The 57,671-nt window shown below is 44.0% G+C and carries 38 protein-coding genes, 2 tRNA genes and 1 pseudogene (1 of these 41 only partly in view); 3 read left to right on the forward strand and 38 right to left on the reverse strand.

What is annotated here, in order from left to right; genetic code table 11:
• Positions 1-33: 33 nt before the first annotated feature.
• The 13 genes from NFR56_RS02655 to rsgA form a co-directional block, all read right to left on the reverse strand.
• On the reverse strand, positions 34-1,233 hold the full coding sequence (locus NFR56_RS02655; protein WP_049506571.1) for a phosphoglycerate kinase: 1,200 nt from the start codon (positions 1,231-1,233) through the stop codon (positions 34-36).
• Positions 1,234-1,436: 203 nt separating this feature from the next.
• Complete coding sequence (locus NFR56_RS02660; RefSeq protein WP_251457511.1) at positions 1,437-6,227, reverse strand: endo-beta-N-acetylglucosaminidase; 4,791 nt, start codon at positions 6,225-6,227, stop codon at positions 1,437-1,439.
• A gap of 234 nt (positions 6,228-6,461) precedes the next feature.
• Positions 6,462-7,472 (reverse strand): type I glyceraldehyde-3-phosphate dehydrogenase, encoded by a 1,011-nt coding sequence (gene gap, locus NFR56_RS02665; RefSeq protein ID WP_003003093.1) that lies wholly within the window; start codon positions 7,470-7,472, stop codon positions 6,462-6,464.
• Between the two features lie 279 nt (positions 7,473-7,751).
• On the reverse strand, positions 7,752-9,833 hold the full coding sequence (gene fusA, locus NFR56_RS02670) for an elongation factor G (protein WP_003003071.1): 2,082 nt from the start codon (positions 9,831-9,833) through the stop codon (positions 7,752-7,754).
• Between the two features lie 319 nt (positions 9,834-10,152).
• A complete protein-coding gene (gene rpsG, locus NFR56_RS02675; RefSeq protein WP_003003105.1) occupies positions 10,153-10,623 on the reverse strand; it encodes a 30S ribosomal protein S7 in 471 nt (156 codons plus the stop codon).
• A 19-nt stretch (positions 10,624-10,642) separates the two neighbouring features.
• Positions 10,643-11,056: a 30S ribosomal protein S12 gene (gene rpsL, locus NFR56_RS02680; RefSeq protein ID WP_003003125.1), complete on the reverse strand. Its 414-nt coding sequence runs from the start codon at positions 11,054-11,056 to the stop codon at positions 10,643-10,645.
• Positions 11,057-11,261: 205 nt separating this feature from the next.
• Complete coding sequence (locus tag NFR56_RS02685; protein ID WP_049514802.1) at positions 11,262-11,834, reverse strand: hypothetical protein; 573 nt, start codon at positions 11,832-11,834, stop codon at positions 11,262-11,264.
• A gap of 23 nt (positions 11,835-11,857) precedes the next feature.
• Positions 11,858-12,673, reverse strand: a complete 816-nt coding sequence (gene purR / locus NFR56_RS02690; protein WP_045759941.1) for a pur operon repressor — start codon at positions 12,671-12,673, stop codon at positions 11,858-11,860.
• 135 nt (positions 12,674-12,808) lie between these two features.
• Entirely contained in the window at positions 12,809-13,753 is a 945-nt protein-coding gene (locus tag NFR56_RS02695) for a 3'-5' exoribonuclease YhaM family protein (protein WP_049491700.1), read from the reverse strand.
• Complete coding sequence (locus NFR56_RS02700) at positions 13,740-14,990, reverse strand: DNA recombination protein RmuC (protein WP_070665657.1); 1,251 nt, start codon at positions 14,988-14,990, stop codon at positions 13,740-13,742. The genes NFR56_RS02695 and NFR56_RS02700 overlap by 14 nt, the downstream gene beginning before the upstream one ends.
• Before the next feature lies 1 nt (position 14,991).
• A complete protein-coding gene (locus NFR56_RS02705) occupies positions 14,992-15,624 on the reverse strand; it encodes a thiamine diphosphokinase (protein ID WP_070665660.1) in 633 nt (210 codons plus the stop codon).
• Positions 15,617-16,276, reverse strand: coding sequence for a ribulose-phosphate 3-epimerase (rpe, locus tag NFR56_RS02710; RefSeq protein WP_070665663.1), 660 nt, complete (start codon positions 16,274-16,276; stop codon positions 15,617-15,619). Before rpe ends, NFR56_RS02705 begins: the two co-directional genes overlap by 8 nt.
• A 14-nt stretch (positions 16,277-16,290) precedes the next feature.
• Positions 16,291-17,169, reverse strand: coding sequence for a ribosome small subunit-dependent GTPase A (gene rsgA, locus NFR56_RS02715; RefSeq protein ID WP_201087911.1), 879 nt, complete (start codon positions 17,167-17,169; stop codon positions 16,291-16,293).
• A 309-nt stretch (positions 17,170-17,478) separates the two neighbouring features.
• Here rsgA and NFR56_RS02720 point away from each other — a divergent pair, with 309 nt between their 5' ends.
• From NFR56_RS02720 to NFR56_RS02730, 3 genes are all read left to right on the forward strand, one after another.
• Positions 17,479-18,396: a CPBP family intramembrane glutamic endopeptidase gene (locus tag NFR56_RS02720; protein WP_118095588.1), complete on the forward strand. Its 918-nt coding sequence runs from the start codon at positions 17,479-17,481 to the stop codon at positions 18,394-18,396.
• 91 nt (positions 18,397-18,487) lie between these two features.
• A tRNA-Leu gene (locus tag NFR56_RS02725) sits at positions 18,488-18,570 on the forward strand.
• A gap of 4 nt (positions 18,571-18,574) precedes the next feature.
• A tRNA-Ser gene (locus NFR56_RS02730) sits at positions 18,575-18,663 on the forward strand.
• Positions 18,664-18,957: 294 nt separating this feature from the next.
• On the opposite strand, the gene rsmA is transcribed toward NFR56_RS02730, so the two are convergent.
• From rsmA to NFR56_RS02855, 25 genes and pseudogenes are all read right to left on the reverse strand, one after another.
• Entirely contained in the window at positions 18,958-19,833 is an 876-nt protein-coding gene (gene rsmA, locus NFR56_RS02735) for a 16S rRNA (adenine(1518)-N(6)/adenine(1519)-N(6))-dimethyltransferase RsmA (protein ID WP_195189328.1), read from the reverse strand.
• Positions 19,834-19,885: 52 nt separating this feature from the next.
• A complete protein-coding gene (gene rnmV / locus NFR56_RS02740) occupies positions 19,886-20,470 on the reverse strand; it encodes a ribonuclease M5 (protein ID WP_003008897.1) in 585 nt (194 codons plus the stop codon).
• Positions 20,442-21,212: a TatD family hydrolase gene (locus NFR56_RS02745; RefSeq protein ID WP_251457514.1), complete on the reverse strand. Its 771-nt coding sequence runs from the start codon at positions 21,210-21,212 to the stop codon at positions 20,442-20,444. Before NFR56_RS02745 ends, rnmV begins: the two co-directional genes overlap by 29 nt.
• A 125-nt stretch (positions 21,213-21,337) precedes the next feature.
• Entirely contained in the window at positions 21,338-21,472 is a 135-nt protein-coding gene (gene rpmH / locus NFR56_RS02750) for a 50S ribosomal protein L34 (RefSeq protein WP_000831905.1), read from the reverse strand.
• 147 nt (positions 21,473-21,619) lie between these two features.
• Positions 21,620-22,249, reverse strand: a complete 630-nt coding sequence (locus tag NFR56_RS02755) for a ribonuclease P (RefSeq protein ID WP_251457517.1) — start codon at positions 22,247-22,249, stop codon at positions 21,620-21,622.
• 75 nt (positions 22,250-22,324) lie between these two features.
• Complete coding sequence (jag, locus tag NFR56_RS02760; protein WP_118396391.1) at positions 22,325-23,272, reverse strand: RNA-binding cell elongation regulator Jag/EloR; 948 nt, start codon at positions 23,270-23,272, stop codon at positions 22,325-22,327.
• 15 nt (positions 23,273-23,287) lie between these two features.
• Complete coding sequence (locus tag NFR56_RS02765; RefSeq protein ID WP_003015944.1) at positions 23,288-24,103, reverse strand: YidC/Oxa1 family membrane protein insertase; 816 nt, start codon at positions 24,101-24,103, stop codon at positions 23,288-23,290.
• Position 24,104: 1 nt separating this feature from the next.
• Positions 24,105-24,446 carry a ribonuclease P protein component gene (gene rnpA / locus NFR56_RS02770; protein WP_251457520.1) on the reverse strand — a complete coding sequence of 114 codons (342 nt, stop codon included), beginning with the start codon at positions 24,444-24,446 and terminating at the stop codon, positions 24,105-24,107.
• A 78-nt stretch (positions 24,447-24,524) separates the two neighbouring features.
• On the reverse strand, positions 24,525-25,202 hold the full coding sequence (locus tag NFR56_RS02775; protein WP_251457523.1) for a CPBP family intramembrane glutamic endopeptidase: 678 nt from the start codon (positions 25,200-25,202) through the stop codon (positions 24,525-24,527).
• 85 nt (positions 25,203-25,287) lie between these two features.
• Positions 25,288-26,181 carry a TDT family transporter gene (locus NFR56_RS02780; RefSeq protein ID WP_251457525.1) on the reverse strand — a complete coding sequence of 298 codons (894 nt, stop codon included), beginning with the start codon at positions 26,179-26,181 and terminating at the stop codon, positions 25,288-25,290.
• A gap of 416 nt (positions 26,182-26,597) precedes the next feature.
• A complete protein-coding gene (gene asp5, locus NFR56_RS02785) occupies positions 26,598-26,822 on the reverse strand; it encodes an accessory Sec system protein Asp5 (RefSeq protein ID WP_003003038.1) in 225 nt (74 codons plus the stop codon).
• 1 nt (position 26,823) lies between these two features.
• On the reverse strand, positions 26,824-27,015 hold the full coding sequence (gene asp4 / locus NFR56_RS02790) for an accessory Sec system protein Asp4 (protein WP_003003066.1): 192 nt from the start codon (positions 27,013-27,015) through the stop codon (positions 26,824-26,826).
• Positions 27,008-28,363 (reverse strand): accessory Sec system glycosylation chaperone GtfB, encoded by a 1,356-nt coding sequence (gene gtfB / locus NFR56_RS02795; RefSeq protein ID WP_251457528.1) that lies wholly within the window; start codon positions 28,361-28,363, stop codon positions 27,008-27,010. The genes asp4 and gtfB overlap by 8 nt, the downstream gene beginning before the upstream one ends.
• Entirely contained in the window at positions 28,347-29,861 is a 1,515-nt protein-coding gene (gene gtfA / locus NFR56_RS02800; RefSeq protein ID WP_251457531.1) for an accessory Sec system glycosyltransferase GtfA, read from the reverse strand. The genes gtfB and gtfA overlap by 17 nt, the downstream gene beginning before the upstream one ends.
• Positions 29,862-29,872: 11 nt before the next feature.
• A complete protein-coding gene (gene secA2, locus NFR56_RS02805; RefSeq protein ID WP_251457552.1) occupies positions 29,873-32,257 on the reverse strand; it encodes an accessory Sec system translocase SecA2 in 2,385 nt (794 codons plus the stop codon).
• 25 nt (positions 32,258-32,282) lie between these two features.
• Positions 32,283-32,753, reverse strand: coding sequence for an accessory Sec system protein Asp3 (gene asp3, locus NFR56_RS02810; protein WP_129824643.1), 471 nt, complete (start codon positions 32,751-32,753; stop codon positions 32,283-32,285).
• A complete protein-coding gene (gene asp2 / locus NFR56_RS02815) occupies positions 32,750-34,294 on the reverse strand; it encodes an accessory Sec system protein Asp2 (protein ID WP_251457534.1) in 1,545 nt (514 codons plus the stop codon). Before asp2 ends, asp3 begins: the two co-directional genes overlap by 4 nt.
• Positions 34,287-35,876, reverse strand: a complete 1,590-nt coding sequence (asp1, locus tag NFR56_RS02820) for an accessory Sec system protein Asp1 (protein WP_251457537.1) — start codon at positions 35,874-35,876, stop codon at positions 34,287-34,289. Before asp1 ends, asp2 begins: the two co-directional genes overlap by 8 nt.
• Before the next feature lie 8 nt (positions 35,877-35,884).
• Positions 35,885-37,102 carry an accessory Sec system protein translocase subunit SecY2 gene (gene secY2, locus NFR56_RS02825; protein ID WP_045759956.1) on the reverse strand — a complete coding sequence of 406 codons (1,218 nt, stop codon included), beginning with the start codon at positions 37,100-37,102 and terminating at the stop codon, positions 35,885-35,887.
• Positions 37,103-37,326: 224 nt separating this feature from the next.
• Positions 37,327-38,331, reverse strand: coding sequence for a sugar transferase (locus NFR56_RS02830; RefSeq protein ID WP_251457540.1), 1,005 nt, complete (start codon positions 38,329-38,331; stop codon positions 37,327-37,329).
• Positions 38,243-38,446: a hypothetical protein gene (locus NFR56_RS02835; protein ID WP_251457555.1), complete on the reverse strand. Its 204-nt coding sequence runs from the start codon at positions 38,444-38,446 to the stop codon at positions 38,243-38,245. Before NFR56_RS02835 ends, NFR56_RS02830 begins: the two co-directional genes overlap by 89 nt.
• Positions 38,447-38,518: 72 nt before the next feature.
• Positions 38,519-44,338, reverse strand: a complete 5,820-nt coding sequence (locus NFR56_RS02840; RefSeq protein ID WP_251457543.1) for an accessory Sec-dependent serine-rich glycoprotein adhesin — start codon at positions 44,336-44,338, stop codon at positions 38,519-38,521.
• A 197-nt stretch (positions 44,339-44,535) separates the two neighbouring features.
• Positions 44,536-50,211 (reverse strand): annotated as a pseudogene (locus NFR56_RS02845) (LPXTG cell wall anchor domain-containing protein); the annotation flags it as partial.
• A gap of 104 nt (positions 50,212-50,315) precedes the next feature.
• Positions 50,316-52,199, reverse strand: coding sequence for an accessory Sec-dependent serine-rich glycoprotein adhesin (locus tag NFR56_RS09880; protein WP_251457546.1), 1,884 nt, complete (start codon positions 52,197-52,199; stop codon positions 50,316-50,318).
• A gap of 181 nt (positions 52,200-52,380) precedes the next feature.
• A protein-coding gene (locus NFR56_RS02855; RefSeq protein WP_251457549.1) for an accessory Sec-dependent serine-rich glycoprotein adhesin crosses the window boundary here: on the reverse strand, positions 52,381-57,671 show its 3' portion. 496 nt of this gene lie beyond the right edge of the window; the window shows 5,291 of its 5,787 coding nt (coding positions 497-5,787); its start codon lies off the right edge, out of view; it ends in the stop codon at positions 52,381-52,383.

The raw sequence follows: 57,671 nt of genomic DNA on the forward strand, positions 1-57,671 counted from the left end.
GACTTTTGTCCCAGCCTCTTAATTCTCATTAGATTATTTATCTGTAAGAGCAGCCAATCCTGGAAGTTCTTTACCTTCAAGGAGTTCCATAGAAGCACCACCACCAGTAGAGATCCATGAGAATTTGTCTGCACGTCCAAGGTTGATCGCTGCGGCAGCTGAGTCACCACCACCGATGATTGATTTAACGCCTGGTTGTTTCACGATAGCGTCCATCACACCGATTGTACCAGCTTGGAAGTCAGGGTTTTCAAATACACCCATAGGACCATTCCATACAACTGTTTTCGCACCAGTCAATTCTTGGTCGAATTTAGCAATTGATTTAGGACCGATATCCAAACCAAGGAATCCTGGATCTACTGCTTCACCTTCAGTGTCTTTCACTTCAGTGTAGTCAGCAAATGCGTTTGCTTCTTTTGAGTCAACTGGCAAGATCAATTTGCCGTTTGATTTTTCAAGAAGAGCTTTCGCCACATCCAATTTGTCTTCTTCTACAAGTGAGTTACCGATTTCGATACCTTGAGCTTTGTAGAATGTGTAAGTCATCCCACCACCGATAAGGACTTTATCAGCTTTTTCAAGCAAGTTTTCGATAACACCGATCTTGTCAGATACTTTTGATCCACCAAGGATAGCTACGAATGGACGTTCTGGAGCTTCAACTGCTTCTTTGATGTAAGCAATTTCGTTTTCAAGAAGGAATCCAGCAACGGCTTTATCAACGTTTGCAGAGATACCAACGTTAGATGCGTGTGCACGGTGAGCTGTACCGAAGGCATCGTTTACAAAGATACCATCTCCAAGTGATGCCCAGTATTTACCAAGTTCAGGATCATTTTTAGATTCTTTCTTGCCGTCAACATCTTCGAAACGAGTGTTTTCAACCAAGAGAACTTGTCCATCTTCAAGAGCGTTAACAGCTGCTTCCAATTCAGCACCACGTGTAACACCTGGGATAAATTTAACGTCTTGACCCAATTTAGCAGCCAAGTCAGCAGCTACAGGAGCAAGTGATTTACCTTCTTTATCTGCTTCTTCTTTTACACGTCCAAGGTGAGAGAAGAGGATTGCACGTCCACCTTGTTCAAGGATATACTTGATAGTTGGAAGAGCTGCAGTGATACGGTTATCGTTAGTGATCACGCCATCTTTTACAGGAACGTTGAAGTCAACACGAACGAGAACTTTTTTCCCTTTCAAGTCAACGTCTTTAACAGTCAATTTTGCCATAAGATATGACTCCTTCTTTTTTTAATACATGATAATTATATCACAAAAGCTGTAAAAGAGGTAGAAAAATCCAATGCTTTTCCCCTTTAATTAACAGGATCCGAACAACACTTCTAGATACAAGATCAAACCTCTCTGGTTTTCACCAGAGAGGTTTTTTTGAGAGTGACTTTTTAAGTGAACAAAAGAATCTTTTAGAAGACTTACTCTTCCTTCTTCTTACCAGCCAAGAGGAAGCCGCCTAAGGCTGCTAGAAGAACAGCTTCAGCTGCAAAGGAAGCTTCTAGGCTTGCCGTATTTGGTAAGTGTTCCGATTGACTTTCTTTGCTGGCATCTTTTGTTTCTTGCTGAACAGTCGGCTGTGAGTTTACTCCTTGGTGGGCACTTAACAACTGATGGATCTCTTGATCAACCATATCCTTGTGATCTTCCTCTTGATGACCCGCTTGAGTAAAAGTCGTTGGGGGCAACTGATCCACTTGAGAAGGCTCTGTAGGCTTCAATGGATTAGCTGGATCTGGAGTCACTGGGGCAGCTGGTTGGACTGGTTGATTTGGTTGAGCCGGTTGAACAGGCTGATCTGGTTTAGCCGGTTCCTCTGGTTGGATCGGTTGATCTGGTCCTTCCGTTTGTGCTGGCTTATAGACAATCGCATAGTGAGTAAAGTGAGGAGCTGTAAAGATGACTACATCTCCAACTCTCTCAAAGGCCAAGGATTGAGGAGCTTGACCTTCTGGGAAGAAGAGAACTTGCTCCACTTCTTTATCCTTATCCACAGGGATTTTCACAAGGGATGGATGGTGGGTATCGATATCTTGACCGCTTGCATCCACGCCTTCAATATCAAATACGATTCCTTCTCGGCCCTTCAGCTCTTCTTTTTCTACCTGATTGGCTTCAACTTTTGCGACTTTTAGTCCTTTGACAACGGTTGGCTCTAAGTTGGAGAATTGAACTTCGACTCCAGTCGCAGGGTCTACAAAGACCGCTGGCTTATCTTCTTTCAGGAGCGCAATCAAGGTCTCTAGACCTGTCTTAGCTATTTCAAGCGCTTCAGGAGTGAGCTCTGAAGAAGCTAGGAGCTCTTTATTTTTCTCAACCAGTGCCTGCAAAGCTTCACCAGAAGGGTGATTTGGCTTGCTTGCTAATAGAGCAGTCGCTTCTGTTGTTAGGGCAGAGAGAGCTTCTTTCTCTTTGACTAGATTAGCTTGACCATCCAAGGCTTTCAAGAGAGCGGTCAATTGGTTCAACTGCTCATTGACTTGATCTTGTGTGCTGGTATCATGCTCTTTCAAGACTTTTTCAGAAGCAGCCATTCCAGCTAGCAAGGCTTCTTTGACTTCTGGAGTGGCAAATGTAAAGTCTACTTTGGCTTTTGCAGCTTCAGCTTCAGCCAATTTTTGCTTGAGGTATTCATCGTTGAGAGCTGGTTTTGGATTCACGAGGACATCAAAGCTTGTGCTAGCTCCTTTGTAATGGACAGTGATGGTTTGGCGACCTTCCTTAGTCGTATCAAAGCCAGTCACTTCCACACCTTCATCGGTCAAGGCGTGCGTTTCGGTCGTTTCATCTTCAAAGACGACTGTAAAGCGTCCGCCTTCTTTCTCCAATGCTTCTCCGACAATATATTCCACTTTTGGTTTGTCGGTCAATTCTAGACCAGCAACTGCTTTTTCACCTGCTTCCTCTGCACTGACCACAAAAACAGTGAGAGTCTTACCTAATTTCTGACCAAGGTAAGAAACTTCTAGGTGTTGTTCTCCCAGCTTGCTACTGTCAAATCCATGAATCTCTACACCTGAGTTGGTGAGGTTGACCAGTTGATCTGCTTGGCCATCTTTATAATGAACGCGGAGAGTCGCCCCTTTCAAGGAAAGGGCATCGCCTTCCCGGTAGACCTTCTTGGTCAATCCATCTTCAAATTGAAGTCCCGCAATTTCTTTATCATTCTTTGGAACTTCGATCGCCAAAACATTACTGATATCTTTACCAGGTTCTTGCGCACGATAGTAGAGAAGAGATGGGGTTGATTCAAAAGCGAGCGGTTTAAAGATCAGATTTCCAGCTTGATCTTCTGTCATGGTCGCAATTGGATTAGTGGCTTCTTTATCGGCATAAAGAGTCAGAGTAGTATTAGCCGGAACATCTTTGAAACCGACTTGGACAAAATGATTGCCCAGGTTTTGCGCTGCAGCATGTTTCATCGGGATGTTGACCGTTTCAGTATCTAGACTTTCATACATCTTCCAGTTGTAAATCCGGATGGCTTGCCATGGGGTGCCGTTATCGGCTGTAATGACATGGAGACGCCAGTCTTGAGCCTTGATCGGATGATCAAGTGTAATGTCAGACACATGAGCTTTATTGCCACGAACTTCCTTGGCCAATTTCCACTCACCGGCTTCGTCCTTGTAGTAAAGGTCGAAGTCACGGGTATTCATCTTGCCATCATCGACAGATTCCCCACCAGCACCGGCATGGTCCATGACCCAACGAACAATGGTCCGAGGTTGTGTCAAGCGGATATCGACAGTTCCACTTAATTGAGCAGAAGACCATTTATCTGAAAGACTGGTAATGGTCCCATTTAACATACCTTCAATGCCTTCACTACCATCCGCATCTGGGAAGCTCGAACCGATCACTTTGGCTCCGATAACCACGTTTGGCGCTAGGGCTTTTGGTAGACTGGTATCTGACACGGTCATGCCCCAATCAAAGGCTACAGTTCCCGCATCTGAACGTTGACCATTCTTTCCAACTGCCACAACCTTGAGTTCCTGAGTGGTTCCTTCAGCACTTGCTGAACGGCTAACTTTTGGTAGATAGACGGTTGTCGCAGAAGATCCTGTTAAGAGACGCCAGTTATCGCCATCTTTTTCATAGACTTCATAATAATCCGCATCTGCTACCCCTTTAAAATTGAGGACTGCTTCTGCTTCTTGCGCATTTTGTAGGCGTTTTGCCCGAACGGTGACTTCTGCTGGAGCAGCTGGTTTTTCTTGATTCGACGTAATCGACAATTGGCCAAGATTAAATTTGTAGTCTTTGACGTCCGTATCATGGTCAAAGAACATTTTCACAGCATAGATGGTCTTGCCAGCCAAACTTCCTAAATCAAAGGTTTGAGTGGACCAATCTGCACTTGGTGTTAATTCTTTCCATTCGTATTCAGAGTAGTCTTCTTTGGTGGCAACAGCTACCCAAGCAGCTGCTCCGACCCCACCTTTATGACTGACGCTCAATTTTGTCGTTTCTGTCACAGGGATCTTGGTCGAATAGAGCATGACATTTTGATTGCTATTGGCTTTCAGATCGCCTTCAAAGGCTAGAGAATTTCCTCCATTGTAGGCTTGATCAAAATCATAGCGACCTTTTAATGGTGTACTATCTTCACTATGCTCTACCCACCAACGCCAGGTTGGAAGGTAGCCAGAAACAGAACGGTAGTTCCATTCCCCTTCTTTAGAAATCTTGCCATCCACAAACCAGTGTTTTCCGTGTCCAGTATTGAAGGAAGTATTGAAATCTTCACTAGTGATTGGGGTTTTGTCCACAACCAAATTAGACATTCCATACCAAGATTGGTCTGCTGGTTTTCCTTTAGTCGGATCTCCTTGGAAACCTGTCCAGAATAGATCTTCATGGGTATGGTAACCTTCTCCAGTCTTTCCTAGCCCTGTAATGGTATCAGGTGCATAAAGACCAAGAGATAGACGCAACTTGCCATGTTCATCTAAAATGGCATTCCAGTCTACATTAGTCTTATAAGAGCCTCCTTTTTGGAGCTCGAGTCCAGCTAGAACATCATAAGGATTCCGATGAATCCATTTAGCTGTGCTGATGGAATAATCAACTTCTGATTTGCCCCAGTTAAAGTTAGCAAAGAAGGTATCCACTGGGTTTTCCCCATTTTCTGGCTGCATGAAATTGTAGTTGTATTCTCCCAGCGCATTCTCATGGTAACGGCCATATTCATAGGTCATAGCATCATACCAGGAATACTTAATCGGATAGTTCAGACTTTTCGCATATTCCTTGGTATAAAGAAGAAAATCTCTCAATTTTGGACCCAATGGTTCTACAAGATTTCCGGTCGTTTCTTGGTTGATAAAGTAACCATCAAAGCCATAGTACTTGGCAAGTTCGACTAATTTACGGGCGATCGGGAAAGTTTTAGAGCCTTCACTATCTTCTTTCAAGGTTTCTGCAAAATGTTCTTGATCCTTGATGCTGCTAGACCAGTTATAAAAGAGTGTTCCATAAATAGGAACCCCATTTCGGTGGGCTGCATCGATCACATCTGCTGATGGAACCAGTCCTTCCCAAAAGACCATGGAATCCAAATATTGCCAGTAATCAAAAGCATAGGCCTTAAACTCTTCCCCGCCGACAGACGCATGATCCTTGGCTTTGGAGTTCATGTTTGACAGCGCTTGGATCTTCGCTTCAGGGGTGGCTTGTTCATTAATTTGTTTCCCTTGAAAGCGGCTCGCAAGTGGAACGCTTGCTCTGTTCATATCGTCATCCACTCGTTTTCCTGGTTCCCACTTCAAGAGATCGTCCCAGGTATCGAACTTAACTTCTTTGGGTCTTAATTGTTTTTCTTCATTGGTTGGTAAATCGGCCACTTTTTCTGCAGCAGCTTTCGGTTTTTCAGTCTCTGAAACAGCTGGAGTATCTGTAGTTGTCGAGCTAGCTTCTGTACTTGTAGGACTAGCCTCCGGAGCGACCGCTTCTGCGACTGGTTTTTCCGTTTCTGCAGCAGGCAAGGCCGCATCTGCAGTATAGACGCCAGCTTCTCTCACTAGATGATTGACATCTTCTGTCGCTACTGAAGATGTTTCTAAGGGTTGTTCACTAGTAGAAACTGTCTCATCTGCAGAGACAGCTCCTGTTCCTAAAAATGCTAACCCAATCAATGCGGAGCAAACTCCCACACTGAATTTTCGTATACTAAATCGTTCTTTCTTTTCAAATAGATGACCTTTCATCTTGACCTCCTTGTATGGTTTTTTTCTTTTTCTTGAGCGATTTCCATTGGCTCCTTTCTCTACGAACTGTAATCGCTTTCATTTTATTGTATTAGAAATCTCCAATCAAGAATAGGATACCCTAATCTATTTAGCACTGTCAATCTATTTTGCCAATTCCTATAATATGATGAGAAAGCCCTAAAAAAAGTACAAAAAAAGAGGAGGTTTCCCTCCTCTCATCATACGCATGAATTATTTAGCAATTTTTGCGAAGTATTCAAGAGTACGAACAAGTTGTGCAGTGTAAGACATTTCGTTGTCATACCATGAAACAACTTTAACCAATTGTTTACCGTCAACGTCAATAACTTTAGTTTGAGTTGCGTCAAACAATGATCCGTAAGACATACCTACAACGTCTGAAGAAACGATTGGATCTTCAGTGTAACCGTATGATTCGTTTGAAGCTGCTTTCATAGCTGCGTTCACTTCATCAACAGTAACGTTCTTGTCAAGAACAACTACCAATTCAGTAACTGATCCAGTTGGAACAGGAACACGTTGTGCAGCTCCGTCCAATTTACCGTTCAATTCAGGGATAACCAAACCGATTGCTTTAGCAGCACCAGTTGAGTTAGGAACGATGTTAGCAGCACCAGCGCGTGCACGACGAAGGTCACCTTTACGGTGTGGACCGTCAAGGATCATTTGGTCACCAGTGTAAGCGTGGATAGTAGTCATCAATCCTTCAACAACACCGAAGTTATCTTGAAGAGCTTTAGCCATTGGAGCCAAGCAGTTTGTAGTACATGAAGCACCTGAGATAACTGTTTCAGTACCATCAAGAATATCGTGGTTAGTGTTAAATACGACTGTTTTAACATCTGATCCACCAGGAGCAGTGATAACAACTTTCTTAGCACCACCAGCATGCAAGTGTTTTTCAGCAGCTGCTTTAGTAGCAAAGAAACCAGTTGCTTCAAGAACGATTTCTACACCGTCGTTAGCCCAGTCGATTTGTTCTGGATCGCGTTCAGCAGAAACTTTAACGAATTTACCGTTAACTTCGAATCCACCTTCTTTAACTTCCACAGTACCGTCGAAACGACCTTGAGTTGTATCGTATTTCAACAAGTGTGCAAGCATAACTGGATCTGTAAGGTCGTTGATGCGTGTAACTTCAACACCTTCTACGTTTTGGATACGACGGAAAGCAAGACGTCCGATACGACCGAAACCGTTAATACCAACTTTAACTACCATTCGTGATTTCCTCCTTATGAAAATCAAAAAAATTTTTTGTGAAAAGAGTAACTTGACACAGCGCCAAACATCTTTTAACAGTCTCTATTATATACTTTATTGCATTAAAAAGCAACTATTTCCCAACGAAAAGCAAGATTTATCATAGATCACCACCTCTTTTATTAAAGTTTTTCACAAAGTCTTGATCGATAGGAAAAGCGCTATTTTACTTGTACTCACTTTTGGAACAAAGAAAAACTCTTCCCAAAGTGGGAAGAGTTTTTAAGCTTTGGTAAATTAAGCTTCACCTTTAGCTTTTTTAATGATTTCTTCTTGTACTGATTTTGGTACATCTTCGTAGTGGTCAAATACCATCATGAAGGTACCACGTCCTTGAGTTGCAGAACGAAGGACAGTAGCGTAACCGAACATTTCAGCAAGTGGCACATAAGCACGAACGATTTGGCTTGCACCGTGTGCTTCCATACCATCTACACGTCCACGACGAGCAGTTACGTGACCCATAACATCCCCAAGGTTTTCTTCAGGAACTGTGATGGTTACAAGCATCATTGGTTCAAGGATAGCTGGTTGTGCAGTCTTAGCAGCTTCTTTAAGCGCAAGAGATGCAGCGATCTTGAAGGCAGTTTCAGATGAGTCGACATCGTGGTATGAACCATCGTAAAGCTTAGCTTTCACGTCAACCATTGGGTAACCAGCAAGAACACCGTTCGCCATAGATTCTTGAAGTCCTTTTTCTACTGCAGGGATGAATTCACGTGGAACCACACCACCGACGATAGCATTTTCGAACTCGAATCCTTTACCTTCTTCGTTTGGAGTAAATTCGATCCAAACATCACCAAACTGACCTTTACCACCAGATTGACGTTTGAAGAATCCACGTGCTTGTGTAGAAGCGCGGAATGTTTCACGGTAAGATACTTGAGGAGCACCAACGTTAGCTTCAACCTTGAATTCACGTTTCATACGGTCAACAAGGACATCCAAGTGCAACTCACCCATACCAGAGATAACTGTTTCACCAGTTTCAGGGTTTGTTTCAACGCGGAATGTTGGATCTTCTTCAGCCAATTTTTGAAGGGCGATACCCATCTTGTCTTGGTCTGCTTTAGATTTAGGCTCAACCATCAATTGGATAACTGGTTCTGGAACTTCGATTGATTCAAGGATGATTTTTGCTTTTTCATCTGTCAATGAGTCACCAGTTGTAGTATCTTTCAAACCAACGGCAGCAGCGATATCCCCAGAGTAAACTGTTTCGATTTCTTTACGAGTGTTGGCATGCATTTGAAGGATACGTCCGATACGTTCACGTTTACCTTTAGAAGTGTTCAATACATATGAACCTGAGTTCAAGACACCTGAGTAAACACGGAAGAATGTCAAACGACCTACGAATGGGTCAGTCATGATCTTGAAGGCAAGAGCTGCAAATGGCTCTTCATCAGATGCTGGACGTTCTTCTTCTTCGTCTGTATCTGGGTTTACACCCTTGATTGCAGGGATATCAAGTGGGCTTGGAAGGTAGTCAAGGACCGCATCCAACATCAATTGAACCCCTTTGTTCTTGAAGGCAGAACCACAAAGTACTGGGTAGAACTCAACGTTGATTGTAGCTTTACGGATACCAGCTTTCAATTCTTCGTTAGTGATTTCTTCCCCTTCAAGGTATTTCATCATCAAGTCTTCATCAGTTTCAGCAACTGCTTCAACCAATTTTTCACGGTATTCTTGAGCTTGTTCAAGGTATTCAGCTGGAATATCTTCTTCAAGGATATCTGTACCAAGGTCGTTAGTATAGATTTCAGCTTTCATCTTGATCAAGTCAATGATTCCGCGGAAGTCATCTTCAGCACCGATTGGCAATTGAATTGGGTGAGCGTTTGCTTGAAGACGGTCATGAAGTGTGCTTACTGAGTAAAGGAAGTCAGCACCGATTTTATCCATCTTGTTAGCGAATACGATACGTGGAACTCCGTATTCAGTTGCTTGACGCCAAACTGTTTCAGTTTGAGGCTCAACACCTGATTGTGAGTCAAGAACGGTTACAGCACCGTCCAAAACGCGGAGTGAACGTTGAACTTCGATAGTGAAGTCCACGTGTCCTGGTGTGTCGATGATGTTTACACGAGTGTCTTTCCATTGAGCTGTTGTAGCGGCAGATGTGATAGTGATACCACGTTCTTGTTCTTGCTCCATCCAGTCCATTTGTGACGCACCTTCGTGAGTTTCACCGATTTTGTGAATCTTACCAGTGTAGTAAAGGATACGCTCAGTTGTAGTTGTTTTACCAGCATCGACGTGAGCCATGATACCGATATTACGAGTTTTTTCAAGTGAAAATTCGCGTGCCATGAGGTTTGTTTCTCCTATATTTTTTATTTCTATATTCTATTATAACATGATTTAATAAAAACGGATAGGCAGGACCTACCCGTTCTCAGTGTTTTCATGCTAAGTTTTGGTTCCAACTTGTAAGAAGAGTTGAATTGAACCCGGGCTAAAGTTAGTTAGCCGAGTTGAGCTCAATTGAACCTGGGCTAAAAGCTCAAGTTAACTGATTTGAAGCCGAGCGAGGCCCGGTGCAAAAAAGATAAACTGCTTTGTGTTCATCGAACACTGCATCAGTTTCCTATTTTTGCCTTGGGCCTTTGCCGCTCTTAGTATCATTTTATTACCAGCGGAAGTGTGCGAATGCACGGTTAGCTTCAGCCATACGGTGAGTATCTTCACGTTTCTTAACAGCTGCACCAGTGTTGTTCGCTGCATCCAAAATTTCTTTTGCAAGACGATCAACCATTGTGTGTTCACCACGTTGACGAGCGATTGTTACCAACCAACGAAGTCCAAGTGTTGTACGACGTTCTGGACGAACTTCAACTGGGACTTGGTAGTTAGAACCACCGACACGGCGAGCACGTACTTCAAGTACAGGCATGATATTTTCCATAGCTGTTTCGAATACTTCAAGAGCATCGTTTCCAGTAGCTTCTTTAATTTGTTCGAAGGCTCCGTAAACGATTGAAGCAGCTGTACCACGTTTACCATCAAGCATAACGCGGTTGATAAGACGAGTAACTAATTGTGAATTGTAAAGCGGATCTGGCAATACATCGCGTTTAGGCGCACGGTTTTTACGACTCATTTTTCTTTATCCCCTTTCCTTATGCTTTTGGTTTTTTAGTACCGTATTTAGAACGGCCTTGTTTACGATCGTTTACACCTGCAGTATCAAGTGCTCCACGGACGATATGGTAACGTACCCCTGGAAGGTCTTTTACACGTCCACCACGAAGAAGAACCACGCTGTGTTCTTGCAAGTTGTGTCCGATACCTGGGATATAAGCAGTTACTTCGATCAAGTTGCTCAAACGTACACGGGCAAATTTACGAAGGGCAGAGTTAGGTTTTTTAGGTGTCATTGTTCCAACACGAGTTGCAACACCACGTTTTTGTGGTGAAGAAACGTTTGTTTGAACTTTTTTATGACTGTTGTAACCAACGTTCAAAGCTGGTGATTTAGATTTTTCTACTTTTGATTTACGCGGTTTGCGAACCAATTGGTTAATTGTAGGCATCTACATTCTCCTGTGAAATTTTTTATTTTTGGTGATGGTACACTTGGTGACAGCTACCATCTGTGTGTACTTTTGCAACATTTGTCAGCACGTCCCTGTACACTCTTGAGAGACCAAAAGTAAAAAGTACCGTCTATTATTATAACATGACGGCACTTTGATTGCAAGATGTTTTTTTATTTTTTAAAGAAGTCGAAAAAGTTCATTATTGACCAGCTTCAGCAGGTACTTCTGCCCCTGCATCTGCAGCCGGAGCATACTGTTGTTGCTGTTGTGGTTGAACTGTCGCATTGGCTCCAGCTACTCCAGCATTGGCATTGGCATTAGTATTTGCGTTCGCGTTCGTGTTGGCATTAGCGTCTGTTTGAGTCTGCTGTGTTGCCGCTGTGTCGCTCTCATAGGTCAGTCCATAATAGTTAGCGATGTATTGGATACGGGCCTCAAGCGATTGCTTTTGAGTCGCATCTTTGACTTTCTTCACAGCAGCTTGGGCAGCGTTCACAGAATCTTGACTTGGAGTTGTTTCCATTTGAACGACTGCTTTTTCAGCAGCTTCTGTATTTTTCTTTTCTTCCTTCTTTTCTTTTTCTTCCTTTGTTTCCTTTTTCACTGGAAGGGAACCTGTTTTTTTAGCAGGTTGAATTTCTGTCGTTACCTGGGCAGCTGTATTCTTTTTAACGGTATACAAACCAGCTACCAAAATAAAGGATAGAGACAGAACTGTCACCAAGCGAATCCACAAAGGACTATTATCAAATCGATCTAAAATTCTTTTCACTTTTTGATCCTCCTTTGTTGCTCTTAATCAAAGATATTCCCAACTTCGACACTCAATTTATTTTCTTTTACATCGATGTTGGTCACGCGCAATAAGGATTTGTGTTCAAAGAATTCACGGTCGGTTGCAGCATTATCCGCAAAGACAGCTACCCCCGCTAATTCAGAATCGAATTCAGCCAAGAGACTGACCATCCCGTTAATCGTTCCGCCACCTTTAAGGAAGTCATCGACAATCAAGACCCGGCTTCCTGCTTTTAGGCTCCGTTTTGAAAGGAACATTTTCTCAATGCGATCCCCACTTGAGCCTGAAACATAGTTGACACTAACGGTTGATCCTTCAGTGATTTTCAAATCACGACGGACAATGACGAATGGAACATTCAAGACATTCGCTACTGCATTAGCTAGAGGAACTCCCTTGGTCGCTACGGTCATGACAGCATCAATCTTCCTGTCCCGGAAGGCTTTGGCAATGATGCGTCCGATCCGATTCAAAATCTTAGGATTGCTCAAAAGATCAGACAAGTAAATGTAGCCACCAGGAAGGATACGATCACTTTCAGACAGTTGCTTGCAAAGATCCTCAACGATTTCTTTGGATTCTTGATCTGAGATAGACGGCGTAAAGATCACGCCTCCTCCAGCTCCTGTGATGGTCTCAATATTTCCAATTTCCATCTCTTCAAAAGCCCGCTTAATAATCACGATATCTTCTGAGATGGAAGACTTGGCAGACTCATACTTTTCCGCAAACGTATTGAGGCTAGTCAATTCATAGGGATGGTTGATCAAGTAATTAGAAATTACGACCATCCGTTCACTTCTTCTTAATTTCATTTTCTCACCATGTAGTTTTTTCTATCATTATACCATAAGAAGCGAAAAAAACGAACATTCTGATTTACAGAAGGCCGTTTTTTCCTGATTATTTTATTTTTGGCAGAATCATTCCCGTATTTATCTCTGTTTTTACTAGTCGAGATTCGGTTTATAGAAGGATCTGTTTTCCATAGCAAAGATTTTATTGGTCATTTCGCCAGGACCAATTAAGCCAAGTGCTGTTGTCATCATCATCATTTCCGCATCCAAATTATCGATCATATGAATAATCTCTGCTTCCATGATCTTTGGACGAACAGGACTACCGTATTCGAGCAAGCCATGGTGACTCAAGATCACATGGCGAAGGACGATGACTTCTTCTTTTTGGTCATCAATCTTCAAGTCTTGCAAGACCTTGGTGATTTCTTCATCGATGAGTGCAATGTGGCCGATGAGGTTGCCCCGAACAGTGTATTCTGTATTTTCAGGACCTGTCAACTCGATCACTTTGGCCAAATCGTGTAACATAATCCCTGCAAAGAGCAAGCTCTTATTCAACTGAGGATAGATATCACCGATACTATCTGCCAAGCGGACCATGGTCGCCGTATGATAAGCGAGACCGGCTTCAAAGGCATGGTGGTTGGTCTTAGCAGCTGGATAACTATAAAACTCTTTCTCATATTTCCCATAGAGGGCTCGGACAATCCGTTGCCAGACTGGATTTTCAATTTTGAAAATCATGTTTGACAGGTATTCATGCAATTCCTTAGGATCTACTGGTGGTTTTTCCTTGAAGTCTGCTGGATTGTTAGGCTCTCCTGCTTGTGGCAAGCGCATGTTTAATTGGTTGACTTGCGGAGTATTATTGTATACTTCCCGACGACCAGCCATATGGACCACACGCCCAGCTGTAAAGCTCTCTACATTGTGAGGTTGAGCGTCCCATAGTTTACCTTCGATTGTACCGGTCTCATCCTGGAAGACAAAGGCTAAGTAGTTCTTCCCAGCCCGCGTTTGACGCACTTCTGCTGACTTGATCAAATAGAATCCTTCGAACAATTCATCTTTTTTCATTTGGCTAATTTTGACCATCATCTTCTCCATCTTCTATATATACATCTAGTCCCAGCAGGTCCTCATCGCTTTCGATTTGGCGGAGTGTCCGCTCGATGGCACTGGTCCGTCTGGTTAGCAAATCATCAATATTATTGGAAGCATTCTTTAAATGGCGCTGAGTTTTGGCCAGAATCCCTCCAAACTTATGGAATTCTGATTTGACCGATCCCAACACCTTGCTAATGTCATCTGCACTCTTTTGGATGTTGAGCGTTTTAAAGCCAACAGACAAGGAATTCAAGAGGGCTGATAGCGTACTTGGACCAGCCACTAAAATTTGTTCGTCCCGACGCAAGCGATCGAAGAATTCTGGATTGCGAACCACTTCGGAATAGAGGCCTTCAGTTGGCAAAAAGAGAATTCCGAAATTCGTTGTCGCTGGTGGAAAGAGGTATTTTTGTTGGATATCCTTAGCAAAACGCTTGATACTAGCAAGAAGGGCCTTGCGGTAACGATCGATCTCCTCTTTCTCTCCTGATTCATAAGCTTCTTCCAGACGATAGTAGTCTTCCAGTGGGAATTTAGAGTCAATCGGCAGATAGACTGGCTCCTCTCCTTGTCCTGGAAGCTTAATGGCATACTCCACGCGCTCACTGGATTGGGGAACGGTGACAAACTCCCGCTCATACTGGGCTGGGGTCAAGATATCTTCAATAATTTGGCCCAGTTGCAATTCGCCCATAATCCCACGCGTCTTGGTATTGGAGAGAACTTTATTGAGGGTTCCAACATCTCGCGCCACCGTCTGCATTTCTCCCAGCCCTTTGTTGACCGATTCCAATTGTTTTGAAACCGTCTCAAAGGAGGTCTGCAAACGGTGCTGCAAGGTTTTCTCCAATTTTTCTTCTACCGTTTGGCGCATCTGTTCTAGCCGCACTTCATTGGACTCTTGGATCTGGCGCATACGCTCATCTGTTTTGTCCCGATTTTTAGTAAAGTGCTCATTCATCTCAGCGCGCAGAGCCGTCGTCTGCTGGTGGATCTCCACTCGCATCTCGGTTAAGCGATCTGTCAGGGCGATCTCTAACTGCTGATTGGCAATCTGGTTTGCTTGTCTTTCTTTTTCAAAACGATAGTCCAACTGGTCTGTCAAATGATCCTCATGGTCTTCCAGCATCTCTCGTAAAGCCGGTCTTGTATCATCTGACCGTTGCAAGAAATAGATGAGGAGGCCCAGATTGAGCAGGCCAATCAGAAGCAGAATGATATTCATATTAACCTCTGTCTTTACTATAAACAATGACAAGATAGCCACGGTTAAGACTCACTTGAATCGGTTGATCCAAAAATTCGTTGGAGCCATACATGGCCTTCAAAAAATAATTCTCCTGATGGAGCGGATACTTGGCCCCTGTGATCTCTAAGTGGCCTTGTCCGACAGGCATAAAACCAACATAGGACATGGCAGGATCTGGCTGAATCTCATGGCAACCAGCTGGTCTGTAGATCAAGCGATTTTGACCATCGACTAATTGGATTTGCTCCATGTAGGGAGCTAGGTCTGGATCGGTCGGCAAAAAGATATTGGACAAAAAGTGATCCAAGCGACCGCCAAAGGCACCATAAACGGTGACAGCAGCATCTGGATAGGCCTCAAAGACCGCTTTCAAGGCCAATTCCAAATCCGTATCGTTCTTTTCAGGGATGGATTGAACAACCTGCTTGGCTTGGGTTTGGATCTTATTCAAATCAGTCTCAGAGACAGAATCGAAATCCCCCACAGCTATATCTAAAGGCAGACCTTGTTCCAGTAACTTCAAACAGCCACCATCAACGCCTACATAAACATCATGATCTCTTGGCAAGAGCGTGCTGTCACCTCCTGCCAGTATTGCGATGTTACCCATTTACAGCATCTCGGAGCGTTTGAACGCGCTCATTGACATCTCCATTAAAGACATAAGAGCCTGCTACAAAGACATTGGCCCCGGCTTCTTTGGCTTGGGAAATACTTTGGTCATCAATTCCACCATCCACTTCGATATCAAAGTCTAAGCCTTTTTCTTCACGAAGAGCGGCTAATTCGCGCACCTTGTCCATGGTTTCAGGCAAGAAGGCTTGGCCACCGAATCCTGGATTAACGGTCATAACCAAGACTTGATCCACCAAGTTCAAGACATGTTTGATACTGTCTACTGGAGTCCCTGGATTGATCACAACACTCGCCTTCACACCCGCTTGACGAATTTTTTGAAGAGCTCCGTGAATATGGGGAGTAGCTTCCACATGGATGCTGATGATGTCAGCACCTGCACGGGCAAATTCTTCGATATGGTGTTCAGGATTGGTGACCATCAAGTGGCAATCAAAGACCAACTTGCTATGTGGACGCATGCTCTCTACGACACCAGCTCCAAAGCTGATATTGGGCACAAAATGGCCATCCATGACATCGATATGGGCATAGTCAGCTCCTGCTGCTTCTAAGTGTTTCAATTCACTTTCAAAATTGGCATAATCGGCACTCAAAATTGAGGGTGCAATTTTCATTGTTTTCATCGTTGTAGTGTCTCCTATTTTGGCATTTTTTTCGAAACTTTTTTATAGGTTTCGCGACGGTTTTCAATCTCACTTAGAAATTGCAAGTAATCCTCATAACGGAAAGGTGCAATTTCCTCTCTTTCAACGGCTGATTTCACCGCACAAGCGGGCTCATGCGTGTGGGTACAGGTACGAAATTTACAAGAGTGGCTCACATCGGCGATCTCTGGGAAGGCTTGATTTAAGTCTTCACTGGTCGTCACTTCATAATCAAGGGATGAAAAACCAGGCGTATCTGCGATCTTTCCTCCATTTAAATGGTAAAAGCTGACAGCTCGGGTCGTGTGTCGACCGCGCCCCAGACTATCTGAAATCTCACCCGTTTCAAGCTCCAGATCCGGAGCGATTTTATTGAGCAAGGTCGATTTTCCCACACCGGTCTGCCCCATAAAGACCGTGGTTTGATTGGTCAAAAGGGGCAAGAGTTCCTCAATCGACAAGACAAAATCATAGCCAATAGCCTGATAGATTCCTTGGTAGTAGTGGATGTCTTCCATATCTTCTAACAAGTCCAGTTTTGAAATATAGACAATGGGATGAATCCCCTTATGCTCCAAAAGAACCAGAAAACGGTCTAAAAGATTGGCGTTGAAATCTGGCTCCTTAGCTGACATAATCACTACTGCCTGATCAATATTGACAATAGGAGGGCGCACGAGGCTATTTTTTCGAGGCGCAATGCTCAAAATGTAGCCTTCTGAATTCTCTTCAGCAGAAAACTCCACCTGATCCCCCACATAAGGAGTCTGTCCTTTTTTTCTAAAATTTCCACGAGCCCGTGTCTGGTAAATGTGACCGTCTGACTCCACGTAGTAGAAGCCAGCCAAGGCCTTGACGATTGTTCCTTGCAAATCGCACTCCTTTGAAATTAATACTATCTATTATACCAAAAAATGAGAAATAAGGCTGGATTGCTCAATAAGAAAAATCTGGAACTAGTTTCAGTAAAATTTTTAGGGATAATAAAGATAGGGGTATTGTAACCGCTTCCCAATTTAGGTATAATAAATGTGAAAAACATTCATAAATAAGTTGCTTGTGGGAAGCTCGAAACAAGAACGCAGAAAGGAAGTGACATCAAGAAGCGCCTTGTTTCAACGATTACTTGCTGTACAAAGAAAGCTGTTTCTTTGTTCTACGTTTTTAGATGGAGGTTCTTTATGAGTCTTTCTTTTCTTTCTAAAGAGAATCCCTTGATTGCCAATATCAAAAAGGGAAAATTTCTGACACCCTGGTTTTTGGCTCCGTTTATTCTGTATTACATCACAGAGTACATGTCCCCTGTTAGCACGGCATCGACCAGTTTCTTTCTCAATAAGCAGCACTGGATCCCAGACTGGTGGAACATCCTTGACCTCTGGTCCTTCCTCTATACCATCATCGCCTTCTTCCTTTGGGTTCGCTTGATTGAAAAGCGGCCTATTCGAACCATGGGATTTTCCAAAGGAAATGGGCTTTCTGAATTCGCCAAAGGTTGCCTTGTGGGAGGCATCATGATCACCACAGTCTTGATCGTCTTTTTAGTTACTGGAAATGCCACATTCCATCGCATTCAATTTAGTATGCCATTTCTTGTATCTTGGATTTTGGTCTTGATCGGCTATATTTTCCAAACTGCGGCAGAAGAAATTTATATCCGTGGTTGGTTGATTCCAACTATCTCCTACCATACCAATGCCCTTCTAGCTATCCTGATCTCAGCTACTATGTTCTCCTACTTCCATATGAATAACAACGGAGCTTCTTGGTTCTCTACTGTTCATCTCTTCTTCTTTGGAGTCTTTACAGCAGTCTATGCCCTGAAACGCGGGAATATTTGGGGACCTTGTGGCTTCCACTTTGCCTGGAATTTCCTGATGGGAAATGTCTATGGTTTTCACGTCAGTGGCTTTGACAGCGAATCATCCTTGATGTACTTCACAACTTCAAATCACACTTTGATCACTGGTGGTGAATTTGGTCCTGAAGGGGGCATCCCGGGATTAGTGGTCTGCATCTTAGCTCTTTTATGGGCCATCTTTATCCTCAAAGATACCTCCAAGGAGCAAGAGAGCCTATATCCTGCAGCATTGAAATGATCTATGGATAAAAGGAACAGGAGCCATCTCTACCGCTCCCTGTTCCTTTTTTTCCTTGGCATTTTTCCTAAAAAGTGTATAATAGAACTATGCGGAGGTGGTGGAACGGCAGACACGCATGCTTCAGGCGCATGTGCCCCTTCGGGCGTGAGGGTTCAAATCCCTTTCTCCGCATCTTGGAAAGGTGGCCCAGCTCGGTACGGCACCGGACTCGAAATCCGGCAAGTGGATTTTCTTCACGCGCGGGTTCAAATCCCGTCCTTTCCTTACGATACAAATAAGCCATAGGTTATAACCTATGGCTTATTACTTATAAAATTTCTTTGAGACTTTCCTTAGGTGAGTACGGACGTTAGCGAACTTCTCCGAAGTTCCATAACTAATTTTTGAGCCTTAAGTCTCAAAAATTCCGAGAGCCTAAACTACCTTTTATTTAGGCTCTTTTCTCACAGCGTAAAGTCTCGATTTGTAACCAATATCATTCGAAAACACATAAAAAACATAGTGCTTCATAGTGTATTCAGAATTAAGAAAGAAGATTACGAACCTATGGCTTTTCTGTTATTTTATTCCTGCTTCTAGAAGGCCATCTGCTAGGCGAGCGAAGTCTTCTAAGCTAAGAGCTTCTCCTCGTACAGAAGGTTGCAGGCCTGCAGCTTGGATTCCTGCTTCCAGCTTGGCTTTGATTTCTTCGGTCTTGCCAAAGCGACTGGTCAAGTTGTTCCAAAGTGTTTTGCGGCGGTGGACAAAGCTAGCCTTGCTGACAGAGAAGAAGAAATCTTCGTCCTTGACGGGTACTGCTGGTTCTTCGCGACGGACCATCTTGAGGATGGCAGAGTCGACGTTTGGTGCTGGCACAAAGACGGTGCGGGGCACGATAAAGGCTACCTTAGCAGTCATATAGTATTGGACTGCAATGGATAAAGAACCATAAGCCTTGGTGTTGGGCTCAGCCGAGATGCGGTCTGCCACCTCTTTTTGCATCATGACCACAAATTCTTGGAAAGGAATCTTGGATTCGATCAAATGCATGAGGATTGGAGTTGTGATGTAATACGGAAGGTTAGCCACTACCTTGATCGGAAGGTCCGGATTTTTAAACTCTGCGATGTACTGGTTGAGGTCTACCTTGAGGATGTCTTGGTTGACAACCGTGACATTGTCAAAATCACGCAAGGTATCCGCCAAAATGGGAACCAAGCGGTCATCGATCTCAAAAGCCATGACTTCTGCCGCATTTTCCGCCAAGAACTCAGTGAGGGCTCCAATTCCAGGACCGATTTCGATGACATTGACCTGCTTATCAATCTCTGCCGTATCCACAATTTTTTGAAGGATGTTGGTATCGGTCAAGAAGTTCTGACCGAAGGATTTTTTAAAGGTAAAGCCGTGACGCTCCAGCACTGCCTTGGTCACGCTATAATCTGCAATTCTCATTTTTTCTCTTTTCTAATCAGTTTAGGGATAAAGGATCCCCTCTACTTCCGTCTTAATAACTGGCCATCGCCTCTTCGACTTGTGCTAAACAAATTCCAAACAATTCCAAGCGTTTGATCAATTGCTTGCCATTGCAGTAGCCGATGCGCAAGGCTTCTCCTAGATATTCCCGCCGTTTGCGACTATCGCTTCCCATCAAGAGTCCAAGCCGCATCAAGTCAGTCTTTGTGATATCAAAGAAATTTTCATCTTCGTAAGACCCGACCAGTCCAGCTAGGGCTTTTTCTAAGTCTTCAAAACTGGCATGCTCCACTCCAAGAGAACGCCCCTTGGTCTTGGATTTGGGTACTGCTTCGCCACGATTTAAAAAGGCATGCTTGGCCTGGGGCACCTCTTGCATAATGATCTTGCGAATCCGCTCGCCATTATAGTCTGGATCGGTAAAGACAATGACCCCACGCAACTCTTGCAAGGTAGCAATTCGTTCCAAATCATCTTGATCGATCGCAGAGCCTCGGGTTTCATAGGTATCCACCTCATAAAAACGACGGAGATTGGCTGTGTCGTCCTTGCCCTCCACGACAATTACTTCTGGTATTTTTCTTTTCTCAGTCAAGGCCAAATACCTTTCTTGCATTGTCGTAGGTTGCCTGAGCCACTTCTTCTGTTGTTAAGCCACGTAGTCCTGCAATAAAATCTACCACATAACGAGTGTAGGCTGTTTTATTTTCCCGACCACGTTTGGGAACTGGTGCTAGGTAAGGGGCATCTGTTTCAACCAAGATCTTGTCTAGTGGAAGGCCAGCTGCCGCTTCTTGGACATCTGTTGCTTTCTTAAAGGTTACCACTCCAGAAAAAGAAATCATCATCCCCAGATCCATGAAGCGTTTCGCTTCTTTTAAACTTCCTGAGAAAGAATGCATGATCCCACCGCGAGGACCGACTCCTTCACTCTTGATGATGGCATAAGTATCTTCTAAAGCATCGCGTGTATGCACCACAAAGGGGAGGTCCAAGTCCTTAGACAATTGAATCTGACGACGAAAAACCTTTTCTTGGACGTCTTTTGGCGCTGTCATCCAGTGGTAATCCAGACCGATTTCTCCGAGTGCGACGACTTTGGGATGTTTTAGCTGTTCAAGTAAATAGGCCTCCACTTCAGGAGTATAATCTCCCGCCTCAGTGGGGTGCCAACCAAGCGTGAGATAGAGTTCTGGGTGCTGGTCTGCCAACTCCATGGCACGCTCAATCGTCGGTTTGTCAAAACCAACGATATTGTGGGCTACAACACCCATTTCCTTGGCCAAGTCCAGTTCTTCTTGTTCTTTTCCTGCGAATTCTTCCACATTGAGATGGGTGTGGGTATCAAAAATTTGCATGATCTTCCTTTTCTTCCGAGTTTTTCTTCCTTCTATTATAGCAGAAAGCGCCTCTAAATTCACTTTCGGACAAAACAAAAACCAGTAGTCTCGAGTTTCTACTGGTTTTTAGGTTTTTATCTGAATTAGGCAGCCAAAACTTTGCGTCCTTTACGACGACGAGCTGCCAATACGCGACGACCGTTTTTAGTTGACATACGGTTACGGAATCCGTGTTTGCGCGCACGACGAAGTTTACTTGGTTGATAAGTACGTTTCACGATGAATACCTCCTCATAGATTTTGTATTCGTTTAGCCGGCTAGTTGTGATCAGTTACTAAACATACTTTACTATTCTATCGGATTCAACTCTATTTGTCAATAGCTATGGCAAAATTGTTGCAAATACAGGTCGGAGAACACCTTTCTACACCTGACGGGTTGCCAAGTAATAGGGTTCCAGAGCCACCAGCGCCTTTTGCAACTGATCCAAGATATCCTCTAGAGAAGCCTCCTCGACCAGAGAAACATCGTATTTGACGTGGACCTTGCGAACCACCCCATCTGCTACTGCTTGCAACAGATCATGTCGATTCTTTTCTGTTCCTTCTACCCTTTGACTCTCTCCATTTTTCTGGGCGAAATAATAAATTGGCTGAGAGATGGGAAGGGTGAGAACCATGTGTTGTTTTTGAAGGCTCTGCTCATCTTTTTTTCGCTCGATAAAACTCACCTCTAAGGAAACTCCAAAATCAACTGCATCTCCATAGAGCCTCAAGGCAAACATAGGTTCTGCCATCGTCCCTTCTCCTCTTAGATAGGCCCAAAAATGAGGCCGTAAGACCTGGGCCTGGTTCATCCATTGACTGGTCCGATCCTGCTCCAAGTAAGGGTGACGCTGCTGAAAGGCCGAGACTAAATCGGTGAATTCCTTACGAGCTGCTTGAGCTAGGGCACGATACCGCTCCATCTCTGAGGCTAGCACCCCAGCCTTTGCTGGGGCCTGGTAGTGGATTCCTTGAAGCTTTATAAACTCTCTAATCGCTACAAATGCCATTTGCTTCCTTTCTAAAGCTAAAAAAGGAGAGATCGGCTCAATCCCGTCTCTCCCTTATGGGAAATAATAGCTAGATTAACCTTCGATGTCTACTACCACGTAACGGTTTGGTTCTTCCCCTTCAGAGTAGCTAGTGACTCCTTCCATCTTAGAGACGATCCGGTGAATGATTTTGCGTTCACTGTTTGACATCGGATCTGTCTGTTGGGCTTGCCCATCTTCGAGGGCACGTGTTGCCAACTTCTGAGCATAGCTTTGAAGAACTTCTGCCCGGTGTTCTACATAGTCATTAACATTAATGGTAATGTAAAAATTCTTTGAGTAGCGGTTATAGAGGTAATTTTGCGCCAAAAGTTGAAGAGCCTTCAAGACTTTTCCGTGGTAACCAATGACACGTCCTGGCTCATTGGTATCAATTTGCATATTGACCGTACGGCGGTTGTGACTGCTTGAGATAGTCGCATCCACATCCATTTCATCGACCACTGTTTGAACATAGGCTGTCACATCAGCTACGACTTCTTCGATGTTGTAGTTTTCCTCTACCTCGATACCAAGGTTTGAGAAATCAGACTCGCTTGATTCTTTTGCCGCTGGTTCTTTGACTTTTTCAAGGATATGTTCATGCCCTTTTTCTTCAAGAACGGTATCTGCTTCTTTGTCATGTTTCAGGATTTCGGTCTTGATTTCTTCAGAGACAACTTCTCCTTCTTCTTCGACCTTTTTGATCGCTGCTACGACGCGTCCGAGATCGACCGTTGCTTCGCTTACCGTCTTCACCGGTTCGTTTTGCGCATTGATCTCATCTGGGACACCTTTGACAGCTTTTTGATTGGCTTTCACAACAGTTGTTTCTGCAATGGGCTCAATCTCTACTTGGGCTGGTTTTTTCCCAAACAAGCCAAGAAAACCTTTCTTTTCACGCGCTACAACCGTAATATGTGCCTTCATACGAGGAATATCTAAATCGTTCAGACCTTTTTGAATCGCTTCTTCAACAGTTGCTCCAGTATATAGGACCATATGTCCACCTCTTTCTTATTTTTTCTTTTTCTGTGCTTTGTTTAGGGCACGGCGTTTTTGTTTTTCCATGTCGCGTGAAGCTTGCTCTTTTGCTTCACGCTCTGCGATAATCTTGAAGGGGTTGTTCAAGAGATAGGTTTGCCCGACTTGGTAAGCATTGGAAGTCACCCAGTATAGTGCGACCCCGCTGGCTGAGAACAAGGCAAAGAAGAAGATCATCACAGGCATCACATACATCATGGTTGTCGCACTACCATTACGCTCTGGCATGGCTTTATTGGTCAACCAACTGCTGAAAAATGTGAAGAGTGCGGCAAGAACCGGCAAGATATAAGTCGGGTCGATCGCACCAAGGTCCAACCAGAGGAAGTGACCGACTTTAAGGAATTCCACACGGCTCAGCGCTTGGAACAAGGCCATCAAGACCGGCATCTGGATTAAGAGAGGAAGGAAGGCTGAAGACGTTTTGACTCCTTTTTCCTTGTATAGGGCGCGCATCTCTTCGGAAAGCTTGGTCCGGCTATCAAGATCCTTTCCAGGATACTTAGCTTGCAATTCCTTGAGGAGGGGTTGAATTTCCTGCATTTTGCGGGTTGAATTCATTTGATATTGGAAGAGAGGCAAGAGGACCGTCCGGATGACAATGGTAAAGACGATAATCCCTACACCGATACTTCCGCCAAAGGACAAGAAGCGGATGGCTTCTGCAAAGAAGTAGACGAAGCGTTCCCAACCACCTGTCGACTGAGCTGTCACTTGAGAGGTTCCACAAGCTGTCAAGACCAATAAGGCCGCTCCTAATAATCCAGTTAACTTCAGTTTCTTTTTCACATTATTCCCTTTCTTGGTAGACATGCGCTAATTTTAAAACATGTACAAGATTTTTCTCTACTTGATGAAAGTCGAGCTCCTCCACTCCTTTACGAGCAATGACAACAAAATCATCGGTCGCAAGGAAGGCTTGGTGTTTGATCAAAACATGGCGAATCAAACGTTTGATGCGATTTCTGGTCACAGCATTTCCCAGTTTCTTACTAACAGACAGGCCGACTCGAAAATGCGGTTGGTCTTTGCGCAAGCGGTAAACAACGAATTTCCGATTGGCAACATTTTGACCACTTTTAAAAATAGCATTAAAATCTTTGTCACGTTTGACGCGGTAGCTTTTTTTCAAACCTCAACTCCCTCTTTTAAATTTATTCTATTATACCATATTTTCAAAAAAAACCAATCTCACTCAGGAAATCGGTTGTTACTTAAATACAGATAAAAGTAAAGGCAAGGTGTAGTAGAGATTGAGCAAGATATGAGCCAAAATAGGAGAAAGGAGCGTCTTGCTCCGATAATACAGGATCCCAAAAATCACACTCGGCAGGAGATAGATGATAGAAGCTCCCAGCGAAAAAGGATTGTGGAGAAAATGCAGGCCACTGTAGATGAGGGCTGGAAGCCAAATCTCTGCATAGAGTTTCCAGCCTTTGAAGTAGGCATTCACCAAGGCTCCACGAAAGATCAGCTCTTCTGTCACCGGCCGGATGACGACCATTGCGATCACTAAGATAAGCACCCCTGTGGGACCAATTTCCCGTGGAAAGAGACTCAAAACAGCTGCCCGTCCTTGAACAAAACCACTGATGAAGTAGTCCAACCAGTAGACCAAACAGGCCGCAAAAACGGCTTCTATCAGAGCTTGAAGAGGGTTCTTCCCCAGCTTAAACTGCGCTTTTTTAGAAAAACGATAGACCAAAAATCCTGTAAAGACTGCATAGAGGCCTTCTAGGGCAAATAAGGTCCAATAATAGCTATTGGCGCTTGCTACACTATTGGAGACGTACTGGGCCAAAGGGCGAAATTGAGGCCGAACATAAAAATAAAACAAGAGCAGAAAGAGGGGATAAAGCAGTGAGAGCTTTCCTTTGATGAATTTCATAGATACCTTTCCTATAAAGTATGACAAATCGTATAGTGCATCTTACCATAATCGTGACAAGGTTTCAATGAAAAAGGATGCCTTCCTACTCTCTGAGATAGGCCACATAACCACCTAGGACAGCGACTAAAATCAAGAGACAAAGAAGAGTTTCCAGCCATACGAGAGCTGTCAAGAAAGGTAGTTGCAACAAGCCTTGGGCCATTTTCAAAGAGGTCGCTGTGATAACTGTTGGAAAGGTCAGGGCTGAAAAAGCAGGTTGAAAACCTTCTGTGATCATTCTCGGTAGGCGCGTCAAAACAAAGAAATAAAAACCTTGCGAGGCCACTACCATGATCAGTAAGAACCAGACAGGAAGGCTTGCTCCACCCACACGAACCAGGGCTGCTAAAAGAAGGGAAAATGGAGCACAATAGATGCCTTCTTGCCCCAACAGATGACTGGGTAAGGGGGACTGCTTCAAATCATGATAGATAAGGGGATAAAGAAGAAAGGTCAAACCAAAACCAATCACTAAAGTGAGATAAGCAATCTCCCTTATTCCCACAATGGGATAGGTCAAAGCTGCTACTGCAATGCCCACATAGAGAACGGTCCAACTGGGAGTGGCATTGGCTCTTGGTCGCGCTAGGACATGGGTCTTGGTAAAATAGAGAATTAAGCCCAGATCCAAGAGAAAGGCAGACCACCAGACCAACTGTGATAGACCCCCAAAGGCGGGAAAGAGGCGCAAAAGATAGGTGGATAAAATCATCCCTGCCATGGGAAAGGTCGCCATCCCAGATAAAAGGGCTGGTTGTTGGAATTCTATCTTGGTTTCTTGCCAGTGAATCGCATGATAAACTACAAAGAAAAACCAGAAGAACAAACCTGTCAGACTAAAGGCGTGAGCAAGGAAGGGTAGCGAGTCTGCAAGAAGGTTTCCAGCGCCAACCAGTCCTAACAGACAGCCTGAAAATACTAAGGGGATCTTTTTCATCGGGAGCTCCAATCATGTTGTCGCTTTCAGTATACCATAAAAGAGAAGGAAGCAGGATAAAAAAGAGTGTGGGACAGAAATCGGTAATTCGTTAGAATTCGATTTCGTCGTCCCACCTCCGCACTGTTGAGTAGGGCATCTTTGGAACTTGAAAAGCGAACAACTACTTAGGAAACTTGCTTAGCAAGTCCTATCTACCACCTCAAAGCAGTGCTTTGAGCACTCAACCACTGCATCTTGCTCGACAATCCAAAAACAATTGGAGAGGCTAGGACTTTTGTCCCAGCCTCTTCAAATTGTAGATATCTCTTTAATTTTTTAAGTATCATTTAGGTTGCATTATGTAAGAAACAGATGGATTACATTCTAAAAGAAGTTGGAGAATACCAACTTCTTTTTATCCATTCTATTAAAGACTAGGCCTGTACGACCATCATATAAAGAAATAAGGATACGAGAAAGACGATACTAACAACAAGGGTCGCTAACTTGAGTCCACGATGGGAGCGCCAGTAACTTGGTTTTCCTAGGTTACTGGTCGCATCTGTTGAGAGCGATTGTTGTTGGCGAGGCTGCAGGGTGATCAGAACCACAAGAGCGAGGGATAAGATCGAGATCCCGATTGCAAATACCATTTCCATCTTAGGATCCTCCTAACACTCTGAAGAGGGTAAAAATAACTCCCAGCAGAATCACCAAACCAATGATCACATTAAAAGTGACATTGATCTTTTCAGAACGTGTCGTCTTTTCTTTTTCGGCAGGACGGCGTTTGAGAGATTCCATCCGTCCTTCTACTTCTTTGTAAAATAAATCTTTCTTACGATCACTCACTGTGTCCACCTATCCCTTCTTGCAAGCGAGCTTTGAAAACAGCTGGCTCAACGCTACTTGATTGGGCAATTTGTTGCGCGACAGCTTCTCTGTAGTTATCCACAGATTGGTAGATTTCCTGGATACGGGCCACCATATCTGCTTCTTTTCCTTGATCAAAGATATTGGCTTGTGCGAGGAAGTGGCGGTCATGCAGGGTATGGCTAAAGGCAAGGATGACTTGCTGGTGTTCGAAGGCCTTGCGAACAATACCTTGCACCTCTGCATAGTGGTTGATATCCAGATAAATACTAGAGACCTTAAGCAACTCTTTGATCCGCTCTTGACTGATATTTTGGTACAAGACTACATTTGGATAGCGAACCATAGACAAGAGGCTCGCAGACATCTCCGTCAAAGCTGCTACACGGAAGGTCACATTCGGCAAGTTCTCTACTAGGTAGGTCAAGGCTTCGATCTGATCCGAATTAGTCAAGACAAAGGCGTCTTTACGGATATCGTCTTTCACCTTGAAATCATACAGATATCCAAGGGGACCGAAGTAGCTATGCTGATCTTGCGAGGTCAACTGCAAAGCGCGATGATAGGTCGCGTTTTGCGGAATCAAGATCTTCTTGGTCCGGATTTCTGGGCTCTTTAGAATCAACTGCATGTTGCCCGGAAGGCTGTCGTGAAGAGGCTCCTGCCACACCAAGACGTCGCGTCCTTTGATGCCTTTATTGCCCAGCTGGAGACTAATGCTAAAGGAGGTAGCCAGCGTATTGTAGATCAAACCATCTAGATCAAAACCACGATACTCTAGATAAAAGACAAAGTAATCTAAGCGATTCTTGAAAATCCGCATGGGTTGATGGTCCAAGGTCAAGATCAAATCCCCTGTTTGGTGATTCTCTGTCAAGCGCTCGGTATCCCCTTCAAAATAAGTAGTCACCAAATGCTGACCTTGATCACCACAAGTCGTTACAGCAATCTTACGACCGTATTGGTCATAGTGCTCAATCATGACCACTTGCCCCTTATCATCTAACCACTCTAAGCGCTCGACGATGCGTTTATAGGAAGCAGCATGGTACACAATCCGAGCCTTTTCTTGACCATAGTAGGTCACTTTCCCCGAACTGTTATCCCCAGAAACTTCCCAGAAATCAGGCACTGGAACTTCATTAAAGTAGCGTCCGCGCTTCTCTCCTTTTGCTTGTCCTAAGAAATAGATAAAGGGAGACTCGACACCGTCTGGTAAGAAACCGTTTGGCTCCAAAACAACGGTCGGGTGGTCAAAACCAGACTCTTTCATGGAGTGGAGCAGGTCTTGGCTTTCACGAGAATAACTATCAAATACGTTCAGCATGTGTCACCTCTTCTATCAATTGTGCCCAAGCTTCTTCTACTCGGCTGGTCAAAAAGTCTTCTGCACGCGCATAAGATGCTTGACGCATGCTGGCTAGATCATCTTTTTTGTATAGCTGGATCATTTTTTCCGCAAAGGCAGAAGCAATCTGGTCGACCACTTGATCTGCTGAAGGCGGAATGAGATAGCCATTTTTACCTTCTGTGACAAAGGTTTGGTTGCCATAAGGAACATCAAAACCGATGATCGGAAGTCCAGAACCAATCGCCTCCATCAAGGTCAACCCAAAGCCTTCGCTGGTCGACGCGGACAGGTAAACTTCATAGTTCTTATAAATTTCTTCCAGATTGGCATGTCCTTTGAGATGGATATAGTCTGCCGCTCCCAATTCATCAATCAGAGAACGCAGCTTGCCTTCTTCTCCACCTTTTCCATAGATGTCAAAAGACAGTTCTGGCAATTCTTTTTTGGCGCGAACCACTGCTCGCACCAACCAGTCAATATGCTTTTCTGTCGCCAAACGTGAGGCAGTAATCATAGAAAATGGGGTGCGATTTTCGTTTTGTGGCAAGCTTGCAAGACTCCCAACCGGAATGGTATAGATGGCCGGCTGATGGTTGGTGTATTTAGCAAACTGCTCGGCTAAGATTTCTTTTTGGCGATCCGTCGCAACAATAAAGAAGTCCACCTTGTCTGCATTGGTAAATTGGTACTCGTAGTAGTTGTTCCACAGGATATACTGATCACCAACATTATTGGCACTGAAGTGCTCGGCGTGAACGACCACACCCAGACGGGCTTTTTGCGCTTCTTCAAAGATTGGCTGACCAATATTGGTTTCCCGATCCAAAATCACCAGATCTTGTTTGGTCAATTGGAGGGTTTGCATGAAGTAGCGGATCAATTCTTGGCGACCAACCAGGTAGCGATCTGGGAAACGATAGATTTCGCGGCCATCTGCCATCTGCATGCTGTAGGCAACCGTCCCGTCTTCATTGTAAAAACGGCGCTCAATCAAGTTGGCTTGATTGTTCTTAGGAATGAAGTACTCGGTACAATAGCGGGTATAGGAGAAATAATCCTTTCTCACCAAAATTCCTCTAGACACGTACTCGCAACGTTCAACATAGGGACTGTTTTCTGCGCGCAGGTAGCAGGTCAAAAAGTTGTCCTGGTCCTCATAAAAGAAGCGCTTGATCTTACCATCGACTTCTTCCCGAGTCGGTTTTCCGGCAAATCCTGCTAAGACCTGATCAATGGTATAGGTCGTTGGCGCAATTTTTATATCTGTAAAATGGCTATAGAGCCAGATGATTTCATCATTTTTAAAACCGATATTTTCTGTTAAATGTTGGATATTATCGGCTAGGATCATATCCATAAAGACAAACTTGGCTGGTTGATGGATATTGCGTAACAACTGGGCACGGTAGGCCTGGGCATACTCAACACCACTGCTGGCCCAACCGATTCCAAGGTTGATATTGTATACTGTCATAATGTCCTCTTTTATGGGAAATGCAAGACAATTTCCCCTTTTTTATTGATTTCTACTCGACTCAGTAAGAGATTGCGGACCATTTGTTCTTTGGCCGCCTCTTTCATTCGTTCAAAGGATTGGTAGGCTTCTTGGAAAAATTCTACCAAAGGGTTTTTCTGACTGGTGTACTGACCAGAGAGCGCCATGCGCAATTGTTGCAGATAGTCTACCTGCTCGACCCAGTTTTCATCGATAGCTTTTAGGATAGCCATGCGCTGGAATTGGGCGATCACCTCATCGGTGCCTAAGATCTCATACTTAGCTTCTAACTCACTTTTAGCAATCTCCCACAAGAAATTCTCTTTGGTTTTCTTGCTACGGAAGGTTTGGTGGGCCTTTTCCGGATCTACTTGGTAGCTAACATTGTCTAACATATAGCGATAAAAAGCTACCGGTTCCTTGTATTCTTTTTTATGGACTACGCTTGAAAAGACGGAACGAAGCACTTTTTCAACGATATCATCCAAACGTCCTTCTTGTTTGATCAAGCGGTCGCGCTCTTCGTAGACGATGGCACGCTGAATGTTCATGCTTTCCGCAAATTCTAGCGTCATCCGACGACTGGCCTGACCAGAACTTTCACTAGCATTTTGGGCCCGTTCCACCAAGTTTCTATACTTGCGCTTGGTCAGAGCTTTGGCTGAACCAATCCGCTCATCCACATCATAGTCTTGATAGGTATCCTGGATCCAGTCTGGTCCCCAGTTTTTCATCAAATCGTCTTCTAAAGAGACAAAGAACTTGGTCAAACCGGGATCTCCTTGACGACCTGAACGTCCACGAATTTGAAGGTCAATCCGCTGGTTCATCATCCGCTCAGTCCCAACAACCACCAAGCCACCTAACTCAGCGACTCCTGGTCCCAACTTGATATCGGTTCCCCGACCGGCCATTGAGGTCGCAACCGTCACGGCTCCTTTTCGGCCTGATTCCTTAATGATCTGGGCCTCTCGAGGAGCATTGTTGGCATTAAGAAGATTGTGTGGAATCCCTTCCCGCAAAAGAAGATTCGAATAAAGAATCGACATCTCAACGGATCCGGCAAAGACCAGAATCGGATTGCCCTTTTCGTGGACCTTCTTCACATAGTCCAAGGAAGCCACGATTTTCTCCGGCAAGGTCTGATAGATTTCATCCGGCAAATCTTTGCGGATCTTCTTGCGATTGGTTGGGATCTTGATCACTGACATAGCATAGGTATCAAGAAACTCTGCCTCAGCGACCTTCCCAGTCCCGGTCATGCCTCCCAACTTCCGAAACATCTTAAAGAGGTTTTGGTAGGTAATAGAAGCCATGGCCCGTGTTTCTTGGGTGAGCTTGAGACCCTCTTTGGCTTCAATCGCCTGGTGGAGTCCTCCCTGCAAACGGGTCATTTCCATCAATCGGCCCGTCGCCTGGTCTAGTAAAACAATCTCCGGTTGCCCTTCAACATTGGGATGGATGACATAGTCCTTATCCTTAATAAAGTTTTTATTAGCCTGCAGGGCTAAGCTGATATGACGGACCAAGTCACGGTATTGGGGATCATAGAGGTTGGGAATGGCTAGAAAGACTTCTGCTGCATGAGCTCCTTTTCGAGTCAACCAAACCCGTTTCTTTTCTTCATCAAACTTGAAGTCTTCCCCTTCTTTGAAGGTTTGGATCAGGGTATCAATAATCCCATATAGGTTAGATTGAACCCGAGGAGAACCAGAAATAATCAAGGGAGTCTGAGCACTATCTAGAAGCACCGAATCAATCTCATCGACAATGGCGTAATTGAAGTCTGCCAAAAACTGACCATCTGCCGAAGCCGTCAGGTTCTCTGTTAAATAGTCAAACCCTAGACTGGTATTGGTCGTATAAATGACGTCTGAGCGGTAGATCTCGCGTTTGACATCTGGATCTAATTCTTCGTCTTCAGATTGTTTCAAGGGAACTCCAACAGTCAAGCCCAAAAAGCGGTAGACCTGTCCCATCTCTTCTGCATCCCGAGTTGCCAGATAGGTATTGGTCGTAATAACCATGACCCCTTTGCCCTCTATGGCATTGAGATAAACCGGCATAGTTGCCGTCAAGGTCTTCCCTTCACCGGTATTCATTTCAGCGACATTGCCTTGGTGGAGGACAATCCCTCCCATGACTTGCACGTCATAAGGAAACATGCCCAAGACCCGTTTATCAGCTTCTCGCGCAACTGCAAATGCTTCCGGTAAGAGATCATCCAAGGTCTCACCCTCTGCTAGACGTTCCCGAAATTCCACAGTCTTCTCCTGTAGTTGTCGATCCGTCAAGCGGGCCATGTCATCCTTCCAGCTATTGACTTCTTTTAAGATTTTTTTGATGTTTCTTAATTTAACGTAATCCAATGTAATCCTCTTTTTTTGCAGTGATGTTCGTCTATTCGAGAACTTCTGCTCCCTCAGACGATATTGGTTGAATCGTAAAATAGTGGAAGGTAAACTCTTGCAAACCTGCACTGAGCAAGCGTACTTCATAGGCGTATGCTTGATCTGGATAGGTAAACGGCAAGCGACCTTCTGCGGTTACTCGACGGCCAACGACCTCTCCAAAGCGATCTTTGAAGATGATTTCTACCATAACGGTATGAGCCGGAGTCGCTTCCATCGTGATAACCAGTTCATAATCTTGCTCTCTTTTGAGCAGGGGCAGACTCGGAATTTGACGAGTTGCGCCGAAATTTGTCTGCGAATGCCAAGTTTTCAGCACTTGACCAGATGGCATGAGGGGGTTCTGAAACTGAACGCTTCCTTGGTCAGTCGCTTGAATGGTCGACCCCCAAAGATAATCTGCTAGAACGGTATCGCCCCAGTAGATTCGTCTGCTTTCATTTTCTTTTATTTTTATCATTGGTTTCTTCCAAAGTCTCTTTCCATGATTTCTTTGTACTGGGTCACAAACCACTCAATGATCGGACCACTCGCATCATTGTGTCGACCGGCGCGGCTAGTACTGATAATACGAACCGGCAATTCATACAAGGCCTCTAAAATATCTGGATAAGCCTGCTGGTCGTAGTCATCATCCCTCATATAGGCAAGGGCTAAAATCGTATCCTTGAAATCCGCCTGGTCAAACCGGTCCCAGAAACGTTGATTCAGCTGACCGATCCCTTCTTGCGACACTTGACCGATGATCAACTGCATCATATCCAAGGACGTTCCAAACTCATCTGGACGTTTAAATTTCAGGTTGGCAGCGACATCCCCCAGGTTAACAATGGGTTTTCCAACCAAGATCGCATGAGGAGAATAAAGAGCACCATAGTAAAGAGCACCAAAGGTCCCCATGGACAAGCCTGAGAAATTCATATCTTTGGGCTCAAAGCCGAGCAAGTCCAAGTGCTGATCAATAAAGGCAGTGATTTGACTTTCCAATTCTTCTGAGCCCATATAGAAGGATCCACCTTCCAGTCTTGGGTCAGAAAAGAGAATAAAGGGACTCCCCATCGCACGCATCATCCCAAACCCTTCAAAACCTTCGGCCGGACGATACCCAGAAAAGTAAATGTTTAAAGGTGGCTTCAGATCGCCAGGATGGAAATAAGCAAAAATTTCTTGGCGTTTGTGGTCCCGTAGCGTCTTAGCTCCTACGGTCATCTCTCCTAAAGGACCATGTGACAAGCGCTTATGTAGGGCTCCGATCGTAAGCGTCCCCTCTCCTTTTGCTTCCAGCGAAAAGGCTAGGTAATAAGGCTCTGCTCCGTCCAATTCTAGTGGTTGTGCCATCTCTTCTTCTGAAAAGACTGCATCTTTGACCCACTCTCCCAGAGCACCAAAGCGGTAAAATTGAATCCGCAATTGCAGCTGACAGCTTGGATCTTTTTCATATTCCAACCAAAAATTGATGGGACGGCTAGCATCGTACACATAGTTGTAGACCCACTGAGCAATCGGTGTAAACTCTTCACCGTATAATCCATCTAGCTGAAGAAAATGTTGCCCCAGCACCGTTTGCTGGCCAGCAAAATCCGGTCTCACTCGCAGGTCACGAACCGTAAAGGCATCTCCATATTGATTGTCGTATAAAAAGCGCTCTAAGACATAGAGAAATTGATGCTTATTTGAGAAATCCCAGGGTCTTGCTTGCTTGAGCCTTAAGAGGTGGGCCAATTCTTCAGAAGGCGCCTCTAGTTCATGGCTTTGATCATAAAAAACGGTATACGGCTGGAAATAAGCCAGGTCTTCTCCTAAAGCTAATAAATCTTCTGGCTTTTCTAGAATCAAGGCTTTGAATTTGGAAATTTCCTCTTCTTCCATATATTCTTTGAGCGATGGAAGAGCGGTAGCTTGAAAAAAGTGCCAGCCTAGTCCAGCAGGAAGCTCCACCTGATCCTGCCAACTACTTGAGCCGATTTGGAGAATATGGGGTATTTGTAGTTTTTTATCCATGACGTTCTTTCATCCATCCTTCCCATTTCTCGATCAAGCGTTGACCGGTGTATTCTTGAATTTTTTCGATCGAGTAGACCAAGGCTTCGTTCCAAGGCTTCAATTCCAATAAAAAGTGCGTGATTGCCTTCTCTAATTCCTTGTCTCCCTTTGATAAGACATAGCCATTTTTCAAATGATCGACATATTCTGTCTGGACGCGGTTGACCTGTGGAATCCCAGCAGAGATACCCGCGATTTGCGTGTAGAGGTTGGGTTCCTCGCTTAAATCTACAATCAAGCGTGTTTTTTCCAACTCTTGAATAATGTCATTTTCATTTGAAAAATTCTTAACTACAAAACGATAGTCCGGTGCGTCTTGTAGGGACTCTTCATCGACGATCTGGTTTTCCCCAAGTCCTTCCATTTGGGCTGGTGATTGAACCAGATGCAAGTCCTGCTCGCTAGCGATCAATTCCTCGAGTTGCCCTTCTAATTCCTTAACACGCTCCGGTGATCCATTGTAAAATGCAAAAACAACTTCGAATAATGGATGTTGCGCCAACACTTCCAGAACCTTCTTGAGCTGGCTCTTACTCGGGAGCTCGGCTTCGTTGACATAAAAGTAAATCTTTGATTCCTTGCGTTCCTGACTAGATCCCAAACGGAGGCGAGAGTCAAAAGAGGTAATCCGGTGTGTCTTTTGAGCCAAGCTAGGAGAAAAGACTCCAATCGCTTCTTTGGTTTTTTCACTATCTGTGATCAAGAGCTGGGCATCAATCATATCAAAATAGAGGGCAAAGTTTTCGGCAGACAAGGGCTGACGATCCCCATAGAAAGACAAGACTTTTTTGACGCTACTTGCTGTATCTTGTAAAAAGGCCAAATTTGCTGGATGAGCTGCCAAAACCAACTGGTCTCGTCCTGGAACCAAGGTTGCTAGCTGCTCCTTCATTTTTTCAGCGACAACGTCTCCCATATTGGCATAGCTTTCTTTTTTGAAGGCATGAGAGAAAGCTTCATTGACCATGACGGAGTGGTTCTCTTCGATCAACATCTCTCTCAAAACCCATTGCCCATCAAAACTCAGATACTCTTGGAAATAAGGTTTCCCCTCATTGTAGTAGATTCTACTAGAGATAAAGCCACGATCATCTATGTACTCGATGTAGCTGATCTCGTCATTCTTATAACGGGTCAAAGAGAGAAGGTTCCCATCCACCCCCATATCAATTTTTGCTAGGTGGTGGCCCTTTCGAAATGCCATCACCAAAAAGGGAGTATAGGAAAAAGTGGTCTCACTCGGCCATTCGATGTCCTGAAGCTGAACTGGGCGCATAGCCAAATCAGACGGAACCTGTTGGATCTTATCAAAAATCGAGAGCACATCTGTCTCTAACAAATCTTGGCGGTGCAAAAAATAGCGCAGTTGCGGACTATACTGAGGCAACAATAAGATCCGATCCATTTCTGCTTCTTGAAAAATACGAACTTGATTAATGGTATCGTCAAATTCAATAGACTCTCGCATCCAGTACCAAGGGGTAGCTGTTTGCTGCCAGATGCGGTCCGTTCCATACCAGGCTGGTACAAAATAATACATGGTTACTCCTAGAATATTCTTGTATAACGTTGATTCACACGAAGGGCACGAATTTCTTCTCGGATATTGTAAATCATCCCGACAAACATGAGGAAGGTTCCTGGAATCATGGTCAAGCGCAAGAGATCTTTATCCCATAACAAGAGAGAAAAAGGAAGCGCCGTGAAAAGGATCAGATACAGGGTACCAAAAACCGTCAAACGTAGCACAATTTTATTGATATAGCGACGTGTATCTGCTCCAGGATAGACATGATCGATATACTCGGAAGCCTTCATCATCTTATCTGCAATTTCTTCTCCATTCACATTGACAAAGGCGAAAGCAAAAGAGAGAAGGGCGATCATCAGAATGTAAAGAAGGATCCAAATCGGATCTCCCATCACCAAGTGTTTGGCTAAACGAGCAGCCCACTTGGCATTGGAATCCATTGACAAGATCAAGAGCATGGCATACTGAGGAATGGACACCAAGGTCATGGCGTACATGAAGGGCATCCCTCCTGCCGGGTTGAGCTTGATATCCAAAAAAGTATAACTTTTTAAGTTGTTGTGGATCCCTAATTTATTGACAGGAATCTGGTACTTGGAATATTCCACCAAGACTGCCACATAGACAAAAATCAAGATGAAAATCACGCCCAGAACATAAGCGATTTCTGGGATATTATTGACATTTGAAAGGGTCTGCATCACGTCTTCTGGCAGATACATAACCATCCCAGCCATCATGATCACAACAGAACTTCCAAGCCCCAAAGCGGCATTTAGATCGGAGAGCCAAACTAAAAAGAAGGCTCCGGCCACCATAATCATGGTATTGACCGCAATGACAAGTCCGGGGTTCAACCCTGTCTTCAAGGGGAGATACATGGCCACTGCCAAAGACTGGACGATGGCGAGCGCCAAGGTCACGTACATCTTTCGCCGCTCCACTATCTCCGTGCTGGTTTTTTCAAGGTTAAAGCGTTTTGAAACGGTAAACATCCGCCACAAAATCATGGAAGACATCCATGGGGATAGACCGATCGAAAAGATCGACATTCCGCGGAGATTCCCCCCCATCACAGCGCTTGAGAGCTGCAAGCCTGTTGTCGTTCCCTCATTGAGTCTCAAGGCCTTTGATAAGTCAACAAAAGGCAGGGAAATTTTACTTCCCAAAACATAAATAAAGACGAAAAATATCGTCCAACAAAATCTCTTTCCTACTTCAGATCGTTTTAACATTTCTTTTAAACTTTCTCTTACTCATTTTGACTCTTCCACCAGGGAAACAGCCTTAAAATATGTGCCTTTAGAGCATTTTATCTCAACTTATTTTACCATAATTTGCGACTTTTCCAAACTCATTTGTCACTAATATTTGATAATATTTCAATTTCCCCATTTGGTACCGTATTCAACAAAAAATCCTTCAGATATTTATCTGAAGAATCTTGTTTACTTGGATATTATTCACCTAAAGCCATGATGGTATCGACAAATAATTTCTTTGTAAAATAGCCATTGCGGATCAAATAAGAAGTATATTGAGCCTTTCGGACCATTTGAGCATACTCTTCTTCTGTACAGTCTTGGACCAAACGATTGGCTTCTTCAAGACTGGAGGCTACAAAGCCGAGCCCTTTTTCTCGAATATAGTCTGCATTTGACAAATAGTCTGGCACTACTACTGGAAGACCAGCAGATAGATAAGTCGATAGTTTGTAGGAAATATTTTCTTTGTAGTAATCCCGCTCATCCTCAGGATTCTCAGAATTTCCCCAGACAAGCCCAAAACCACCCTTGGAAAGCTCGAGAAGCAACTCTTGCTTAGTCCGCCAGCCTTCCATATGGATCTTAGAATAATCGACTCCTTCAACTGGTTCGGTATAGACATGAAGGGGTGTCTCATATTTCCAATCGATGATATGTGGGAAACGTGAAGGATTTCCTGAGAAGATCAGTTTTTTCTCAAAATGCGGAGTGTAAAGATCCAAACTGTGGGTCAAATCCCACAACTTTTGGACCACATATTTTTTCACTGTGAGCCCTTCTGATACTAGACGATGGTACATTTGCTCTGACGGAACAACGACCAGATCACTCTGATTGTACATGTCGATATAGTTAGGCATTAGGTAATAATTGCTCTCAAACATGAGTGGTGGAACATCATGGATAAACATGACCAGCTTGGTTTGAAGGAGTTTTAACTTATCAACCAAACGGCGGTCCCACTCAATTCCATTCCAAGAAGGAGATTGAACGAAGACAATATCCCCAAAAGCAACGCCCGCTAAAATCCCATCCATTCGCGAGTTCAATTCGCTAGCTGGTTCATTGCTATGATCATAAAAGTAGATCCCTAATTCATTAACCCCAAGTTCACGAACGACATTCATAATATCGTTTTGTGCCATCAGGGCAACACTTTTCGAAGATTGCCCAAATAAATTTGTAAAATGGATTTTCATCTCTTTCCTCTGACTCTTCTTTTTTAATCCCATATTTTCTGAAGATATGAGGGCAAACAGAGCTTTTCACAAAGTAACCTTTTTCATATCCTTCAACGAAAACTTCCTCATTCATTATAACATATTTCCCAACTTCTTAGACATTCTAGATCAATAAAAGACCGGCTCATTCCGGTCTTTTAAGGTTTTATTTGCCATCTTTTTTCCGAATTCCTAAAAGGGCTAATCCAGACAGAAGAATGGAAGCTCCTGCAGCAAGAATATTAGATGAAGAATGGGCACCTGTCTCTGGAAGAGCAGGTCCGGAAGAGTGCGTCGCAGTTAGTGAGCTTGCATCTGATGGAGATTCTGAGTAAGAGGTGCCAAACGAAGACACGACAGACTCCGAAGAACTTGTCACAGCAGAGAAACTTGACGCATAAGACACACTGATCCATTCAGAAATTTCCTGCGATAAGGATTGACTCTCTGTTGATGATGCGCTTATAGAATCTGAAACACTCGTCAAAGGAAATTCAGATACTGGCATGGACGTTGAAGCCGATTCGCTTGCTGAAAGGAGCGAAGTTGATTGGCTATAGGAGTCTGATTTTGAAACAGATGTTGATGCTAGAGATTCTGAATAGGATGTCCATTGTGAAGCAGATAGACTCTCAGAAACTGATCGAGAGAACGATCCAGACTCTGAAACCTGCGATGCAGCTACAACATGAGAAGTTGAGGCAGATTGGCTTGTGGAGACAGAGGCTTGAACTAATGAATCTGATTGGCTTGCAGAAACGGACCTGCTGGCCGATAAGGATTCCTTAATCAACGACTCTGATTGACTGGCAGATACCGACGTTTGAACCAAAGATTCGGATCGACTAGTTGAGATCGACTCTTGGACCAACGACTCTGATTGACTCGATGAAACGGATTCCTGAAGCAACGAGTCTGATTCACTTGCTAAAACGGATGCTTGGACTAACAAGTCTGATTGACTCGATGAAATCGACTCTTGAACTAGCGAATCTGACTGGCTGGCAGATACAGATTCCTGAACTAGCGAATCGGATTGACTCGCTGAAATCGACTCTTGAACTAGCGACTCTGACTGGCTGGCCGATACAGATTCCTGAAGCAACGATTCTGATTCACTTGCTGAAACGGATGCTTGGACTAACGAGTCTGATTGACTAGCTGAAACGGATGCTTGTACCAAGGATTCAGATTGACTTGCTGAAACGGATTCTTGAATCAGCGAGTCTGACTGACTGGCAGATACTGAGGTCTGAACCAAGGATTCGGATTGACTCATTGAAACAGATTCAGACAGCTTTTTGCTCATCGAAATAGATTGCGACAAGGAAATCAGTTGAGAAACCACTTCTTCCGATCCAACCGCCGATGTTGACTGCGATTGAGACATAGAAATGGATCTAGACGCTAAATTAGATAAGGATACCGACTGACTCAACCAAACAGATTTCGAGGCTTTTTCAGACTCACTCTTAGATGCCGATTCAGAAGCTACTTTTGATTGCGATTCTGATTGACTGGCTGAGACTGATGCTTGTACCAACGACTCCGACTGGCTCGCAGAAACGGACGCTTGTACCAACGAGTCTGATTGACTGACAGAAACAGATTCTTTAATCAACAATTCAGACTGGCTTGCAGAAACTGATTCTCGAACCTGTGATTCGGATTGACTTGCAGAGATCGAAGCTTGAACTTGTGATTCTGACTGACTCACTGAAACTGAGGCTTGAACCTGCGAGTCGGATTCACTAGCTGAAACAGACTCTCGCACTAACGAGTCCGATTGACTCAATGATGTTGATCGCAAATCAGTCGATACTTGCGATTCCGACTGACTCATTGAATCAGAACGAGAAAAGGACATAGATTCTGTATTTTGAGACTTAGATTCGACATCAGAAGTAGATTGTGATTGACTCACTGAAACGGATGCTTGTACCAACGACTCTGATTGACTGGCAGATACAGATGCCTGAACCTGCGAGTCTGATTGACTAGCTGAAACTGATTCTTGAACCAATGAATTTGATTCACTTGCCGAAACCGAGGCTTGTACCAACGAGTCAGATTGACTTGCTGAAACAGATTCTTGAACCAAAGACTCGGATTGGCTTGCCGATACAGATGCCTGAACCATCGAGTCTGATTGACTTGCAGATACAGATGCCTGAACCATCGAGTCTGATTGACTCGCAGATACAGATGCCTGAACCAAGGACTCAGATTGACTTGCTGAAACGGATTCTTGTACTAACGACTCTGACTGACTCGCGGAAACTGATTTTTGTACCAACGACTCGGATTGGCTCGCAGAAACTGACTCTTGAACCAACGAGTCTAACTGACTTGCAGAAACTGATTCTTGAACCAGTGACTCTGACTGACTGGCAGAAACTGATGCTTGAATCAACGACTCAGACTGGCTGGCTGAAACGGATTCTGACAGCTTTTTGCTCATCGAAATAGATTGTGACAAGGAAATCAGTTGAGAAACCACTTCCTCCGATCCAACCGCCGATGTTGACTGCGATTGAGACACAGAAATTGATCTAGATGCTAAATTAGATAAGGATACCGACTGACTCAACGAAACAGATTTCGAGGCTTTTTCAGACTCACTCTTAGATGCTGATGCTGCTTTTGATTGTGAGTCGGATTGACTCGCTGATACAGATTCTTTAATCAATGACTCTGATTGACTCGCTGAAATCGACTCTTGAACCAGCGACTCCGATTGGCTTGAAGAAACTGATTCTTGAACCAAGGAATCAGACTGGCTGGCAGAAACGGATTCCTGAAGCAACGACTCTGACTGACTGGCAGAAACTGAGGCTTGAACCAACGAGTCGGATTGACTTGCCGATACAGATGCCTGAACCAACGACTCAGACTGGCTGGCTGAAACCGAGACTTGAACCAAGGAGTTTGATTGACTGGCAGATACTGACTCCTTAATCAATGACTCTGACTGACTTGCAGAAACCGACGCTTGAACTAACGACTCTGACCGGCTAGCTGAAACGGACGTTTGATCCAACGAGTCTGATTGACTCGCTGATACGGATTCCTGAAGCAACGACTCAGACTGACTGGCGGAAACGGATTCCTGAAGCAAGGAATCTGACTGGCTGGCTGATACTGACTCCTTAATCAATGACTCTGACTGACTTGCAGAAACCGACTCTTGGACCAGCGATTCCGATTGGCTGGCTGAAACGGACGCTTGTACCAAGGATTCTGATTGGCTAGACGATACAGATGCCTGAACCAGCGAGTCTGATTGACTGGCTGAAACGGAGGCTTGTACCAAGGATTCTGACTGGCTGGCAGATACGGAGGCTTGTACCAATGAATCTGACTGACTTGCTGATACGGATTCCTGAACCAAGGATTCTGATTGACTTGCCGATACAGATTCCTGAACCAACGAGTCTGATTGGCTGGCTGAAACGGACTCTTGAATCAACGACTCGGACTGACTTGTGGAGATCGATTCTTGAACCAACGAGTTGGATTCACTTGTCGAGACAGATTGTGACAAGGAAATCGAGGTTGAAACCTGTGAATCTGATTGACTGGCGGAGCTAGATGCTTGTGACAAGGAAACGGACTCACTGACCGAAACAGATTGAGAAGATGAAATGGATTCTGAAACTAGTGACTCTGAAGTTGAAATCGAGAAGTTTTGAGATTGTGAAGTAGATTCTGACGGTGTCATCTTCCGATAGTAATAATTCACACTCGTTAAGGGGTATGAATCTACTATTTTTTTGATCGTTTGTTTGAAGTTGGAAAAACCATCTGCTCCTTGAGGTGTTGCATCTTCTCCAACGACCATGGTCGTATTTTTATCGAGGTAGGCCGATTTTGGAAGTTCCGTGAATGGTTTTGGAACAGTATATTCTATTCCTGTTTTCTCATCAGTGTATGTAACTGTCTCCTTACTAGAGAACCAACCTGTAATATCCAACTCAAAATGTTGGTAATCTATTCGTTTTGGTGTAACATTCAGGAAATAATCCTTGTTTTTACTTTCAACTTTACGAGTTCCACCTAAATCTGAAAGGTTATCCGTACTATCTTGTTTAAATTCTTTTTCATAAACAAGTGTATATACATCGGTTACCTTAGCATTTCCTACATCACCACTACTAACATCATGGATTTTAGAAGGATCTAAAACATAGTAGCGAAGAGAATAATCACCATTTTGATTAAGGGTGACAACTTCACTTTTAATGAAATGCTCACGCGCATCCCCTAATAGTTCAATTCTTGATTTCCCATTCTTACTATTATCGAACACCCCACTTTTACGATTCGGGAACACGGTGTGCGCTGGGACCTGTACATAACCAGGAAATTCGCGTGGATTGGAAGCTGTATAATGCTGGCCTTCCAATCCGTAGATTCTATACTCTAGTAAGGATCTTTCTTTCCCCGTTGGTTCATATTGCCCATTAAACCATCTACCATTCGGGTCCACTTCTCTATAGAAGGTCGATTGTTGTCCCATCATAGATGGAATTTTGATACTAGGATACGTCCTAATCAATTGCCCTTGATTCTCAGGCGTCATGACATCATAAATACTCCGGAATAAGAAAGCCTGTTCCGGAATAAAATTCGTCAGCATTCCAAAGGTCCCATTACCTGTAGAAGGTTCCGAATTAAAAACCTTGTTCCCAAAGGGAGCCTGACCAATCAGTACTTCTTTTGGTAATTGAATATCTTGGCCATATCCTTTTGGAGATACAGTTTGTGAAAAAATTTCAGCCCCATCTGATTTTCGGACAATGCGGAAATAAACATCCATTGCCTTATGCTTTTCCGGATCTATCTCACTGATATCAATCGACATAGTCGCATAGTAACCAAGTGACTCTCCTTGTTTATTCACAAAGTCCCAAATACCAAATGTATAACGATTGGTGTAGGGTTCACCTAAAAAATTTTTCAACTCTTCAGGCGAAAATCTTAAGAGATCTTTATCTAGATGAGGATCCTTAGCATATCCTGGTGTGTCAAGTGTAGGATCTTCTACACTCGCACCATTGGGATCTTCTGGGTTCGGGGTCATATCCAATGCATCATCAGCCAAGTATGTTTCCTCAGCTAGAGGAGCCAACTGAGCAGAGATCGCAGGTTTCCCATCTATATTCGTATTTCCCACAAAACCTGCAGCTGTCAAGGTCGTCATCATCTCATCGACAGCTTTCTCCAAACGATCGCGCTGGTCAGCATAAGCTTGCGCACTGGCATTGGTGTGGATCAAGTTATTGCTTGCAGCCACTTCAGCCTGCACTTTGTTAATGACAGCTTCGACCACTGCTCGGCGATCAGTGTCCGTCATTTTAGATGCGTAATTCCCTGCAATTTCTTGAAGCAATTCAGCTTCAGAGGTATTTTGTTCCAAAACAACGGCTTCTTCTAAACTAGTCGGCTCTTCAACAACTACCTCTGACTCTAGAGCTTGAGCAGACTCACTAAGTGCCGTTGATAATGCAGTTGATCCAACTTCGCTCAAGGACAAAGAAGTAGATTCACTGATCGAAGTAGATACACTCACAGATGTAGAAAGGCTAGTTGATCCTGAAACAGAGCTGGATTCTGAAGACTGGGTAGAGGTATTTCCTAAGACCACACTATCCACTTCTGCCAAGGTTTCCTCTTTTGTCTCAGAAACCGTTGGTGCAAGTGATGTTGCATCCTCCGCCTTAGCTGTCGTAGCAAGCACAGCACCACCAAAAACAGTCCCTACCGTAATCAAACCTTTTAAGAAGGCTTGGTTATGCTTTTGATTTTCTATTTGATCTTGCTGCACGTTGGCAATGATGGTCTCCTCCACTTGCCCACGCACCACGCGAAAGAGGCCTAGGGCAGCCGTTGATGCCCGAAGCCAATTTTTTCCTGATTTAATTAATTTGAAGCGTACGACACGATCTGTTTCACGAAAGTTTCCTTTTGAACGCTTAAATTGCATGATATTCCCCTTACATTGTAGTCATTATTCATTATACAGGAATACTACGTAGATTCAAGTAATTTGCTACAAAAAACTTATATATTATCGTTTAATTTTCAAATTTTTTTGTAACACATTAAAAACACTTCATTCTACTAGTAAAAAAGTGAATCTCCTATGAGATTCACTCGAAAAAAATGATATTTCCTACTAGATCAGTTCCCCTTCTTTTTACGTCGGGTAAGTCCAGCAATTCCAGCTAACCCTGTAACTACTCCGAGAAGAGCTGATGTTACAGATCCTGTTTCGCCAGTATTTGGAAGCACCACAGACTGGCTGTGTTTTTGTGATCCACTTGCTGATTCTGATGCAGACAATGACTCTGAATGAGAAATTGATTGGCTCATTGAGTCAGAGTATGATCCGCTACCAGATGTTGATCCTGATTGTGATTGACTCACTGAAACTGAAGTACTTACTGATGTTGAAGTTGATTCAGGGGCAGAGGTACTCAATGATGCTGACTCAGATGCAGAGACTGATGTCGAAACTGAAACCGAAGTAGAGACTGACCGGCTTTCAGATACTGAACTGCTCAACGATGCTGACAATGATTCAGATGTCGAGATTGATTCAGACGTTGATGCTGATTCTGATGTTAAAACCGATTCAGACACTGACACTGATTCTGATGCTGATACCGATTCAGACGTTGACACTGACTCAGATGCAGATGCTGATTCGGACGTAGACGCCGACTCTGATGTCGAAACTGAAACTGAAGTAGATGCCGATTCTGATGCAGACACTGACTCAGAGGTAGAAACTGATACTGACTCGGACGCAGATGCTGACTCAGAGGTAGAAACTGACTCGGACGTTGATGCTGATTCAGACGCTGAAACTGACTCAGAGGTTGAGACCGATTCAGAAGTTGAAACTGATTCAGACGTTGAGACTGACTCTGACGTCGAGACTGACTCTGACGTCGATACCGATTCAGACACTGAGACTGATTCGGATGTTGACACTGATTCAGATGTAGATACTGATTCAGACGTTGAAACTGATTCAGACGTTGAAACTGATTCAGACGTTGAAACTGATTCAGACGTTGAAACTGATTCAGATGTAGATACTGATTCTGAGGCTGATACTGATTCAGACGTTGAAACTGATTCTGAAGTAGATACCGATTCAGATGCTGAAACTGACTCTGACGCTGACACTGATTCGGACGTTGAAACTGATTCAGACGTCGATGAAGATTCAGACGTTGAAACTGATTCGGATGCTGAGACCGACTCAGAGGTTGAGACTGATTCGGATGCTGAGACCGACTCAGAGGTTGAGACTGATTCGGATGTTGATACTGACTCAGACGCTGACACTGATTCGGACGTTGAAACTGACTCCGATGTCGATGCTGACTCAGATACAGATACTGACATCGAAACTGAAACCGAAGTAGAGACTGACTGGCTTTCTGATACTGAATTGCTCAACGATGCTGACAATGATTCTGATGTCGAGATTGATTCAGACGTTGAAAGTGATTCAGAAGTAGACACTGATTCAGACGTTGAGGCTGATTCAGACGCAGAAGTTGATTCCGATGTTGAAACCGACTCAGAGGCTGACAATGATTCAGAGACTGAAACTGACTCAGATGTTGAGACTGAAACTGAAGAAGAAACTGACTGACTTTCTGATACTGAAGTGCTCAACGATGCTGACAATGATTCTGATGTCGAGATTGATTCTGATACAGAAACCGATTCAGACGTTGAAACTGATTCGGACTCTGAGACTGATTCTGAAGCAGAGGCTGATTCGGACGTTGAGACTGACTCGGATGTCAACACCGATTCAGACGTTGACACTGATTCAGAAGCTGATTCAGAAGCAGATGCTGACTCGGATGTTGATGCCGATTCAGAGGTTGAGACTGATTCTGATGTAGAGGCCGACTCAGAGGCTGATGCTGACTCAGATACAGAAACTGATTCAGAGGTAGACACCGATTCAGAGATTGACACTGATTCGGATACAGAAACCGATTCAGAGGTAGAAACTGATTCTGATGCAGATGCTGATTCAGAGGTAGAAAATGATTCAGATACAGACACTGATTCTGACGCTGAGACTGACTCGGATGCCGATACCGACTCAGACGTTGATGCTGATTCAGAAGTAGACACTGATTCAGATACAGAAACCGATTCAGAGGTTGATGCTGATTCGGATGTTGAAACTGACTCAGACGCAGATGCTGATTCTGATGTTGATACTGATTCAGACGCTGATACCGACTCAGACGTTGAGACTGATTCTGATGCCGATACTGACTCGGACGCTGAGACTGATTCAGAGGTTGATGCTGACTCAGATGTAGATACTGATTCTGATGTAGATACTGATTCAGAGGCTGATGCTGACTCTGATGCAGACACTGATTCAGATACAGAAACCGATTCGGACGTAGACAATGATTCAGACGTTGATGCTGACTCGGATGCAGATGCTGACTCGGATGTTGAGACCGATTCAGAGGTTGATGCTGATTCTAATGTTGATACTGATTCAGACGCTGATACCGACTCAGACGTTGAGACTGATTCTGATGCCGATACTGACTCGGACGCTGAGACTGATTCAGAGGTTGATACTGATTCAGAGGCTGATGCTGACTCAGACATGGACAATGACTCTGATGCAGACACTGATTCGGATGTCGATGCTGATTCAGATGCAGACACTGATTCAGATGTAGATACAGATTCTGAGGCTGATACTGATTCAGACGTTGAAACTGATTCAGATACAGAAGCCGACTCAGAGGTCGACACTGATTCAGACGTTGAAACTGACTCTGACGCGGACAATGACTCGAATGTCGATACTGATTCAGAGGTTGATGCTGATTCAGAAGTAGACACTGATTCAGATACAGAAACCGACTCAGAGGTCGATACTGATTCGGATGTCGACGCTGACTCTGAGGTTGAAACTGACTCTGAAACTGACTCTGAAACTGACTCTGAAGCCGATACTGATTCAGACGTTGAAACTGACTCGGACGTTGACAATGATTCTGACGCTGATACCGACTCAGAGGTCGAGACTGATTCGGACGTTGAAACTGATTCAGATACAGAAACCGACTCGGATGTCGACACTGATTCAGATGTTGATGCTGACTCAGAAGTTGACGCTGACTCAGAAGTTGACGCTGACTCGGACGCAGAGGCTGATTCTGACATCGAAACCGACTCTGATGTCGAAACTGACACTGAAGCAGAGACTGACTGACTTTCAGATACTGAGGTGCTCAACGATGCTGACAATGATTCAGAGGTCGAGATTGATTCTGACGTTGAGACTGACTCAGAGGTAGAAACTGATTTAGAAGTAGACACTGATTCAGACGCTGATACTGACTCGGATGCAGAGGCTGATTCAGATGTTGACACCAACTCAGATGTTGACACCGACTCAGACGTTGATACTGATTCAGATGTTGATGCTGACTCGGACGTTGACACCGATTCTGAGGTTGACGCTGACTCAGACGTCGATGCCGACTCAGACGTTGACACTGATTCAGACGTTGACACTGATTCTGAAGTAGAGGCTGATTCAGACACAGATGCTGACTCAGACGTTGAGACTGATTCTGAAGTTGACGTTGACGCTGATACTGACTCAGAGGTAGATACAGATTCGGACGTTGATACCGACTCAGAGGCTGAAACTGACTCAGATGCTGAGACTGACTCAGACGTTGACACTGATTCAGACGCTGACAATGATTCAGATGTCGAGATTGATTCAGACGTAGAGACTGATTCGGATGTTGATACTGATTCGGATGTAGATGCAGATTCGGACGTCGATACCGATTCAGACGTTGATACAGATTCTGATGTAGATGCTGACTCGGATGTTGAGACTGATTCAGATGTTGAAACTGATTCGGACGTTGAGACAGACTCAGAGGTCGATGCTGACTCCGATGTTGAGGCTGACTCTGATGTAGACACTGATTCAGATGTCGATACCGACTCAGACGTTGACGCTGACTCTGATGTAGATACCGACTCAGACGTCGATACCGATTCAGACGTCGATACCGATTCTGACGCTGAAACTGACTCAGACGCTGAAACTGATTCGGACGATGACACTGATTCGGACGATGACGCCGACTCTGACGTTGATACTGATACAGATTCTGATGTAGATGCAGATTCTGAGGTTGATACTGATTCAGATGTTGAGACTGATTCTGAGGCTGAAACTGACTCAGAGGTAGATACCGACTCTGAGGTTGAAATTGACTCAGACGTAGATACAGATTCAGAGACTGAAACTGACTCAGAGGTCGAAACTGATTCTGAGGCTGAGACTGACTCGGATGTCGAAACTGATTCTGATGCTGAGACTGACTCTGATGTAGAAACCGATTCGGACGTCGATACTGACTCGGACGCAGATGCTGACTCGGATGTTGAAACTGATTCAGACGCTGACAATGACTCAGACGCCGAGACTGATTCTGACGTAGAAACCGATTCAGAGGTAGACACTGATTCTGAGGTTGATTCAGACTCTGATGTCGAAACTGATTCTGATGCTGAGACTGACTCGGACGTTGACACAGATTCTGAAGTTGATACTGATTCAGATGCTGAAACCGATTCGGATGTTGATACTGATTCTGATGTAGATGCTGACTCGGACGCTGAGACCGATTCAGAGGTTGATGCTGATTCAGAGGTTGATGCTGATTCTGAGGCTGAAACTGACTCAGAGGCTGATACTGATTCAGATACAGAAACAGACTCGGAAGTCGATACTGATTTGGAAGTCGACACCGACTCAGACGTTGAAACCGACACCGAAGTAGAGGTTGATTGACTCTCCAATACGGAAGTGCTCAACGATGCTGATTTTCTAGCGGACTCACTCAAAGATACTGATGCAGACTCAGACTGCGATTGACTCACTGATTTTGAAGCCGACTCGCGAGTCGATTGACTTAGTGACTCTGATACCGACTGTGAAAGCGATGCTGATGCTGACTGACTCACTGAAACAGAGGCGCTCGTTGAAGCGGATGTCGAACTTGAGACAGACTGGCTAACCACTTTGGATACACTTGCTGATACCGAAGCAGACTGCAAGCCACTGACACTTGCGGATGCTGATTCCGAAACTTTCACAGATTCAGATTTTCTTGTCGATACAGATTGACTCGTTGAAGCGGATTGAGATTGAGAAACCTCCTTGCTCAACGATTGACTGCGAGATAAACTAGCTTGAGCTGAGACACTTGCAGAAGCTGATTGGCTTAGTGAAGCTGACAAACTTTGTGAGCGAACCGAGCTCAGTGACTGGCTCAATGAAACGCTCTGCTGAGCCGATACGCTCTGTGATTGCTTCGCACTTAAGGACTGACTGATCGATTGCGAAGTCTTCGTAGATGCACTCTGACTGTTTGATACAGACTGGCTGTGATCACTATCTGACAATTTCACAGCTACAACATTGGTCGTACTATCTTTATAAGTAATGGTGACTGTACCATCACTATTAACCGTATAGGACTTAATCCGGTTGGCCACCTCTGGGTTGACTGCCGATACAGCTGCAATCACCTTGCTCTTATCTGCATCTGTCAATGCAGTTAGACTCGTCACCTGAATAGTGCTTGTCGGCGCCACACCTGGCGTACGATCAGCGAGACGCCCTTGGGTAATCCGAATCTCACCCAAACCGTTTGGACGGTTCATATTGGAGGCATTGTCAATAGCCGCGACGTTGCGTTGCCATGTATTTCGGTAGGTATGGTAAAGGTCATCCTTCAAATGAATGGTCGTTGTGATGGTTGCAGGGTTCGCACTGGTAGCCGTAATATCTCCCGTGATAGGAGCAATATCACCTGTCCCATACTGGCTGCCACCAAAGAAATTCCCGTTCAAGGCATTGTCGTTCAGATCCGTGCAACGACTTTCATTTCTTTCAACTTGCCACTATCGTCCGTCGCTGTAAAGGTCACAACCGCATCATCACCAGCGTAAATAGTATAATTCTTCCCACCACCTTCAAGAGGGGTTGATTTCGGTTCCACACCATTGACGGTCAACTTAGCCGTCACTTCAGGACGTGTGGCATCTGTTACAGCAACCATGTTACTGGCATCGGAATAAACTGCATGGTCCCCATACAGAATGCGAGCCTTAGCCGTTACGCCACCCGTTTGCAAGGGAGCATTCGGTGTTACGATCGCTTGTCCAGAAGCATCTGCCACAGCTGTTCCCACTTCGTCGTCATTATTGTATAGAACGACTGTAGAACCTGGCTCAGCTCCCGTCACCGTTACAGGCGTCTGTGTGTAAGCCTTATCCAATAATCTCGTTTCAACAGTTGGTGCTGCAAGTCGCTTCACTGGAGCCGTCACATCATTTGTAGTGTTATCTTTATAGGTAATGGTCACCACACCAGATGATGAAACGGAATAAGATTTAAAGTCCTTTGAAGTGGCAATATTGGGGTTAGCAGTCTTAAACGCTTCCCAAATCTTCTCTTTTTCAGCCTGGGCCAAGTTAGTAGTATCATTGACAAAAGTCGCTGTCGTCACAGCCGTAATCGGATTACGAATGCCATCATTTTGCGGCAAAACCTGAATGCGTAGCGTTCGTGTCACTGACTGCCTAGCCGTATTGGTCACTACAAAAGAAACATTATAAATTTTCCCAGGCGTTACGACCTCTGTCTGCCCAACAGTTCCCATGATATTAAAGGCCACTGCACTATTTTTCAAGGCCGACGTCTGAGGCACATTGATGCCATTCACACGATCACTACCAGAAGCGTAGCCAATGCTCTTAATACTATTTCGTGTAGGAATGGTTTCCACAACATTATAAGCCTGATTAATGTAATCAGAGTTATAAACAGAAATCAAGGCATTGTTGGCTGGCCCTAAATTATACTGGGGTGCACGGAGACTGGTATCAGCATCTATACGATTCCCGTTACGTGGATCCCGTTGGCCAGATGTCGCACGAAGCACCGCATTGGCCAAGCGATTGCGAGCACTCTTTGCTTGACTTTCTACAGCATCCATTTGAATTGCGGGATTGGACAAACCAGTACGAATAGCTTCTAAAGCCAGATCTCCACTTTCAATAGCAGATTCCGTCCCAGGGATTTCCAAAGCCTGCGCACGATAGGTGTATAAATCCAAAGCCAAAACTTGCAGACGCTTCACCTGGTCTTCCGAGCGAGTGTTTTGAGCCTCTGCTACTTTCTCACTCGTTTCAGGAGTAGCTACATGAATAGCATCATTCTCCGAGAGAGTGCTACTAGCAAATTCTGATGTGGACTGACTCGCTGAATTACTAACAACATGTGATTCGCTCAAAGAAACCGACTGAGACAAAGAAAGGCTGTCACTAGCTGACTCTGAAAATGAGATGGATTCACTCATGGAGTGATTCGCTGACACAGAGTCTGTGGTAGACGTCGTTCCCAAGACAAAGCTATCTTGTCCAACCACACCGGTCGATGGGCTGATTTCAGACCCAACAGTCGCATTCATTTCATTTTCCTCGGCAAATACTGGATTGGCAACCGTTGTCGCCCCAGCCAGAGCCCCTAGCACAACCATCCCTTTGACCAGATCCGCAGGCATAGAGTGTGATGATGCTTCGTATTGAACCACGATGTTTTCATCCACACCACCTCGCATGACACGAAATAGGCCTAACCGCGAGACAGACGCCCGTACCCAATTCTTTCCTGATTTGATTAATTTATAACGTGTGATTCGTTCCGTTTCGCGAAAATCACCCTTCGAACGTTTAAAAAACATGTCCGCTCCTTAAAAATAAGATATCGAGTTATTATACACTAATTTTCCCCAAAAGTAACTAATTAAGACTAGTTTTTAACATAAAAAACAGCACACAAAAAGAGAACCCGGAGGTTCTCTTTTTGGATCCTTTTTCATTTCCCACATACCTGAAATGACCGAATCAAATTAGGATAGAAGATTATTTTTCATCTTCTTTTTTGCGGCTTCCAAGTGCTGCAACCCCTGCAACCCCTGCAACTGCTCCAAGAAGAGCTGAAGCTACAGATCCTGTTTCACCAGTATTTGGAAGTTGTTCAAGAGCTGGAGCTGGTTTAGCTGGTTGCTCAGGAACTGGGTTCACTGGTGTATTAGGTGTTGGATCTACCGGTGTGTTTGGTGTTGGATCCATTGGTTTATTAGGTGTTGGATCTACCGGAGTATTTGGTGTTGGAGTTGGTGGCACCGGAGTATTTGGTGTTGGAGTTGGTGGCACTGGAGTGTTTGGTGTTGGAACGTTTGGAGTCTTCACAAGTTTGTAAACATAAGTAACGTTCTTATCACCTTCGATAACTTTACCAGTTGTTGGGTCAGTTGTTGTCAAGTGACCTTCACCGTCAACGTTACCTACTGGGTAGTTACCTTGTGGTACCAATTCATAGACTTTACCATCTGCAGTTGTGATTGTCTTAGGACGGTTATCCACAACTGTATCGTAGTCTTTACCTACTGGTTGGTCTTTTTCATCCACTACTGAAGTCTTGATAGTGTTACCATTTTCATCTACATAGTGAACGTATACATTACCCTTAGGTTGTACAGGTTCTTCGACAAGTTTGTAGATGTATGTAACATCTTTACGTCCTTCAACCACTTTACCAGTTGTTGGGTCTGTTGATTCAAGGTGACCTTGAGTATCTACTTTACCAACTGTGTAGTTTCCGACTGGTACGATTTCGTAAGTTTTACCTTCGAATTTAATGTACTGTGGACGGTTATCTTCAACAGTATTGTAGTCTTTACCTACTGGTTGGTCTAACTCATCTGTTACTGATTGTTTAATTGTGTTACCTTCAGTATCTTTGTAGTGTACGTATACGCTACCCTTAGGTTGTACAGGTTCTTCAACAAGTTTGTAGATGTATGTAACATCTTTACGTCCTTCGATCACTTTACCAGTTGTAGCATCTGATGACTCAAGGTGACCTTGTCCATCAACTTTACCTACAGTGTAGTTACCGGCTGGTACCAATTCATATGTCTTACCATTGTATTGGATTTCTTTTGGACGGTTGTCTACTACTGTATCGTAGTCTTTATCAACTGGTTGATCTTTTTCGTCAGTGACATCATCTTTAATTGTGTTACCTTCAGTGTCTTTATAGTGAACGTAAACGTCACCCTTCACTTCTTTGTAAACGTAAGTGATGATTGAACGTGGTTTATCAACTTTACCTTTAATTGGATCAGATGATTCCAAGTGTCCATCGCCATCAACTTTACCTACTGGGTAGTCACCTTTCGGTACGATCTTGTAAGTCTTACCGTCTGGAGTCTTGATAGTGTTAGGTTTTTCACCTTCCTCAGTTGTGTTATATGGTGTATCATATGGTGAGTTTGGTGTATCTTGACGAGGTTTTTGAATTTCTTTACCATTTTCGTCTACGTAAGTGATGATGACGTCACCTTCTTTAGGTTTCGTTGGATCTTCTTTCAGTTTGTAGACGTAAGTGACATTCTTATCACCTTCAACAACTTTACCAGTTGTAGCGTCATCACCTGTCCAGTGACCTTGTTCGTCGACTTGACCTACTTTGTAGTTACCAGCTGGTACCAATTCGTATGTCTTACCTTGGAACTCGATTGTTTGTGGACGGTTGTCTACGACTGTATCGTAGTCTTTACCTACTGGTTGTGCCAATTCATCAGTTACAGATGCTTTGATCGTGTTACCATTAACGTCAACATAGTGTACGTAGACATTACCCTTAGGTTGTTTCAATTGGTAGACATATGTTACGTTCTTATCTTTTTCAGCAACTTTACCAGTTGTAGCATCATCACCTGTCCAGTGACCTTGTTCGTCGACTTGACCTACTTTGTAGTTACCTGCTGGTACCAATTCGTATGTCTTACCTTGGAACTCGATTGTTTGTGGACGGTTGTCCACTACTGTATCGTAGTCCTTATCAATTGGTTGTTCATCTTCATCTTTCACAGATGCTTTAATCGTGTTACCTTCAGTATCAACATAGTGAACGTAAACGTTACCTACTTCTTGGTAAACATACGTAATAGTTGACTTAGGTTTATCAACTTTACCTTTAATTGGATCAGATGATTCCAAGTGTCCGTCGCCATCAACTTTACCTACTGGGTAGTCACCTTTCGGTACGATCTTGTAAGTCTTACCGTCTGGAGTCTTGATAGTGTTAGGTTTTTCACCTTCCTCAGTTGTGTTATATGGTGTGTCATATGGTGAGTTTGGTGTGTCTTGACGAGGATCTTTAATCACTTTACCTTTTGTATCTACATAAGTGATGATTACTTCACCTTGTTTAGGTGTTTCACTTTCAGAATTTGATGAAGAGTTAGATGCTGATGCTGATACTGATGTAGAAAGTGATGTTGAAGCCGATGTGCTCAATGATGCTGATTGGCTTGCTGATACTGATTCAGACGCTGAAGCTGATTGGCTCGCTGATACTGATTCAGACGCTGAAGCTGATTGGCTTGCTGATACTGATTCAGATGCTGAAGCTGATTGGCTTGCTGATACTGATTCAGATGCTGAAGCTGATTGGCTTGCTGATACTGATGCAGATGCTGAAGCTGATTGGCTCGCTGATACTGATTCAGACGCTGAAGCTGATTGGCTTGCTGATACTGATTCTGATGCTGAAGCTGATTGGCTTGCTGATGCTGAAGCTGATTGGCTTGCTGATACTGATGCAGATGCTGAAGCTGATTGGCTTGCTGATTCAGATGCAGACGCTGATGCAGATTCTTGTGCTGATGTAGAAGCTGACTCAGATGCTGATGCACTTGCAGATTCTTGTGCTGATGTAGAAGCTGATTCAGATGCAGACGCTGATGCAGATTCTTGTGCTGATGTAGAAGCTGACTCAGATGTAGACGCTGATGCAGATTCTTGAGCCGATGTAGAAGCTGATTCAGATGCTGATGCACTTGCTGATTCTTGAGCCGATGTAGAAGCTGATTCAGATGCAGACGCTGATGCAGATTCTTGTGCTGATGTAGAAGCTGACTCAGATGCTGATGCACTTGCAGATTCTTGTGCTGATGTTGATGCTGATTCAGAAAGTGACTCTGAAATAGATTGTGAAGCTGATTCAGTATTCGATTGAGATTGTGACTTAGATGGTGCTTCTGACTCTGATTGTGATACAGATTGTGACTTAGAAACAGCCTCTGACTGTGACACAGATTGTGACTTAGACACAGCCTGTGATTGTGATACAGATTGTGATTTAGATACCACTTCAGACTCTGATTGTGACTTAGACACAGCCTCTGATTGTGATACAGATCGTGAGTTAGATACTACTTCTGATTCTGATTGTGATTTAGAGTTAGATACTACTTCTGACTCTGATACAGATTGTGAGTTAGATACTACTTCGGATTCTGATGCAGAGTTTGAGAATGATTGTGATTGAGATGCAGACTCAGAATCACCCATTTTCTCAAAGTAATAATTTACATCAGTTGATGGTTTAATCGCAGTTGGAATTGAGTAGTTGTTAGAGAATGATGTGTAACCCTTCAAATCAGAGTATACTTTACCATTTGGTGCTGTTGGATCATTCGCAACAGATCCTTCTGCTTGGATTTCTGGAACTTTACCAGCGATTACGTTGTAACTGTTGTTTCCAGCACCAGCAGGTGTCAATGAAGTACTTGGGGCACCTTTGAATGGACGTGGATAAGTGTGTAGAGTTCCGTCCATTTGTTTATAAGTATCTGTCTCAGTAGGAGACGACCAACCAGTAATAATGAGTGATTTACTTCCAGCAGTTTCGTTGACTTCAAGATAGTAATCACCATTTTTACTGTTTACTTTTGTAACTTTTGTCTCGTCAGCCTTCCACTCTTCACCAGCCTTATTAACTTTACTTGTGTAGATAAGTGTGTACTTCGATACATCTTCAGTACCAATATCAGATGTAGCAAAATTGTTCACTTGAGATGGATCAAGAGCGTAGAATTTCGTTACAGTCGAACCATTTGTATCCACGATTTCAGAAATACGTTTCACATAGTAGTGGTTGGCTCCACCTTGAAGTTCGACCAGTTTTTGACCGACAACACCCTTACCAAGGATACCAGATGTTTTTTGAGTAGAATCTGTTGTAGCAGCTACATGCTTGTAACCAGGGATATCACGGTTGTTTGAAGCTGTAAATTGTTGTCCTGCAAGACCTGTTTGTGTGTAGCTTGCAAGATCTGTTTCATTTCCAGTAGGTTTGTATAGTTGACCTGGAGTAGAGCTACCTTGGATAAGCTTATAGTGAGTTGTTTGATCAACTGTTGCATAAGGAACAGAAGTTTGAACGTTTTGTTTGTCTTCACCTTCATTACCAGGATAGTTAGTATCACGGATTTGAAGTGTTTCATACTCAAGCTTCGCATTTACCAATGAGAAGGTAACGTTTCCTGGATCAGTGCCGTTAGCACCTGTATAAGTCAAAGTGTTGGTTACATCAGAGTTGTTGTTTGTGATGTAGCTTGGAAGTGAGATGTTGCTTTCTCCCGCTTTGAGGGTACGAGTGTAGACTTCTGATCCATCAGATTTCTTCACGATACGCAAGTAAACATCTGGATTAGCTGAAAGACTACCAGTGATGGCAGAACGATCTACTGCAAGAGTAGCATAGTAATCAAAGTTTGTTTTCGCACCAGTAGAATGGTCTGTTTTAAGGAATTGCCATACACCGAAAGTGAAACGATCAGCGTTTGGATCCAAAGCATAGCCAGACTTGCTGAAGGCTGCATCCTCAATCGTTGCACCGTTCGCATCTGTAATAACTGGAACTGTCGTTCCATTAGTGCTTGTTGAGATTGGTGACAACTGAGCTGAAATTGCTGGAGCACCGTTTACTGTTGTGTTTCCAGTAAATCCTGCTGCAGTCAAGGTTGCCATCATGTCATCTACTGACTTGCTCAAACGTTCGCGTTGGTCTGCGTATGATTGAGCTGAAGCATTAGCGTTGATCAAGCTGTTGCTTGCTGTCAATTCTGTTTGAACTTTAGCGATAGCAGCTTCAAGTGCTGCTTTCTTTTCTGGAGCTGAAACAGTTGCTGAGTAGTCTCCTGCAATCTTGTTCAACAATGCTGCTTCTGAAGTGTTTTGTTCCAAAACAACTTTATCATCAGCTTTCGCTACTGTTGTAGTGCTTTCTACACTTGCTTCAGAGCCAGCTGCTACAGTTGATTCGCTTGAAGCTGCTGAAAGTTCTGCTGAACCTTGTT

Origin of the sequence: Streptococcus caecimuris (genome assembly GCF_943193075.1) — a bacterium.
In the GTDB taxonomy this organism is placed as follows: domain Bacteria; phylum Bacillota; class Bacilli; order Lactobacillales; family Streptococcaceae; genus Streptococcus; species Streptococcus caecimuris.

Coding starts and splice junctions, on each gene's coding strand:
- NFR56_RS02655 (WP_049506571.1), bottom strand. CDS start 1,233: ATGGCAAAATTGACTGTTAAAGACGTTGACTTGAAAGGGAAAAAAGTT.
- NFR56_RS02660 (WP_251457511.1), bottom strand. CDS start 6,227: ATGAAAGGTCATCTATTTGAAAAGAAAGAACGATTTAGTATACGAAAA.
- gap (WP_003003093.1), bottom strand. CDS start 7,472: ATGGTAGTTAAAGTTGGTATTAACGGTTTCGGTCGTATCGGACGTCTT.
- fusA (WP_003003071.1), bottom strand. CDS start 9,833: ATGGCACGCGAATTTTCACTTGAAAAAACTCGTAATATCGGTATCATG.
- rpsG (WP_003003105.1), bottom strand. CDS start 10,623: ATGAGTCGTAAAAACCGTGCGCCTAAACGCGATGTATTGCCAGATCCG.
- rpsL (WP_003003125.1), bottom strand. CDS start 11,056: ATGCCTACAATTAACCAATTGGTTCGCAAACCGCGTAAATCAAAAGTA.
- purR (WP_045759941.1), bottom strand. CDS start 12,673: ATGAAATTAAGAAGAAGTGAACGGATGGTCGTAATTTCTAATTACTTG.
- NFR56_RS02695 (WP_049491700.1), bottom strand. CDS start 13,753: ATGGTCAAAATTAGCCAAATGAAAAAAGATGAATTGTTCGAAGGATTC.
- NFR56_RS02700 (WP_070665657.1), bottom strand. CDS start 14,990: ATGAATATCATTCTGCTTCTGATTGGCCTGCTCAATCTGGGCCTCCTC.
- NFR56_RS02705 (WP_070665660.1), bottom strand. CDS start 15,624: ATGGGTAACATCGCAATACTGGCAGGAGGTGACAGCACGCTCTTGCCA.
- rpe (WP_070665663.1), bottom strand. CDS start 16,276: ATGAAAACAATGAAAATTGCACCCTCAATTTTGAGTGCCGATTATGCC.
- NFR56_RS02720 (WP_118095588.1), top strand. CDS start 17,479: ATGAGTCTTTCTTTTCTTTCTAAAGAGAATCCCTTGATTGCCAATATC.
- rsmA (WP_195189328.1), bottom strand. CDS start 19,833: ATGAGAATTGCAGATTATAGCGTGACCAAGGCAGTGCTGGAGCGTCAC.
- rnmV (WP_003008897.1), bottom strand. CDS start 20,470: ATGCAAGAAAGGTATTTGGCCTTGACTGAGAAAAGAAAAATACCAGAA.
- NFR56_RS02745 (WP_251457514.1), bottom strand. CDS start 21,212: ATGCAAATTTTTGATACCCACACCCATCTCAATGTGGAAGAATTCGCA.
- NFR56_RS02755 (WP_251457517.1), bottom strand. CDS start 22,249: ATGGCATTTGTAGCGATTAGAGAGTTTATAAAGCTTCAAGGAATCCAC.
- jag (WP_118396391.1), bottom strand. CDS start 23,272: ATGGTCCTATATACTGGAGCAACTGTTGAAGAAGCGATTCAAAAAGGT.
- NFR56_RS02775 (WP_251457523.1), bottom strand. CDS start 25,202: ATGAAATTCATCAAAGGAAAGCTCTCACTGCTTTATCCCCTCTTTCTG.
- NFR56_RS02780 (WP_251457525.1), bottom strand. CDS start 26,181: ATGAAAAAGATCCCCTTAGTATTTTCAGGCTGTCTGTTAGGACTGGTT.
- asp5 (WP_003003038.1), bottom strand. CDS start 26,822: ATGGAAATGGTATTTGCAATCGGGATCTCGATCTTATCCCTCGCTCTT.
- gtfB (WP_251457528.1), bottom strand. CDS start 28,363: ATGCTGAACGTATTTGATAGTTATTCTCGTGAAAGCCAAGACCTGCTC.
- gtfA (WP_251457531.1), bottom strand. CDS start 29,861: ATGACAGTATACAATATCAACCTTGGAATCGGTTGGGCCAGCAGTGGT.
- asp3 (WP_129824643.1), bottom strand. CDS start 32,753: ATGATAAAAATAAAAGAAAATGAAAGCAGACGAATCTACTGGGGCGAT.
- asp2 (WP_251457534.1), bottom strand. CDS start 34,294: ATGGATAAAAAACTACAAATACCCCATATTCTCCAAATCGGCTCAAGT.
- asp1 (WP_251457537.1), bottom strand. CDS start 35,876: ATGTATTATTTTGTACCAGCCTGGTATGGAACGGACCGCATCTGGCAG.
- secY2 (WP_045759956.1), bottom strand. CDS start 37,102: ATGTTAAAACGATCTGAAGTAGGAAAGAGATTTTGTTGGACGATATTT.
- NFR56_RS02830 (WP_251457540.1), bottom strand. CDS start 38,331: ATGAAAATCCATTTTACAAATTTATTTGGGCAATCTTCGAAAAGTGTT.
- NFR56_RS02835 (WP_251457555.1), bottom strand. CDS start 38,446: ATGAATGAGGAAGTTTTCGTTGAAGGATATGAAAAAGGTTACTTTGTG.
- NFR56_RS02840 (WP_251457543.1), bottom strand. CDS start 44,338: ATGCAATTTAAGCGTTCAAAAGGAAACTTTCGTGAAACAGATCGTGTC.
- NFR56_RS09880 (WP_251457546.1), bottom strand. CDS start 52,199: ATGTTTTTTAAACGTTCGAAGGGTGATTTTCGCGAAACGGAACGAATC.